Genomic DNA, 55,061 nt, shown 5'->3' with positions numbered 1-55,061 from the left:
ATCTCTAGCTGAGTCCAGTTAACTGTTCAGCTACTGCTAGAAAGTGGCAGAGTTCGGTAGGCTAGATGTAGCAGCCCAATAGCTAATTAGTGAAATTCTTGATTTAATCGCTTCTGATATTTCATCCACTGAATTTTGTGTACAGTGGCTTGAGGGTTCAGCACTGTTGTGGCAATTCCGTAAATTAGAGCAGGCAAAATCTCACGATTTAACCAGCTTTCTCCGGCTTTTCTCATGAAGCGAGTTGCCACAATCTCTCTGAACTTATTGAGTTTTTTCAACGGCGACAGATTTTGGAAAAAGATTTCTTGGTATTGCTTCAATGTTAACTCTGATTCACCGCGAATTCTGCGCTGCTGGTTTTTTTTAACGCAGTCTATCGCTAGACGCTTGTTCAACCAATATTTATCGGTTAACGAATTGCCCAAAACTCGGTAGTTTCCTAAGGGCATCTTTGTGCTTAGCATCCCGTGCTTTTGAGCTAGTCTGGCCATCAGTTCGGTATCTGCACCTACTTTCCAGTTGTCTAAAAATCCTCCGATTTCTAGGATAGCTTCTCGTTCTACTACTAAAGCTGTGGGAAAAACCCAAGGAAGCGCGCCGTTTTGTTGAACATCCTGCAATTCTTCCCGACTTGTAGGATATGTGGGAATGTAGCTGACTTTCTCGCCGTCCTTGTTGAGATAGCGGAGGGCGTGACCGACTGATTTAACTTCTGGGTGTTTGTATAGGAGATTCAAACATTCTTCTAGTTTGTTTTGTTCCCTGGTGTCGTCACTGTCTAAAAATGCGATAAATTTTCCGGTTGCTGCTTCGAGCATTAAATTTCTAGATTGTAAGCTCCTAGGTTTTTCGGATTTTTGTAATACTTAATTGGCAGATCTTGCCCCGCCATGTCGGTGACTATTTTGTCGGTGCCGTCGGTGGAACCGTCGTCAATCACTAGGATTTCTATATTCCGGTGAGTCCCCTGGAGTGCGGAGGCGATCGCTTCGCCTATGGTGTCTTTGGCGTTGAATGCCGGCATGATGATGCTAACTTTTTCGCGGGAAAAATTTGTGCTAATGGCAGGTGCTGCTGCTTTTTTGACAATCCTGGGTGCGAGAATAGTGGGCGAAGCAGTTTTGAATTTTTCTGTGTTTAACTTGTTGTCGATTGCACCTGCAATATCTCTATTCTTGATGTTTTTGAGGTTGAATCTGGGGATGAATGCGCCGATATTTTCTGCATTCATAAAGCTTGATGGAGATGTTTATTTGAGATGATTGTTTGCTTCAATAGATTCCGATTAACCAACACTCCGGACAGTTGGGTGAACAGTTCACTAACGCTTTTTTGGGCTTTAAGTTCAAGGATTGCGGTTTTTGGGAAAGTTAGCTCCACGCCCTGACTTGAACAAAAGCTCCAGCCTATGAGTGGATAGGGCTTTGCTCCTTAAAATCAGCGCAAATTTTGATCGGAGTATTCATTAATAAAAATTTAATAATTAATCCAGCCATACTAGCAATCTTCCCGCTCGGCTGCAACACTTTTGGCTATAAGTTTTTTTGATAATGCTTAAAATTGCTGACAATTTAAATTAGAATGTAGTGTATTTAACAATTACCCTACTGAACATATTTGAGTTTGAGTAAACTTGTGGCTGTTAATGATTCCGATCTGAAGTTAAATTAAATCTATGTCTTTAGGATGAGGTCATTTAATTGTCACTGTAATATTAACTGACAGAGGGGGGGAAATGTTTTCAAAGTTAAGCGATAAAGTGCGAATTTATACTTTTTTCCTGGCAGTAATACTGTTAGGTGGGTGCCAGCAGCAGCTACAGCCAAACTTGCAGCAGCAGCGCAGCAAACAGGTGATGGCAGTTTCGGCTCACCCCTTGGCGAGCGCGGTGGGGCTGAGCGTGCTGCAACAGGGAGGCAATGCGGTGGATGCGGCGGCTGCTACGGCTTTGGCGATTTCGGTGGTGGAGCCTTTTTCGGCGGGTATCGGCGGTGGGGGTTTTTTGCTGCTGCGGCGGGCAGAAACGGGGACTGTGCAAGCGCTGGATTTCCGGGAACGATCGCCCAAAGGAGCAACGCGAGATATGTATTTGGACAAGCAAGGAAAGGTGCGGGCAAGGGCAAGTCGGGACGGGCATTTGGCGGCGGGCATTCCGGGTACTGTGGCTGGACTTTATACGGTGCACCGCGAGTACGGTAAGTTGCCTTGGGCCCAGGTGGTGGCTCCGGCGATCGCCCTTGCCCAAAAGGGTTTTCCAGTAAGTTCCCGCTTCACAAAGGCTACTCTCCAACACAAGGATGCGATTAACAAGAATCGGGCGGCACGGGATATTTTCACTCGTAGTGACGTTTTATACCAACCGGGGGAGGTTTTGGTACAGCGAGATTTGGCGCGGACATTGCGACAAATTGCACAAAATCCCCAAAGTTTTTATCGCGGAGATATTGCGCGGGCGATCGCCGCAGACATGGCTAAAAATGGTGGCATCATCACTCTCGAAGACCTCAAAAACTATACGCCGATTTGGCGAAATCCGATTTGTGGCAAGTTTCGCACTTACGAACTTTGCGCGATGTCGCCTCCTTCTTCCGGCGGCGTTCATCTGTTGCAAATCCTCAATATTCTGGGCGATACCGATCTCAAGAGTTTGGGCAGGCAAAGCCCAGATACGCTACATTTGCTGGCGGAATCGATGAGGATTGTCTATGCTGACAGGGCCGAATATTTGGGCGATCCAGATTTTGTCAGCGTACCTGTCAAAGCTCTGACTAGCAGGAATTATGGCAAATTTCGCCGATCGCAAATCCAAATGTCCAAAGCCAAACCTTCGAGGGAGGTAAAAGCTGTTGACGCTCAAACTTTGAGCCGCTTTGCCTACGAGTCGCCGGAAACTACGCACCTAACGGTAGTTGACAAAGAGCGCAATGTTGTGAGTTTGACGTTTACGGTGAATGGCCGTTTTGGTGCTGGGGTTGTGGCGGCGGGTACGGGAATTTTGCTCAACAATGAGATGGATGATTTTGCTGCTGCGCCGGGAGTGCCGAATTTGTTTGGTTTGGTGGGCGGTGAGGCAAATGCGATCGCCCCTCTTAAAACTCCTTTATCCAGCATGACGCCCATTATCGTGACGCAAAATGGCAAATTTCGCCTCGCTGCGGGGGCTCCTGGAGGCAGTACGATTATTACCACGGTGCTGCAAATTGTCCTCAACGTGTTGGTTTACGAGATGAATGTCGGCGATGCTGTGTCTGCACCCCGGATTCACCATCAGTGGCAGCCCGATCGCCTGATGGTGGAACGCGGAGGTTTTGAGGCTGGGACGCTTGAGGAGTTACGCAGGCGGGGACATCAGATTTTTGAACGCGACGGCTGGGGAAATGCCAATGCGATCGTCCTGACTGGTGACGGTTGGTTGGAAGGGGCGGCCGATCCGCGCGGGGAAGGAGAAGCAAAGGGGTTTTAGCGATCGGTGATTAGTGATTAGTCATTAGTTGTGATATCGAGTGAGGTCGATCGACCCCACTTGATGTCAATGGCGGATTTACCCAAAAACCGGGTTTTTTGGGCAAAATCTTTTGTCAAGGGCGATCGCAAACCACATAAAAACCCGGTTTCTTTAATATCCTGTGCGTACTTCCTAAAATTATTAGTCTGTGTACGTATATTTTGGGATTTGTATTTTTCCCCTGAAATTTATAGATTGAATAACTGCTAATAAACAGCTAAAATCATTAACCCCCCAAGCCGTAAAATTACGTAGATGTAAAGTCATTGTAAAGGCACTAGACATTGATGCTTATCTAATGTGAAAATGAAGTTATACCTTAAATAATCTTAGTTTTTTAACCCAAAAAATATGATAACTTCTCACAAAAGTTCTGCCTTAACTGCTACCTTGACTGCTGCTCTGAGCTTTTTGGCATCACCAGCAATGGCATTTTCGGTAGGCGCGACTAATAACACTGAGATCTTGAAAAAAAATTTATTAGGAAAGAATACAGCGGGCTTGAGTGATTTCTCTGTTTTAATTACCGGAAATCAGGCTGCTTTTGGTACTTTTACTAATGACCCTTTTGGTTTGCAGTCAGGCGTTGTTCTCAGCACTGGCAAAGTCACCGATATACCGGGTCAGAATCGGAAAGATAACCTAATGACCAACGGCAGTGATTTAAACACGGACTTTGGAGTAAAGGGCGAAGCTGGGGATTTAACTCAGCTAGACCTCAGATTTTTTGCTGACGACACTGCTGAAAAGTTGTTCTTTGAGTATGTATTTGGTTCAGAGGAGTTTCCTGAGTTCGGCGGTTCTGAATATAATGACGATTTTGAACTGTTGCTGAATGGTCGTAACTTAGCAAAATTGAGCGACGGCAAAACAGTTACAATTAATAATCTCGTTCCCGATCCAAATAATCGCTCTACAGATCACTCAGACTATATTAACAACCCAAGTTTGAAAGGTATTGCGGCTAACATCATTAAGCTAGACGGTTTTACTAAAGTTTTAGGGTTTGAGGGTTTGCTCAAGCAAAATCAGACAAATGTTCTCAGCATTCGCATGAAAGATGTGGGCGACGGTAATTTTGATTCGGCTGTATTTATTAAAGGCGGTTCTGTGGGAACCATAAAAGCTGATACAGTTCCCGAATCGGTGGCTGTATTGGTTAAAAGCAGTTCTGTGGAGACGGTAGAAGCTGAACCGGTTCCAGAACCGATGACTGTCGGAGGTTTGATGGCGGGAGGTGCTATGCTGGCTGCTGGGCGAAAGCTGCGCCGCCGGAAGTAATTGGTAGTGCACTCAAGGAAAGGATGCAGTAAGCTACTCTTAGAGAGAATAGTTTGCTATTGGTGATATGACAGTAGAAATTCCTCAATTTTAGATTTGAGACTCAAGTTCAAGCTCCCAAATTTAATACTGGAAGTAATACCATTTTTCTAAAATCGTGCAACACTCTTCGACCCCCCCTAGCCCCCCGCTGTATTGCGGGGGGGGGGACAAGAATACTGTTGCATTATTTTTTTAAATTGGTATAAATCTAAAATATAAAATACCAATACTTCGGACAGTTTTTTAAAGCCTCTGTAAGCTTTACAGCGCAAGCCTTTGCATTTTTAATTTTTTTTTTAACTGAAGGCTAAACTCAAAGGAAAGAAAAAATAGTTCACACTATAGCCAGTAAGGGTTTTAGATATTCGATTCTGCCTAAAACTGTCCGAGTATTGAAATATAAAATATAAAATATAAAATCGACTGACATATACAGTACAGGAAAAAAACAATGGCTAGAATTAGACTGATGCACGCTAAGCTACATGGAGTGCGCGTAACGGATGCAAATGTTAATTATGTAGGTAGCGTCACCATTGACAATGAATTGATCGATAAGGTGGGAATTCTGCCTTTACAGGAGGTGGAAATTTGGAATGTTAGTAATGGGAACCGCTTGTCAACCTATGTGTTGCCAGGAGAGCCGGGAAGTGGTGTCATTTGTCTCAACGGTGCAGCATCTCATTTGTGCGATCCTGGAGATTTTGTGATTATTGCTGCCTATGAAGAATGCGATCGCGCTGAGGTATTTCGCACCGGACACGAGGCGCGAGTAGTAATTGCCGATGAACACAATCGCTGTAAAAAGTTTTTCTACCAGACTTTAGTTCCCTGCGAGGGCAAACTCCTGTTTCAATCTGAGACAACCGAATTAGCAGCAACAACGAATTCCTAAGATTTTATCACAAAAAAAATAGGACTTACGCATGGGGGCCCAGAAACCGGGTTTTTTACCGATATTAAAGACTCCCAGCGAATATTTTCGTGAAAAAACCCGGTTTGTTCCATCGGAGTGCGTAAGTCCCGAAGAGGATTTTTGGCATAGGCTATGAAATTTATCGATCGAAACAACGAAATGCTGTTATTTAAAGTTTTGAACCCATTTCCTTTAATGAGTTTTATCGGTTGGTATTACCTGTCTGCGAGCAAGCAGCAGATGAAGAAATCGGGATAAAATTCAAACACAAAGGTAATACTAAAGTGTGCAAGTTAAATGTGGAACAGCTTATAATTTGACATAACTTAACGGCTATAGGTTCGTAGTGAGGACTTTAGTCCTCTTCTAATTGAGAGGACTAAAGTCCTCACTACGAACCTATTTTATGGGGGTTGTTCTAGAGATCGTGATAAAAGTTGGGAGTAACAATTTGCCGAAACTAGATTTTTGGCTTGAGAAGTGAGGAAAAACTCAATCCTTTAACTGTGTACCGTACCGTCGGGTAAGATTGTACCTGTTAATCTAGCTCCGGTGAGTTTTACCATAACGCGATCGCCATAACCGATTTTAGCACCCGTCAAATCCGCACCGCTCAAGTCTGCACCGCTCAAATCCGCTCCGATTAAATTGGTTTCTCTCAAGTTGGCATTAATCAAACAAGCTCCTAACAGGTTAGCCCTAAACAAGTTAGCTTTTTGTAAATTCGCACTTGTGAGGTTGACATTGTGCAGAAAAGTATCGCTTAAGTCGGCTTCACTCAAATTTGCATTGCTCAAGTTTCTCCCTGAAAAATCCTTTTCTTTTAAGGAAGCTCCTTTGAAGTTGGAACCGCTCAAATCGGGAGCTTGCGGTGCTGCTTGTCGGTAAGACTGAGATGGGTGCGGTTGCTGCGATTGGTAGCGCGACGCATCTGAATAGGGCCCGGTGGGATTTGCAGTATAGTTTCCACCATAGTTTCCCGCATAATTGCCAGCAGGTTTTCCTGAATAGGGCTCGGAATAGTAGCGCGGTTCTTTTGGCGTTGCTGGTGGTGGCTGGGTGTTTTGGTGCTGGGTGTTTTGGTGCTGGGTGTTTCTATATTGAGTGTTTTGTTGCTGGGTGTTTTGTTGCTGGGTATTTCTGTGCTGAGTGTTTTGTTGCTGAGTGTTTTGTTGCTGGGTGTTTTGATACTGAGTATTTTGATACTGAGTATTTTGATACTGAGTATTTCTGTACTGGGTGTTTTGTTGCTGAGTATTTCTGTGCTGGGTGTTTTGTTGCTGGGTGTTTTGTTGCTGGGTATTTCTGTGCTGAGTGTTTTTGTGCTGAGTGTTCTGATTTTGACCTCTTGGCTGAATCGATCGCAATTGTTCGCGAGCTTGATTAATTTCCTTAATCTTTTCTTCAGCTTTTTGGAGTAGTCTAGGATTATCTTTAGGGATGCGATCGGGGTGCCAAATGAACGCTAAATCCTTGTAGGCTTGAGTAATTTCTTCTCGGGAAGCTCCCGGCAAGAGTCCCAGCACTTTATAGTATTGGTCGAGGTCGTTCATGATACCACCTTTCGCTTTAAGAAATTAGGAATTAAAAATTAAGATCGGAGCAAAAGCTGCTGTAAAAGCTTGCTTCCCCGATCGTACATTACTTGACATCCTCACGCCCGCTAAAGCAACGGTGATTCCAAGAATCACTTCTTGGTTTTTCTGCTTCATAGCAACTGCCTCCACCCTCAATGGGATTTGGTCTTATGTTCGCTCCACAGACTAGCCCCGCAAGCCCTGCGGTTTTAAACAAACAGTCAAAAAAAACCAAAAAACTTATGAAAGTTTATGTCTTTCAAGGATGTTTACCATTGCCTCTCAAGCTTTTCCCGGTCTACCAACTTTTCCTCGCCGTCGTCTACTTGTGTGGACGAACTTTGGTGTTAGGCTTTATGTCTCCGTTGTCGCGGGTGGGTCAACGACCACCTCTATTTTAGTAAAAGCCGTCGCAGAACGACGGGGTTTCTACAGAATTTTTTGATGAACAACAACTCAGCTAAGCCGCTGCTGGCAAAAAGTCCCGGATTAGCTGCAAATATGTTGCGGCATCCTCCAGCATCGGAAAGTGAGCTGTATTGGGAATTATAACAAATTCTACTTTTTTGCTGAGAGAGGCTGCTTGCTCTCCCATGACGGCGGGGATAATTCGATCGAACTCTCCGGCCACCAGCAGCGTGGGAACGCTCAACCGTGCGAATTCCTGGGGCATTTCCTCGGCTGCTCTTTTGCTGACTGCTGTCACCATTGTACCGATCGCAGCTTCCTCGTCGGCCATTAAGAAATCCTTGAGAAATGCTAAACTCACCGCTGTGGGGAGAGATTGGCGCAAAAACCGGGCCATAAAGATGCGATCGACAAACGGGATAGAAGCCAGCCAAGACGGGCGAAATTTGACTACATAGCCGCCGAATTTGTGAAAAGTTGTAAAGGCTTTCTCATCGTATTCAAAAATGCCGCTGCAAGTGAGAATGGCTTTTTCTACTTTTTCGGGGTAAAGGTTGAGAAATAAAGTAGCAATAGATGCTCCTGTAGAGTGAGCGTTGAGAAAGACGCGGCTTAAATTCAGAGCTTCTAATAATTCGGCTAAGTCGCGGGCGTAGGTTTCAAGTTCGTAGCTGGACTCAGGAGGTGATGGCGGTAAGGGCGATCGGCCAAAACCTCTCATATCGTACAGCAAACAATCAAAATCATCAGCAATAGCGCGCGCCGTGCTTTCCCAGTAGCGAGCCGAGCCAGCCCAGCCGTGGAGAAATACCATCACTGGTTTGCTGCTGGGTTGGGCGCTATTGTCTGCTGTTATCCACTCGTAATAATGTTCTACACCGCGAACTGAAATGAAAGCCATGATTTAGATTTTAGATTTTGGATTTTAGATTTTAGATTTTAACTCATAATTGTTCAGTAAATCTGGGTTACTCTGGGGCGATCGCGTCTGGGTTAGCAGGAATCGTATAATGTAAGCATAAAAAGATTCAAAGGAAATTTAGTATGAAAGAATTAAATAAATTAGAATTGGATGGCATCAAGAATATGGGGGCAGTTAAGACTCAGGTAAAGCTGACAAATGCCATAGATGAAGCTTTAGTTAGCCGTGGGTTGCTCGCGCCTCGGCTGTTGCGCGAGTGTGAAACAGAAGCTTTAGTAGATACAGGATCGGTTTACCTAGTAATTTCAGGAGAGATGTTACAGCAGCTAGGTTTGCGGATTATAGGACAGCAAGTTGTTAAGTATGCTGATGGTCGTCAAGAAACCGTAGGAGTAACGGAGGCTATATTAATTGAAATTGATGGACGCAGGACTACGGAGGATGCTCTGGTGACAGGTGATGAGGTGTTGATTGGTCAGGTGGTTTTGGAGAAGTTAGATTTGCTTGTGGATTGTAAAAATCAGCGGTTAATCGGCAATCCAACTAATCCTGGTTATCCTGTGACTTATATCAAGTGAACATGGGGGATAATAAAAAATAGAATTCCTAACGACAACAAGTAAGGTGCGTCAGTTTATAAACCAAAATTTTTTGTGCTCACCTTCAGACTGACGCACCCTACAACTGAGAAGTGCTAGATAAGCCTCGCCATTTTTGTTAGGTCTCTCTGTGCGCAGTGCGCACCCTACAATGTAGATAGACTGTGGCAATTTTAAGCGGCAGAAGCAGCCAGCCAAAACAAACCATCCACCAAAAGCGTGCTCAAAACTGCTCCGCTGAAGGCGCGCCAGTGCAGGCTAGGGCGCAAACTCAGCAAACCGACTGTTAGCAGCACAGCGATTAAAACTAAAGCGCAGCCTATGCCCCAAGGAGTGTCGATTTGCCCGATCGCACTTTGAAAAATCGGCATCGCGAATTCCGGTTCCGCGTGCATGACTTTGCGCCAGTAGGGCATCAACCCAGTTAAATAAAAATATAAGTCAGTAATAGCAGTGCCAAATAGCGAACCCAAGTAAAAATACCCGCCAACTTTTCCCCAGGATTTGTTCAAGCACCAAATAGCAAAGGGCAAGCCAATTGATTCTATAGGTAAGTGCAAAATTGGTTCCCATCTAAACCAGCCCCAATAGATGGAACCTGCCAGCCAACATCCGGCAAAGCCTAATAATAAGTCTCCCCAAACTTGGGTTTTGGGGCGAAAAATTAGGATTAAACTAAGTACGAACCAGGGGATAGTTGAGAGCAAACTGATGGTTGGATATAAACGCACTAATGGTGCTTGCACGAAGACGGGAATTGAGACTAAAAATGCTGAGGCGCTAAATATTAACCACTGTTTGAGGCTGTTTGTTCTACCTGAAGAAAGAGGATTTTCTAAGCGAGAAACGGTGACAATAGGTGCGATCGCCGATGATACTAAATCTAAATTAAACAACTGACTGGACTCCGTACTGTTTCAATAGGTGGACTAAAAATTGTGCTGCGGTTGTCGGTGCGGCTGTCTCGATGCCGGCGGAGGTTTGGCTGATTTGCCAGCCTTTTGCCGTCTGGGGAGATCGCCACAAATCTAAATGTGCGATCGCGGGATCTGCGTAAAAGCTGTCTCCACCGCAGCCGAGAATTGCCGAGCTCCAGTGCGTGAAGCGATCGTGGCTGATGCGGTGGATGGGAAAATTGCCCCCCAGGGGTACTCCCCAGCCGTCTAGGGCAAAAAATGCCCCAACTCGGCCGCCGATTTGCTGCCACATCCAAGCCGCCCCGATCGCCCCGGCTACTCCTGCCGAAAAGCTGACAAATACTAAACTTTCTCCTGCTAAGTCTTGGCTGCACAGAAAGTGCAATATGTCAAGAGCTGAAAAAGGCGGATATTTATGAGCGGGAAAAATCTTAACAGAGTAGAATGTCTGGGTATTTTGCCGGGGTTCTAGGTCTCCCCAAACTTCCGAAAGTCCCTCTAGGAAACAATCAGTGAGTTTTGGGTCGTGGATTCCGGGGCAAATTACCAGTCTCATCATGCTTCAATAAAATTAATCAAGAGCTTAACATAACTTTACTTTATTGTACACCATAACTAATTATATGCCATACGGGGGGATAGGATGTTAAACTCATGATAGCGGAAAGTTTGAAGAATATCCCCCCAAAATAAACGCTGGGAACGCTCCAAACCTGCGGAATCCGAGGCAAGGCGAGAGAGTCTTAAGAAAACATAAAACTTATCCCCCCTGGCCCCATTCCCTGTCAGGCTTAACAAAGTCTGATTCTAGTTCTAGCCACCCTACGAGTTTCGGGTCGGAACCAAAAAGCCGATTTAGCTTGACCAGCAGAAGCCCCGCACTCTACTCAATCGAGGGTGAGCGACGGGATAAATGCCAGCAAGTTGACGATTCCATCCCAAAGTCGAATTCCTCTTCGCCACTGGGAACAGCGTCGGGGTGGATGACGAAACGAGCAAATTTTTTGATGTAGTGAAGCATCTTGACCATTACCTCCAATGCAAAAACCAAGCTAAACGGAGCGTGTTGCAAGAAAAAGTATGGGTCTTGGGAACCAGGACTCCTGCCCTTGGAGGCAATGTAAGACCAAAAAGACTACGGAGTTCGCTTGGCGGTTGTCATTGAATTGGGAAGCCCGTGCTGTACCGTAGGTCAGCGTCGGGTAGTTCATAATAAATAAAATTGAGGAATACAAAGTGGTTGCTTCTCCAGAAAAAATCGAGTTCAAAATATCTGCTGCACCCGCAAGTAATGACCGGGTTGCTGTCTTGCTGATGGGTTACGGCGAAGTCGAAAGCTACGACGATTTTGCCAACTACAACGAACAAGCTTTAAATTTACTTACGGCAAAGTTTGCCCCGGTACCGACTTGGATTTATCCGCCGCTGGCCAAGATTTTAGCAATCTTTGACTTGCACGAATGGAGTCACCAGCACGGTCAATTTGTTTCGCCGCACAATGCTATTTTTGAACAGCAGCGGGCGGGGATTGAAAAGAATTTGCAGGAAAAATGGGGCGATCGGGTAAAAGTGTTCAAAGCTTTTAACTTTTGCGCGCCGTTTTTGCCGGAACAAGTAATTCCGCAAATTAAAGCTGAAGGCTTTGATAAGATTCTGATTTATCCGCTGTTGGTTGTTGATTCTGTTTTCACCAGCGGCATTGCTGTAGAACAGGTGAATAAGGCTTTAGCTCAAACATTTGATGGTAAGGAACATTGGGTAAAAGGACAGCGCTACATTCCTTCTTTTTACGATGAACCGGCTTACATTCAGCTAATGGCTGATATGGTTGAAGATGAGATTAAGAATGATTTGGCTGTAGCGCATTTGCCTTCTCAAATTGGGATTGTGTTGATGAATCACGGTTGTCCGCACAAGGCGAAGGGCTTTACTTCGGGGATTGTGGAAAGTCAAGCTTTGTACGATCGCGTGCGGGAACGTTTGATGTATCGCTATCCTTTGATTTCGGTGGGCTGGCTGAATCACGACACGCCGCTGATTGAATGGACACAGCCGGATGCGACGTTGGCTGCGAAGAATTTGATTGATTTGGGTGCAACTGCGATCGTGTTTATGCCGATCGGATTTGCGACTGAAAATCACGAAACTTTGTTAGATGTTGACCACGTGATTGAGTCTTTGCAGAAACAGCGTCAAGGTGTAACTTACCGCAAATTGCCTTGCGTGAACGATCGTCCAGAGTTTCTGAAAATGGCGGCTGAGTGGGCAAATCCGCAGATTGAAGCGTTGTTGAATGAGACGGCAGTTGCTGTTAATCCGAGTTTGGCTTCCACACACCGCGAGCACAGTCATTCTCATGGGGAGCACGGGCATTCTCATGGGGAACACGGGCATTCTCATGGCGGGCATTCTCACGGGCACGGGCATTCTCACGATCACGGACATTCTCATGGCGGGCAGGGGCACAGTCACTAATTAGGATCTCAGAAACCGGGTTTTTGCGATAATACTGCGTTGAAGACGACAGATTAAGTAAAAACCCGGTTTCTTTTGTCGGAGTGGTAAGTCGAGATTGATTAATGAATTTAACCCTTTAAAAATTCTACTGTTTTAAGGGCAGGGGAGTAGGTATCATCAGCTAATTGCCATTACTGCTTGTTTCGATCAAGATTACCTAAATTAAACAAAGTTTCTGTATGTTCTTGCGGGAAAGCCTCACGAGTTCTGACTGTTAAAGCATTTTCATAACACTTTTTCGCCCGTTCGATATTCTCAGCCCTTTCTCCCCTGATTCTGTTACTGTAGGCTTCTCCCAGATTATTTTGCGTCCTTGCCCAATATTCGGGAAAGGCATCGGGGGTGTAGACGGATAATGCAGCAGTGTAAGATGCGATCGCCCGTTCGATATTCTCAGCCCTTTCTCCCCTGATTCTGTTACTGTAGGCAGTTGCCAGATTATTTTGGGTCATTGCCCAATATTCGGGAAAAGCTTCAAGGGTATAAACTTCTAGTGCATTTCGGTAAAATGCGATCGCCTTTTCTAGATTATCAGCCCTCTCTCCCCTGATTCTGTTACTGTAGGCATTTGCCAGATTATTTTGCGTCATCGCCCAATATTCGGGAAAAGCTTCAAGGGTATAAACTTCTAGTGCATTTCGGTAAAATGCGATCGCCCATTCGATATTATCAGCGCTTTCTCCCCTGATTCTGTTATCGATGAATTGCCCTAAATGACTTGCCAGATTTCGGAGGAAATTAGCGCCATTTTCGCCTCCTTGTTCTGTTAACTTTGCCGCTACTGACTTGCAAGTTTCCAGAAATCCACGATCTAATAATTCTGAGTTATTCTGTAAAATCTGCGGTTCGTCTCCGTTGTGGCAATTCAGCAGGGTGTTAATTAGTTGCAGGTAGACTTGGGCGCGGGTTTCGTCGTAAGATGCGATCGCCCGTTCTAAATTATTCGCCCGATAGCCTTGAGGATATTCTTGGTAAAGATTCCCCAGTCGTCCCAAAGCAGCAGCCTCTCCTAGGCTATCTTTCAAACTCCTAGCAATTTCTAAAGACTGCTGATATAGATGGAATACCCGTTCCCACAATCCTAAGTCACGGTAAAGATCGCCTAACTCTAACAAAGTCTCAGACTCCGCCTGGGGTAAGTTCAATTTTCTTTGCAAAGCAAGTGACTTGTCAAAGAAATGAATTGCCCGATCGAGCTCCTGTGAATAATCCTCTGGTTTGCGCGTGTTTACCAGGCTTGCATAACTATTAGCAACTCGATTGTATAGCGTTGCTAATGCAGGAGTTTCCATCGCTTGTTGCTCCAGGTTTTCTACCTGATCTAACAGTTCATCTAGCGGTAAAGTCTCTCTTCTCTCAGGCTCAATCAGCAGAGAAATTTCCCCATTCCAATTAACCACACCTGTTTCTTGCACCACCGGTGCTACAAATCGAAATACACCACTCCGCCAACTCCAAAAATCCGGCGCTTCCCGACTCAAGCGACTCAGAATATTTGGTGTTACCCAAAGTACAATGGGATAAGGAAACTCCCGTAACCCCTCCCGCGTCCATTGCAAATAGCCGAAAAAACGGCTTAACTCAGACCGATGATTAGAGTCAGCTTGTGACACAAACTCCATCAAAGCCTCCGTTCCCGTTACAGTAATTGCGGCTGATGCGTGGGATTCTTTTAACTCTGGGCAATCCTTAACCAGTTGCTCCAATGCAGCCCTTATACTCGGTTCTTGTTGATTCAATACCACTCGATAACAGGAGATATTGGGAGCAAGTTCGGCCTCGTAACGATTAATAATCTGGGTTTGAAAATCTCCTGGTTTACAGGAAGCAATCAACAATGACAATACACCTTTACTTGCTTCAATTAAAGAGACAAGACCATCGTAACTATCCTCATTAATTGATTGATCGTCCACGATTTCACTGTCAAGCATTTACCCCTCCGCTCCAATTAAGCCACGCCGCTGCAATATTTCCTGAACCACTGGATGAACTCCAAACCACAAATCGTCATTGCGATATTCTAGGATATAGAGCGTGTGCAATAAATCTAAGAAATCCTGATCCATCCCATCTTTGGGTAAATAATTTTGGTATACATCCACTAGAATTTGATAGCGATTTTGTCCCAGGGGTTCTGTTAAATTAATTCGATAATCTTTAATAGCATTTTCCAAAATCTCAGGCGTAATTATCAAATCTTGCTTGTCTGGTGTGCGACGTAATTGCTTCAAACATAACCCACAGCACAGACTAGCCAAACGAATAAATTCTCGCAATGCACCACCACTTTTGACAATCATCATCTGAGTTGCTTCCGGTGCAATCAACTCCTTGGGGATTCGCTTGTAAAGAATTTGTTCAAATACTTTTACAGCTTCTGCGACAGGAGAGGCATTGGCAACTCTATCTTCTCCACGCGGAAACAACTTCGTCGCCCACATGGATTGAATCTTATTTTTAGTAGCATTCTGAATAATTCCTCGCAACGACAGATCTCGTGTCGCCGCCATTGGAATTGTATAAATAATCCGAAATTGAGGTTGAAATAACGCATTGATATTATTTCGATAAACGCGATTAACCGTTTCTAAATCTAGTTTATCAAGATCGTCAATCACGACCAGAACTTCTTGTCTGCACCCCGCTTGAATCGCAACAGCGATATCATTAATGCGATCGATCAACTCTGAAATCCGTCTTTCAAACTTAGTCGTAATTTCCTCACGAATCACAGAGTTAGCCTTCAAAGTTGCTTTCAATTTGGCAAAGAATTTGACAAATAAAGCATTGACACCAGCTTCTCCACTCGTTTCTAACTCCATGCCAGATTCAAAGGAAGTTTCCTCAGTTCTAGTATGCTCATCAAGCCACTGATAAAAAGCTTTTTTTGTTTTAGAACCGATTTTAATCTGGCGTTTTTCTGCTGCTTCCATAAGCTGTACTGCCATAGCAAACAAAATGGTGACATGATCCACTTCTGATGTTCCAATCATGTCAGCGATTGAAAAGAAAACTACAAAGTAGCGATCCTTCGTATCCTGGCAGAATTGACCCAGCAATGTCGATTTGCCTGACCCACGATGCCCTGTAAAAATGATTTTGTTATCGTCTGGTGAGCAATCTTCAACCAAATGATCTAATTCTTCTAAAATTTCAGTACCATATTCCACATGAAATCTATTCAGTTGCTCTGCGGTGCTCAAGGGAGGTAACTGAAGATTCTGGAAGGCTGTTTGGAAGGATGCTAGGCGCTGGTTAGTCATAGGGAATATATATGCACTCTAACTCTTAGTTTAGCACAATGCCCTGTAATCTCACCCCTCTACTGCTAAATCTTCCCTTGGAGGTAAGTCCCACTTGAGTTGATCGGCGACATTTTAGCTGCATCTCTTCATACTTCTTGCAAAATGCGATTATTCAAACGCTCATATTCATCCTCTAGCAGCCACATTTTAGCAGCTTCGTAATTCTCACTAGAAAAAATAACTTTATAGTTTTGTGCCGGATTATGAATGCAAAATATCCCTGATTTTTTCTTAACTAGCATCAGGATATAAGGAGGAGATATCAGACTATCAGCCCAGATTTCCGCAAACTCCCACTCAGTAGTGTTCGCAGATGAGCCAACCTCATTTTCCGGTAAAGATAGTACGAGAAATCCCTCTCTCTTATTATCCCATTTCAAGTTATTTTTAATCTGACAGATGCACTCACTAACATTCTGTTGGTACAGACTATCTATGCGATCGCAGTGCCATTCAAATATTACAACCCATTGAGGTTGCTCTGTCAAAATCGCTTTGAGAAATTCATCAAAACTTTTGCTTTCCCAATCTATCTCCGAGCCATTCACCTCGGATTCTAACAAGTCCAATCCTTTCCCTTGCACCGAAAAATTCAGCCATTCCATATTTCCCCAAACGGAAGGCAAAAGCTTGATTATATGGGGCGGAATTTGTCGCTCTACTAATTTTATATGCTTGCCCCAGAGGTAATATTTTTCGCCTTGAGGATATTCTACACCACCCCAAGTAAAAGTTTCCTGATGACATTCTAAATACTCAAGAGTCTGTCTTGTAGAAAGCAATATTTCAAAACAGGCATCCATAATTTATCCTTTAGTTAATCAACATCTCTGGGATACCACCAAAATTGTTTCAATCCAGATTCCCATCTTTTTTGTTCCCAATTATAGCGAAATTCGTGGATGTGGGGGTTGGGACGATCGGATGGGCGATCGCGGTCTGTCAAATCGACTCTACCCCAAGGCACATCATAGCCATTAGAATATAAATCAACTCACCTGTGTTTGACTGCGTGCGAATCCCCTTTACATAAAGAGCGAGCGAACTTGATATTATGCTAAAATTAAATGAGAGTGTCAGCAACTAAAAAAAATGGCAACAATTACTCTTCAAATTTCCGACGAACTAGCACTGCGATTAGATCCTCTCAAAGATGAATTACCACAGATTTTGATGCTGGGATTGAGGGAAGTCGAAGCCAATCCTTCAAACGGTTTTTCTGGACTCAGACAGATCTTAGAATTTATAGCAAGTTTACCGTCGCCACAAGAAATATTAGCCCTGCGTTTGTCCGACTCTCTTCAAGCAGAAATCGATACTTTATTAGAAAAAAACCGTACAGAAGGACTCACGCCGATCGAGCAGGGTTTGTGGCAACAATACGAATTTGTCGAACATTTAGTACGCATTGCAAAAACGCAAGCTTTGGTGAAAATGAGCGAGGCTGCATGAGCAAAACCTACGTTTCAGCTAGTTTGCGACGCATGATATGCGATCGCGCCACAGGATGCTGTGAATATTGTTTAATCCCAGAAACACTCGCCCTCTCGTCTCATCAGGTAGACCATATCATCGCAGAAAAACACAGGGGCGAAACAGTATTATCAGGTAAATCACGCAAAAAATCAACATAGAATGCTTGTTTGAAATAATATTTTTTAGAGTTGAAGCGCCCTAAAAACGGTTCGTAGTGAGGACTTCAGTCCGCAGCTTCAGAGGACTAAAGTCCTCACTACAAACCTTACTTATTGCTGTCGATCGACCCGACAATATATTAACAACGGCGGCGCACCCTACAGTATGGCGATCGCCCCTACCAACCGATCGATCTCCGCCTCAGTGGTAAAATAGTGAACGCAAGCCCGCACGCAGTCAGGATTCAGAATTGTCCTTACCATAATTCCCTGTTTCTCCAACAAACCAACTAACTGATTGTGTGGCATCCCATTAGTCAATCGAAAAGAAACTAAACCCGCTTCCGGCGCTGATTTCCGCAAACATTCTACATGACTTATTTCCGACAAACGCTGCCAAAGATACTTGCTCAAACGACAAATTTCTGCATATCTTTGCTCGATCGCACCCCATTCGTGTTGCAGGGCGATCGCACTTCGCAAACCAGAATACAAAGGATAAGCCGAAGTCGCAATCTCGTAGCGCTGAGATCCAGGCTTCCATCCAAGCACTTTAGCACTAGAATCCGTCACAATTCCCCGCCAACCGATAAACACTGGCTGCAAATCTACTAAAGCATCCGCACTCACATAAAGTCCGCCCAAACCCTCCGGGCCGCACCACCATTTATGACCAGTAAAAGCATAAAAGTCAACCCCCGACTCAATCAAATTTAAAGGCAAAACCCCGACAGATTGAGCCGCATCAACTAATACTCTGACTTTGTGATTATTCACAGGCAAATCCTCTTGTCCCTCCCCTTGATAAGGGGGGGTTAGGGGGGGTTCATTCAATACTTGCCAAGGGGGGGTTAGGGGGGGTTCATGACAGACTTTCACAATCTCAGCCAAAGGCAAAACTTGACCGGTATTCCACAAAATATGACTGATTACCAACAAGCGAGTATTTGGCTGCAAACTATCAGCAATTACCTGCACTGGATCTCCCTCATTCAAAGTCGCCGCCAGCGGACAAACATCAACCTCAATGTTGAAACGGCGCTGTAATTCCATTACACTAGCTACAATGCCCGGATGTTCGCAATCAGAAAGCAGCAGTCGATCGCCCGCTTGCCAGTCAATGCCCCACAGCGCAATATTGCAGCCCACCGTGACATCCTCAGTCAGGGCGATGGTTTCAGCAGGTACGGCCAACTCAGATGCGATCGCCCGTCGCGTCAGCATCGCCTCCTGAACCACCCAAGCCCCCACCTCCCCCGAAAACGGCCCCCCAAGCTGCACCCGCTTGTAAGCCTCATAAATCGCCTCTAAAGCAGGCTCAGGGAGCGGCCCTTGTCCGCCGTAGTTAAAATAAGCTTTATTGGCCAAAGCTGGGAATTGTTGCCGGTGATTGTCCTTTGTCATACTTTTCTGGGGAATTATTGATAGCCTTAATATTGCATAAATGTCGATCGTCAAAAACCTCTCTAAAAAAGGTTTCTTCCTCCTTCTTCCTCCCTCAGCATCTCTTTGGGGAATTTGTAGTGATATTTGAGGACAGTAAGTCGTCGTAAAATCTAGTTTTTGGATTCCGCCAAAATGCTCCCTGACTAATGACTAATGACTAATGACTAATGACCAATGACTAATGACTTCTAATTATTCTATGTTTTGCCAACACTAAATGTTAATAACTGACAAACTCTTACTTTCCTATCAGCGATGCCATCTCCGAGCATTTTTAGACACCTGCGGAGACTGGAAACAACTAGATCCTCCCAGCGACTTTCTGCTGAAACTGATGCGCGACAGCGGGACGTACCAGCAGCAGGTTTTAGAACACGAGACTTACCAACAACCATCATATCGTAGAGGAGATTGGGAAGCTGGGGCGGCCGCTACCTTGAGTTTAATGCAGCAAGGAGTCGATCGCATTTATCGAGGAGTGCTCATCCGGGGCGAATTCGGTAAAACCAGCGGCGCAAAAGATTCTCTGGTAGGAATTGACAGTCAATACTTCCCCGAATTTGGCGAAATTCCCGAAATTCCCCTGCATCTTTCATCCTCCACCCTTCACTCTTCAAATATTACCTTAGTCAGCCGCCCGCATTTATTAATCAAGCAGCCCGGACAATCCAAATTTGGCGATTGGAGTTATGCAACTGCGGATATTTGGCTTAGCAAGCGACCAAAATTAGACTATCAAATTATTGCAGCTTTTCACGCCCAAGTATTAGCTTCCATGCAGGAAAGAATGCCAGATCGTGCGTGGCTGATGCTACGAAAAAAAGGGCTTTGGGAAGTTAATCTCGATCGGCGGACTCCTGAGATGTTCGACATTTTAGACGACTGCATTGAGATGATCGAAAATCGGGATAAGCCGGAGGTTTTCATTTCCCGCCAAAAGTGCAATCTTTGCGGTTGGTATACTGTCTGTCACGCCGAAGCCGAATCTATTAAACATCTTTCACTATTGCCCGGAGTTACTGCCGGCCGCTATGCTAGACTAAAGAGTCTCGAAATTACTGATGTTGAATCTCTCGCTAATGCTAGTTCCCAATTGCTAGGTAGTTATCCAGAATTTCCCGATAAAGTGGCTTTTGATGTGGTGCGGCAAGCTCAATCTCACTTGCTCAATCAACCCCTGCTGCGAGATGAAGGAAGTTCAGAAACGGATTTTTTAACGGATTTAACCGATGTCACGGATAGAGGTTCGGCAGCGGATTCTGTAACGGATGTAACGGATGTAGGTTCGGCTGTGGCAGCGGTCAATCAGTTTATAAGAATACCAGAAAATCCAAATAATAGTTTAGTAATTCCTAAAATTGAGCTGGTAAAGAATACAGAAAATAAGCCTGCTTCACCTTCCAAGCCTGCGCCAATTCTCCGCAGCAAGCCTATTCCTTATTCTCAATCGGTGTTTTTGCCGATCGCCCCAATCGAACTCTACTTTGACATTGAAGCGGAACCCGACTTAAACTTAGATTATCTTCACGGAGTCTTAGTTGTGGACAGGTACAACAAAACTGAAAAATTTCACGGTTTCCTGGCAGAATCAGCAGCAGAGGAAGGTGCAATCTGGGAGCAATTTTTAGAATTAATGTGGGCTTATCCCATTGCTCCGATTTTCCACTTTTGCGACTACGAAGTCAAGACTTTTAAGCGGCTGGCTAAACTTTACAACACTCCAGCTTATCTGTGGAAACCGGTGCTGAAACGGTTTGTGGATATTCACAAGCAAGTGACGCAACAAGCGATTATGCCGGTGGAAAGTTACGCGCTGAAACCGATTGCGCGCTGGTTGGGTTTTGACTGGCGCGATGCTAAGGCTAATGGTGCTCAGTGTGTCTGCTGGTACGATGATTGGCTCAAAACGGGCGATCGAGATCTCTTGGAGGCGATCGTCCGCTACAATGAGGACGACTGTCGCGCTACTTATATAGTTAAAGATTGGTTGACTAATTTTTTGTTGGATCGAACATAGTTGATAGTTAAATGGGAAGGTTGACGCTTGTTAGACAGGATTTAACGCTCCAAAAGCGCCATAAATTTCGCGGTTGTCCGATAGTCCGACAGGGGTTAAAAACCCCTGTCTCATAGCGAAAGTCCTCTAAAAGAGGACTAAGATTACTCACATTTTTGGTCACATTCCACCGACAACAATTTATGTCAAATTCCACAGTCGGTTTTAACCGACTTTCGCTATGAGGTCGGGTTTAAACCCCTGCTGTCTCATAGCGAAAGTCCTCTAAAAGAAAACTAAGATTCCTCACGTTTTTCGTCAGATTCCACCGACAATTTATGTCAAATTCCACAGTCGTCTTCAGACGACTTTCGCTATGAGGCAGGGGTTTAAACCCCTGCCGGACCTTGGGTAAACACGCGCTAGAATTAAACCATTAATTATTAAGTAAAATGCGAAATTTAGCAAAAGCAACTATATTTATTGCCTGTTTTTTGATAGCCGCAACAGTTGCTATCTCGCTCCACCTGTCAGCCCAGTCTTTCGCTGTAACTAAAATAGATTTTATTGGGAGAGCAATATTTCCAACAGGTTCTCCGTTGCAAGGAACGGAAATTGGCGGGCTTTCGGCAATTACCTATGATGCCGATAAACAAGTTTATTATGCCATTTCTGACGATCGCAGCAGCAAGGCTCCGGCTCGCTTTTATTCTCTAAAAATTAACTTGGCATCTGGTAAACTGGAAAAAGAAAAGATTGAATTTACTGGTGTGACGACTTTATTGGATGAAAACGGTAAAAGTTTTCCCGAATTAAGTTTAGATCCAGAAGGGATAGCTTTTACGGGCAAGAGCGTGTTTGTTTCTTCCGAGGGAGATGTCGATCGCCAAATCGCTCCTTTCATCAAAGAATTCTCCCTGGATGGTAAACTGCTGAAAACGCTTTTAATTCCTGACCTATTTTTGCCCGATGCCAAAGGCACCAAAGGCATCCGCAACAATCTCGCCTTTGAAAGTTTGACTTTAACTGGCGATCGCAAATACCTATTCACCGCCACCGAAAACGCTACAGTTCAAGATGGCGCCGTAACTTCCCTGGAAAAAGGCAGCCCGTGCCGGATTTTGCGGTACGATGCGGTCAGCGGCAATCCAGATGCCTCTTTTCTCTACATCACCGAAGCGCTACCCGCCGGCGCGAATCCTGTGGGAAAATTAACTAGCAACGGTTTAGTGGATTTATTGGCGATCGACGACAAGCGCTTGATCAGTTTAGAGCGCGCTTTCTCCCTGGAAACCGGCACGACGATCAGAATTTTTGAGATTTCCTTGGAAAAAGCCGATCGCATTGAAGCAATCGCAAGCCTCAAAAGCCTTATCAGCGAGGTTTCTCCCGCTCAAAAACGGCTGCTGCTGGATTTGGAAACCCTGAAAATCCCCCTAGACAACATTGAGGGCTTGACATTTGGCCCCGATTTAGCCGATGGTAGCAGAGGTCTGATTTTGGTGAGCGACAACAACTTCAGTCCCCTGCAAGAGACTCAGATTTTGGGCTTCCAAATAAAAGTTCAAAAAACCTCTTGACAAACGGTGCAGTTATCTGCATAATAGAAATTGTGCCTGAAACAAAGGCAAAACGAGGGACAGTAGTTCAATTGGTTAGAGCACCGCCCTGTCACGGCGGAAGTTGCGGGTTCGAGCCCCGTCTGTCCCGTTCATAGCTGGTAAGAATCCCAGCAGTTTGATAGATTAGTAGGATCTACCGCAACTTAAATTTGCGCTGGAATTCCGCTAAAAATGAATATTAAGCCATCGAAAGATAGACAAGGCGTCCGCCTGCAATTCACTGTTGAGGGTGTTTCGTTTTCCTTCGCCCCTTTGAAAGGGGGTAAATGGGAAAATAAGCGCGATCGGCAATTGGTCGCAGCTATTGCTACAAGAATTGAAAATGATGTTCTTGCTGGGCATTTTGATTCGTCATTAGAAAAGTATCGGCATAAAAGTAGCGCTGAAATTCCGCTAGCCAAAGGAGGACGGAAGTTAAAATGGCTCGACATTTGGGACAAGTGGGTTTTCTCCCTTGATCTGCCAAATTCTACCGCAGCCGATCACTATGCCTGTGTACGAGCTATGCTTGTCAAGGCAAAAAATCCCTCGCTCGATAATATTGAATGGCTTCAATTTAGCAAGCTAGCTGCCAGTACCTTTAACCGCCGATTATCGATGCTGCGATCGTGCCTGCTGTGGGCCGTAGAAGAAGGCTTTGTTGAGCCAGTGGATAATCCCTTGAAGAAGGTTCGCTCCCGCATTACCACCGAAGATGAACGACGGCGATCGGACAAGAAAAAAGCGCCATTGTCAGACGCTGAAATCGAAAAAATATTAGATCATGTCGATCGGGTCTATGTCACTTACGCACCGTTTGTGCGATTTTTACTTTTTTCGGGAGTGAGGACTGGGGAAGCTGTCGGGTTAACTTGGGACAGTGTTGATTTAGAAAAGCGCTTGATTTTTATCAGGCAGTCGGTGTCTCGGCAGCGGGGGAAATACCAGAAAATTTGTAAATCTCCTAAGACCAAAGAATCTGTCCGCACTTTGAAGATGTCCGATCGTGTCTTTGTTCTCTTTAGCTCAATAATTACCGAGAATGCTTGTGGTCTAATTTTTAAAAGCCCCAAGGGGCAAATTATAGATCATGGCAATTTTCGTTCTCAATGTTGGATGCCCACATTATTGTTTTTAGATATTCCTTACAGAAAGCCCTACGCTACGCGACACACTCTTCTGAGTCAAGCTCTCGAAAGTGGCTTGTCGGTGCCACAAGTTGCTCAAATTGCTGGGCATCGCGACGGTAAGATGATCCTTCAGCACTACGGCCACGTTATAAATCAGCCACAATTGCCTTAGTGATAGTTAACCGAGAGTGGAATTGACTTGATGCCGGATTTTGCGATCGCCTCCATGCGATCGCAAAATCTTTGCCATCCCGAGAAATTTTTGAGCACGATGCACCCAGCACTTCCTGGCGCATTGGCATCGAAGTGAATCCCTAGCTCACTTCTGGTATCACCCAAGCTTGACACTGGATCCGGTGTGATGTGAAAGAAAAATCCTTCTATTCCTCGTGTCGGCAGCCAGTAGGGAGTTGTGGGGATTCTGTAGTCAAAGCCTGCTGGAATCGGCCCTTTTCCCCTTGCCCATTCATCGCCCGGCTGCTGCCATTGCTGGCAACCCGAAGTTGCTATGTAGTCAATATATTGTCCGTCGCGATAAACTAATTTCAAGCTGCCGTAAATCAGGTCACTGGACGCAGTTAGCGGCATCGTAAAGGCGAGTGAATGGCTCACGTGAGACTCCGTTATTTTTGCAGGGGTGACGGAGCCAAAAAAGCTCCTATGACGGCAATTATTGTAATTATTAATTCAATTAAGCTTGGTGGAATTGGCTGCGCCTCTAATATTACAATTATCAGTCCTAGACAAGAAACGAAAGCGCAAAGACATATACAAAACAATGCAATACGTAGTGAGATTTTGTCCATTAGTCTTTCCTGTTCTGGAATGTAATTTTGGAAACCCAATCGAGAATTTGAGCTATTTGTTCCCCTTGGAACTTCACCTGTTGAGCTTGCAATTTCATTTGCTGCGCCATGTGTTCCCGTTGTTTAACTGCTTCCTTTATCTCTATTTCCCTTAATCGAATTTCTTCTAAGTGTTCTTTTCTTTGCTGTTTTCTGGCTTGCCAGAAACTTATTGACAATCCAAGAAAAGCGACGATTAGCCCAAGGGAAGCAATTACAGTGGTAGCAATATCTGCCTTGATTAGGTCAACGAGCTTCTGCATTTTGTCTCACGCTAGCAAGAGTCAAATATTCTTTTAAGATTACTGTTGTATCAAGGAAAAGTAGGACTGCTGTAGGTACTGACTTCACCAGTTCTTCATCTATCTGAAGAAATCTCGGAGGCGTTGAGCAAAGGGCCCCATTCCATGTAAATGGGTAATATTTGTCTTTTTTGCCATCGTAAACCCCCCATCTTCTTAGTCCAAAGGGTTTAGCCTGCCAGTGCACTAAGCAAAAATTGCCTGCGAGACGGAATTTGTTAATTATTGGGTTGAAATCCATCTTTAGCTCGAAGTCTGGGAGGTGTGGGTATGTTAGTCTCACCTGCCCTTTCACTGTTTCTGCAATTACAATTGGCGTCATTTTTCTTGCCGACTATATTAATTCAAAGATGGCAAAATCCGTATTTCACCATCTTTTGACTGGAAGGGTTACGCGGCTGGTTGTTCGACCGGCTCTGCTGGGATATCGATTTGCTCGTTGACCTGACTGGTTAGGTTTTGTAGGGCCATGATGGCTTCGTTAAGCGAGACTTCGTTTTGTCCAGAGCCTCCAGTCCTTTCGTCAATTTGCTTTGTGTAATTAAAGTTGGCCGTAATTGCGGCTAGAACCACTTGTGCGAATCTTGGATCCATGAGTTTTATTGGTTGGTTGATTGTTTGCTTGACTAGCTATTGAACGTATCTTTTACAGGTCAACTAGCTTTGTTTATCCTAAGACATCTTTTATGGATTGTCTACTAAGTTTTCGAGTTGTTCGGTAATATCTTCCAATTGTCCGATAACACCTTCAATGCTTGGAATACTATTGTCACTAACGGCGATAATCCGACAATGAAACCCTGTTGAGGGGTTGATTAGCAGGCGCATTGAGAATAGGTCGTTTCGATAGCGAAAGTTTGGAATCCGAACGAAGTCGATCGTGTTTATCGAGCCCTGAAAAGCGCACAATCGTTCGACTAATGGCGTTTCTTGTATTCGAGAAAATAAAGCTACCGCTACCTCGACAAATTCCCCTGTTTCCACATATTCACCCGTGTCATCGGACTGGAACACCAAGAACAAGGTGTTCAGCGGGAACCAGTCTGTGTAAACCGGAGTCGCGGTGATAATTTGCGTGTCTAGAACAACAGTAAGTGCAGGCATTTAGCCATAGTTTTCGCCGTGATAGGTCAAGCTCAAAGGGGACTTTGGCGATAAGAATGCGCTAGTAGAAGTGTAATCATACACCTCTTTTATTTGTTCGATTTGATTGTTGTCCCCTGGCGCGTAAGGGACGACAATCTTAAAGTTACTCTCGCCAGTCTTGTTGTCGGGTGAACCGAAACACGCGGAGATATGACGCGGTTCCGCATTGCCAAGGCGGTCAATCGTTGGGTTGTTGGTTGCCACTTGACGGGCTAAGAGCGAGGGTGTTAAGGGAGTTAATTCGTCGCCATTCTCATCGTAATATTGCCTTTGGTTAATTAAAGCATCCTCTAAGTTATCCTGAGTGTATCGAATTTTTAAATCTCTACCCCTGACCGTCTTAAAGGTCTTAATTGTTTCGGCGCTAGTCGGCATTTACTCCTAGTATTGCAGTGCTTTCTGCCTCGTCTTCCCCTGTGGACTCTAATAATTCTTCTGCTTCGCTCATCTCGTCGAAGGATAGAAGGTCACACGCATCGGGGTCTATTGTGTTCGTTGTGGCAGACTTTAGATCGATCCATTCAATTGAGCTTTTGGTACCCTTGCGTGTGGCTTTGTGAGCTCCATGGAAACTGATTGTACCGTCGGAATTCGATTCGTTCTTGACGATGATGTATCTCATTTTATTCCTTTGACTATTTCGCCATTTCCACTGCTGGAAATTACTAGGGGGTTCTCTTCTATTTGCTCCCAAAATAGTATCCATTCGGGAGTCCCCGGCCTGAATGGATACTCGATCTGGTAGCTCAGCCCTTCTGTATCTATTAGGCTTGCCTTTCTTGGCTTAACATTGCGAGGTAATGCACAAAAACCGGGGCCCTGAGTGGTGTTGGAGGAGAAAATTTCTGGTATCAATTCGGGGGCGATTTCCGAGACGGATAGAGATACAGAAAAGTAAACTTTTCCGGTGTCCGTCGTGTAATCGCCACGATAGGTGGCCACTGTTTTTTACGGAAGTGCCGCGGGATTCTTGGATGAGAATCTTTTGTCCCACTCGCCTCTATATCCAAGGCAGAGGGTTGCGGGAACGTCTCGCAGCGCGATCGCACAAGTCCGAATATCTGCGTTTAGTCGGCTGGTCATCGGGACAAGCATTGCGGATTTTTTTAGACCGACGGTTGATTCTGCACCGCCCCCGTCGCCCTCTACAATCCGCCTCGACTGTTGCATGACAACCCTAAACCTTCGGTGTTCGAAGGATTTCCCGCGAAATCCGGGGCATCTACTTTGGCTTGTGTTGATGCCTCCGCCCGCCACCAAGCAATCGTCTATGGCGTCTGCGTACACTGCGTAGGGTGCGTCTGCGACGTCTGTCGCCATCTTGAAAGCTTTGTTGAGTTCCTTCGTGCCGTCCGTGTCGTAGACCATACTGCCGACATAGCTCAGCTCTTTTTGACCGGCTGGTGACTCAGCGATCACGATCGGGGTCGGTACGATCGCAGTAGCTGGTGCTGGTAGCTCGTCGATAATGTTGTTCCATGTTTCTCCCTCCAGGGAGACACAAACTACCGGTGCAATGAGGCCTAAGACCGTGGCTATTGCATTTGATGTCGCTACTATACTTACTTTGTCTGGGACGGGAATTGATACAGTCTTCCCGCCTTCAAACCAAAATACCAGTTTCCTTGGCGACCATGGAAATCCTTCGGCGTCGCAAGGTATCCCTTTTGAGTCTTTATCTACGATAGTCCCGCCAACTGCGGTGATGATCGTCTCAATGTTGTCGTCCGTAAGGGTGTCTGGAATTTTGAATGTGTAGCTGTATCGGATGGGGGCTGTTGCGACTCCCCAGTCGGGTACGTAGTTATCTCCCCGAAAGGTAATCCCTTCTGGTCTGGCCATTAGCTAGCCTCCGATGCGAGTTCGAGTCCGGTAGGTTGCAAATCAAAGCTGAGCGTATAGTTTTGCCGCAAAGTGCCCGGGGTGACGCTTGCGCCAGAGGCGATCGACGGATTAGGCTTTGCAACCGTCGCTTTAGTCGGCCGTGCTGTCGGAGCCAAAGCGGTTACTGCTGAGTGAGTGCGATCGACAATTTGCCGAATCACTTCCATCCCGTTACCTGTAGTGGCATCCGCTTCAGATGCAGAAAGGCCGGGAAGTGATGCGAGGGGGATACGGATTTCGCTTGTAGCCGTATCGAAGATGTAACCGGCGAAAATCTCGTTCGGTGAAATTTGCATAAATCGAAAGTCGAAGTAATTTGTTGACCCTTCAAGCCTAGCGAAAAGCGCCGTTCATGTCCGTTTTCTGAAACGAAAACGACTCGTCGGGTTTAAAGGTAAAAACACTCGACGACCAGTTCGCGATAGTAGTTTCAGGCGTTGATATGTAATAGAGCAATATGCCATAATTATTTAAATATTTATTTATTGTAGGTGACACCCTATGCAGTCAACTTTGATGACGGTAAAGATAGCGAGCGACCTTCTACTCAAGCTCAAACAGCGAGCGCTGGACGAAAAAAAGAAGATGTGGGAGATCGTGGCAGACGCATTAAATAAATATTTAAATACATAAATATTTTTATAAATATCAATTTATGTTACCCGTCGGTCACTCGGCGGGTGTTTTTTTTATCTTGTATAAATGCGAAGAAAGAACAAGATACATCGCAAAACTTACCCCAGCACTTTTTATGCAGGTGCCGGGGCGCAGGCAAATCCGCCCTCTTGTATTTCGCTTCGCAATTATTGCGCCAAGTATTTTTTGAGCAAGCCTCAGGTTTTGCGGTTGCTCAAGAAAAAAGAATTGTGTGCCGTAAGTTTCAAGAAAAAGCTTTTTATCGTTGACCAACCACCGGAGGAATAATGAGAGCAATTTACAACCTTAACCCCACACAGTCTCAGCAGCAGCTCCCCCTATCTCGAAATGCAAAAATCCCCGTTGCTGTCAGTGTGACTACAACGGCATCGGTTGCGCTTGCAGCTAACGCTAACAGAGCTGGTTTCTCCTTTTATAATGCAGGCCCCGCCACGGTCTTCATGCGCGAAGGATCGACCGTAAGCTCCCTCCTTTACGAACAGCCAGTGCCTGCCGGGTATCACTATGATAGTGAGCCAAGTGCTTTTCGCTATACGGGAGCTGTGAGCTTGATTACGGCGGCGGGGACGGCAAGTGTGATAATGAGCGAGGCCACTGTTTAATGGGGACACTTACTAACTTAAATAGTGGTGTAGCAGGGCTTCAATTTAAAGTTGTAAATACAACTGTTCCTGCTGCGGCGTCAAATTTGGTGAGTGTCGATCTCAACCCGGTTTTTGGCGCTGGCTTCGATTTTTCGAGAATCAGGGCCGTAAGTGCGATCGCTACCCTGACCAGCGGCTCGAATTCTCTGCGGTTTCCCCCTGGAGGCATTGGTTTAGCAGGGTATAGTTATTTTCTATCCCTCTCTAATAATTTTGTTGTCATTAGAACAACAACTGACTCCGGACTGGTCTTGGGGCTGCCAGCAAGAGTTATTATCTGGCACGAATAATCATGCCTAGCGAACCTCTATTCACAAACTTCTTCGGTGCCGGCGCAACCCAAACAGGCACTGAAATCATCATCCTAAAAAATGATTTAGTCGCACCAGCGGGGCTCGTGCCAAGCTACACCTTCACCCCCGCTGCGGTCAATAATGCCGAGTCAACGGCATTGGCTGTTTTCTTGCGGTGGCAGCGCAATCAAGACCAGAGCTCGGATTCTCAATTTCGTATTTCTCCCTTCGAGCAATCGCTCGAATTTCAGTTTAATAAGTGGTTGCGAAGATACACTTGTCAAATCGAAATTTGGCAAGATGACGCAACGTCTTCGATCCCAAATCCCAATTCAATCTAATAATTCAATCTAATAACTGATTAACTATGGCGATCGACAAACCTTTAACGACTTTTTTCGGCCCTGGGGCTACTCAGACCGCGACTTCTGTCACCATTTTGAAAGCCGACTTGGTGAGCACTCGCAACCCGCTGGGCTTTGTTGGCTTGACGGCAGCCGCCAATAATACAAGCGAGAGCATTATTGGAGCTATGTTCCTTCGTTTCAACGAGCAGCAAGACACCTCGAACGACGCGCAGTTTGCCATTTTCCCGCAGGGGACTTCGATCATCAACGAGGTATCGGATGGGGTGAGCAAGCCCTTCACCCAGTACATATTTACGGTTCGGATACTGGAACCAAGATTGACTGAGACGCCAAATCCTAACTTGATTTAATTTGGAGAAAGCAATGGCAGGAGCATTCACGAACCAACCTCGATCGACTCCGATCACAAACCAGCAGCAGGCTACTCAGTTGGGGCAAGGAAATTTTTCCTCAATGCAGCAGCAGCAATTTGGGAACCCACAGATGCAGGGATTTGGGGGACAGCCCGGAGGGATGAATGGCAATATTTATCCACTCGGACAGCAATTTGGACACACCACAATTTATGCCGTGGTGGAGAGTGGGCAACCTATCATCATCGACCCCAAAACAGGTGAAAAATACCCCCCAGGCTATATTCCCACTATTCAAGATCCAAACACATGGGAGCAGTGGCAACCCGGACAATCCTGGGCTGAAACAATGGAGCTAGCTAATGCGGAATTTTCGGAAGGAATGAGGCAGGCTGTAGAAACTCTTGTAAGGCCGGGCGAAGAAGCGGCCGCCGAGACGGCGCAGGGATTCTTGAAAGACTTGAGTGGCGCTGCCAACAAGTGGACGGGACAAGCCTCTCAGAATTTGTATGGCAAGGACAACAAAACCTTAAAGGACATCCAATCACGAGCCAGCCAAGCCGGGAAGCAAGTAATCAATCAAGCCCCACAGGTTGCACAACAAGCTATAAAACAAGCCCCACAGATTGCTCGGCAGGCGGGGCAAGCGGCGAGTCAAGTAACAGGGCAGGCGACTAAATTTTTCAGTGGGAGCGGTAGCGCAGCCCCCGCCGCCAGCGGTGGCGCAATGCGATCGGCTCTGACTTCTGTTGCGGGCGAGCGTGCCTTTGTTTCTGGGACTAGGAGGAATTAAATGGCGATCCATATGCCCGATCGAATTGCTCAAATTGCCGCAAAAATAACGCCCGCAACAAGCGGGCAAGAGGCAATTTTGTACACTCCCAGTACCGCTACGGTATTGGGAACAAACATTAAGTACCAAGGGTACATGGCCACGGTTCGCTGCATGGCATACATTGATTCCATCGGCGAAACGTTTGCCCCCAATATTTTGCCGACGGACACGGAATCGCAGAAAGAACAGAAAAATCAATTTTTTAGAGCCAATTCTAAAAAGGCGTTGATGGTCTATTTGCGAAGCCCCCAAAACGAGGATTTTGAAGCGGGGCTGATAGATTTGTACAACGTCAAGCCTGTATTTTTGGCGGGGATAGACGAATACTTCTCTGGCGTCACAATATACGGGATAAAATTCGGGTGGCGAATTGTGGCCAAGATGATAGATCGCGGATTTGGGCTATTACAAAACAATGCTGGCGCAGGGAAACAGAATGATTGGCTATCTATAACCGGGTATGTGGAAGAGAAATCTAGTTTGCTTCAAGACCACAACAATATTGTTTACAACTTTATTCAATAGTTAATAATGCTCAACTGTTGCAACAACCTAAACAGAAGTCAGGCGGGTGGTTTGCCGGGAAGCTTGACCGAAGACACTACTGCGACAGTTACTGTTGGAGCTTCTCCAACGGTTGTTCTGGCAGCAGATGCAAGTCGAAAACTCGTAAAACTATATTTAACTTCTTTATCTAATCCTGCGGGAGAATGCTGGATTAGATACGGGACTGGGGCAACACTGACAAACTCAGCACATCCTTTGCCTCTGCGACATTTATTAATAATTGATGAGCAAGCTGCAAATGCAATTTCCGCTATTTGCTCCTCTGGAACAGCTCAATTGCGGGTAAGCGCCGCGAATGCCTCATGAAGAATTTTGGAGTGTATCAGCCGCCTTCTGGGATTGAAAATGTTAGGCGATCGACTCAAATTAATTCCCTCAACAATCTGAATAATCCCAAAAAAACATTTGACGAAATGATCGAGCAAGGATGGGGAGGCAACATCCCTAGCCCTCTTTTGCCATCTTCCTCATCTTCCCCCTCCCCCCCTCCTTCCTCTTTTGTTCCCCTGCCTCCTGGAAATGTTTCAGCCTCTCAAATTGATGCAGCCACAAGGAACTGTCCTAATTTATGTGTTACCTTAGTCAACTTTTGGGGTGCTGGGGGAGGCGAAGGCCCTTCGGACAGTTACGGGGGAGACAGGGAGGGAATCTGCCTCAGACCCAGAAGTGCATGGGATTCGATGACTGGCGCGGTGGTTGGAACGATCACAAGCTGGGAATCCGAATATGTTTATGAAATTCCGGCTGACGAAGCTCATTATTCCCTTTCTAGTTGGTTTGAATCGTTTTACAACTATTCTCTGGGAACCAACTGGGATTATTTCGAGGTAGACAATCCTACCAGATCCAGGTGCTTTTCTCCCCCTCCTTCCCCTTCCCCTTCCCCATCACCCTCTTTCGGTGGCAACGCTTCTCCACCCCCTCCCCCAGGAAAAAATATGTGCGGATGCGATTGTAATACGATAGCAACGATTGTTGAAGACAAAATAGCTGGTCGCGACAAGTTGATCAAAGACCACATTGACCAACGAACGATCGAAGAATTGAAAGCTATCAACAAAATGCTGCAAGGGATGAAGATCGACTTGAATTTACAGCCCGTTATCGATCGCCTAAACCAAGTGGAGGCGAACTTATGGAACGGGGCAGGAGGATAGGAAGTGGCAACCCCCATAACTTTTCAACCTCAAACAATCACCATTGACGCCAGTGCGCCAACAACAACGGCTGTACCGCGACAGGGATTAAAACTGGGAATAAACCTGGGTTCCTCAACGGGAGGAAAACTGTCCGCCCCCATTCGCCCGCCAGCTTACACCCCCCAGGTGCAGGTAGTTAAAAATGTTCCGGTAAACCTCAAAAGCGCGGCTCCAGTTGTTGCTCAAAAAGCTGCCGTTGGCATAGGAATCAAAGGACTTGGCGTGGGTCTGGGCGTCGCCGGGGCAGTTGTCCAGGATCTAGTTTTCCCGGAACCAGCAGGGTTCGGCTCTGATATGGTTGGCGGGCGACCGATCCAGCAAGTGCGATCGCAAATTTCAGATCCGAGAGATAGTGGGGCATTCCGCCCAGCGACAGCCCAATCGCCACAGCGGCAACCACAAAGACAAGTACAATCGCCAGTCGGCCGCCCCGATCCATTTGCGCCGATTTTTGAATTTGAGCCGATAGCACAACCACAACAAGCGCCAACGCAACCAGCCTCGCGCCCACAAATCAAAACGCCACAGGTAGCGGAAAAGCCCAGACCGGCATTGGACATAAATTTAAACCCTGGAACTGGAACAATAACCCTCGCTCCGGTAAGCCCCAAAGGTAAGCCTTTGACCACTCCTTCCTTACTTGATGAAGTGACCCAAGGCGGAGTTAATTTGTTGACTCCGATAGTTGATTTTTTGAAAAAACTCGACTTAGACATTCAGCAGTTAAAACAAGGATTTCAATTAGATTTTTCGCCTTTACTTCAAGGGATTTCCGATTTAATAAATCCCCTTTTTGAAATGATTGCAGCAATTCCGCAGACGTTTGATGCTGAAATCGTGCGACCGATAATGGAGGGAATTGTTGAACTTTTGACTCCGATCGCAAATCTAACTGCGACTGGCGTAGAAATCGCAGCAAAAAACCCACGGACTACCAGCGAAACAGTTGCCGAGATGGTTGCGCCGATAGCTGTAGGCATAGCGCTGATTGGAGTCGCTTTAGACGGGTTGGGAAAAGCCATCAGTGGCATTTCCTTGAAATCGGTAACCCAAATCCCTCAGGGCATGGGCGTGGCGGCACAAATTCCAATAGGCATGAACGTGGCTGCACAAATCCCTCTGGGAATGGCTACCGCCGCACAAATTCCAATAGGCATGAACGTGGCTGCACAAATCCCTCTGGGAATGGCTACCGCCGCACAAATTCCAATAGGCATGAACGTGGCGGCTCAAATACCGCTGACTATGACAGCAGTAGCGGAGTTACCACAAACTCTCACAGCAACTGCGGATTTAACAGAAGTAGATGTGGCGCTAGCTGCTTTGCAAAAAACGCTTCAGAAGACTCAAGAAGGCTTAGACAAATGTTGCAAAGACATCTCAGACAAACTGAAGCGTAAAAAGCGCGAAGATGACGATAGATTCCCAGAATTCAAGAACAATGGATTTATTGAATGCGATGGCGCTACCATTCCCTACGATTACGCCGGCGAGGGGTTAAAAGGGCTAAACAAGCAACTAGACGTAATCCTGGGCATGAATAAAATGCTCATCAAAAAAGTATGCGACATTGATGCGCCGACATTTACCTTCCCTGATATTTTCGGGGGCGGGACTTACGTGTGTGACGAGACTTTCGGCACTTACAATTATTCTGGCGTCGGATTACTAGGGCTCCAAAGCCAGATTGACAGAGTGCTGGATTTCAACAAAAAGATATTAAATCAAGTTTGCGACATCGAAATAGAATTCCCGCTAATCCAGGGCGGGGGGACTTATGTGTGTGACGAAACCTTCGGCACTTACAATTACTCTGGCGTCGGATTACTGGGGCTGCAAAGTCAAATCGACAGGGTATTAGATTTTAATAAAAAAATCTTGGATGAGGTTTGCGATATTGATGTACCTGCATTCACCTTCCCCGATATTTTTGGAGGTGGGACTTACGCCTGTGGTAGCAGCGTATTTGACGGCAGCTATTCTGGAGTCGGCTTCCTCGGGTTGAGCAGTCAGATAGACAAGCTGGCTGCAATCAGTACGAAAATCCTCGGCGAAGTGTGCGAATCTGACGCGAAGATTTCCGGGGATATTAACTTTCTGGATTGCGAAGGTGGCACTCAAGTTTTGCTTTATAACGGCGATGGGATGGCCGGCTTGTCGAGCCAAATTTCAGCGTTTACCGAGCTACAAAAATTGACTTACGCCAAAGCTTGCGAGACTCCTACTTGCTACCCGGTGCAACCGGGCGAAGAATTTGCAGAGTTTGATGTGCCTAAGCAATTGGTATTGACCTGGGGTGAAAATTATCCCAAGCAAACGGGGAGCTTGTGGCACACTCAAATCCCGAATCCCCGCGAGGATTTGGAGTGGTGTCGTGACTTTGACAACTTGATTTATATCAAGGGGAATATCTACGGCCGCTTGCTTTGGGGCGCTTCCAAAATCAAATCCGGTGTGCGTGCCGAGACAGCGGAAGAGGCGGAAAGGATTCTAGATTTGATAGATGGTTTGTCTGTTTCCGAAGGTAAGCTGCGGATAACAATAGGCGGCGCGGTCAAACTAAATCCGGCAGTCCGATCGGTGCGCTGTGTTCGCGCTGCGATCGCACAACTCGGCGCGAATGGGGTTGCTGAGACGGTAAAATGCTTCGTTCCGCCGATCGGAGGTTGCTGATAAAACGCAGAAAAAGTGTCCCAAAAATGGGACGTTTTTTAAGCTACGACCACCCAGCAACAAAGTTTCAATTTGTTTTACCCATTATTCCTCTTCTGGCTTGTTGTTTAAACATTCTAGATCATTTTTTGCAGTCATCAGGATGTATCCCTTCACTTTTCATAAACGCTTTAAGGTCACGGTATGCGTCAAGCAAGGCAATGTAATTATTCCAGTGATCGGAAGTGTAAAATTCGGTAGAAGTAGACCTTAAAAAATTTTCGTCACGAGGAATATCGTCTAAACACTCTCTAGTGTGTCCCCAGTCACCTTCGAAAACGGACTCAAACCTGTTTACGAATTCTTGGACTTTAGGTAGTAATAGGTCATCAGGCATAAGTTTTTGAACTCCAACTGACTAACATGGGAATTTTTCATTCCTCTTTTGTACGGTAAAACTCTGCCGAAAGTGTCCGAAATTTCGGACACTTTTCAGCTTTGGAAGTTTTTGCGTTTCCTCCTTCCGGTTTTTTTTGGAAAAACTTAGCTGGGCGCTGGCATTGCGGTTTAGGTTTTAACTCTTCTAAAACTCTTAAAATCAAGAATCTAATAAGTAAAACTTATTGTCTAAAACGCCCTGAAAAAATTTTTCAACCTATAATTTTCACTTATCTATTTTTTGCCTGGATTCGGCCCCTTCGCCGACGGCATGAGACTAGCCGATGCTCCAGTAAATAGATATTGGTATGAGGCTTCCACCAGTGCTCGTGCAAGAATAGCAAGCCATCCTCGGCACCTAAATCGGCGGGCATTCCCTTCAATTGTGGCAATTTTTCTAGTAACTGCTTCTTGATTATTGGGGGGACTCCCGATCGCTTTTGCTGAACTGGTGTCGGCTCCATGCGGTAGGAGTTACAAAGGTGGCGGCTAACAGTTGATTCAGACAACCCCCGATTGTTAGCGATCTCCTCTTGCTTCCCACCGTAGAATTCAAAATCCGAATCACAGTACAGAAAACGGGAACCCCGTACCAGTACCCGCGCCGGTATTTCGCAGGTGTGAAGGGTTCCCGGCTGCACTATGCGGCTCGGAATTTTTTCAGGGTCTTTGCCTTGAGCTTTGAGTGTTTCGATTTCCTCCTGGCGTTTGCAGTAAAGTGAAAGCTTTTGCTGATGTTGAGCTTCGATTTCTGTGGCGAGTATGTGGAGCGAGCTCAAATCATCTATCTCAATGGCTGCGATCGGCCCTATTTTTTCTAGACCGGCGATCGCGACAACTTTTTCAAAACTTGTGTAATAGATTTTTATTTGCTTACCGTCTTTTTTGAACTCTCGGATAAGTCCTGATTTTTTGGCTTCGCGAAGTAATTCGTACACCCGACGTTTGCAAAGATTGAGGATGCGACTTGCTCCCAGCAGCGTAAAAGTTCCTATCCCGCAACCGGTTGGTTTTCCACCGGGATTCCAACGGGATAGATCGAATCGACGCGCCAGCAGCCAGATTCTTATCTGACTACCAAAGTGCGCGTACAATCTGGCGGGAAATCTCACCAAATCTGGCTCCTCATCGCCGACATACTCGCTATGCCAGTTTTCGCAGAGTTCAATTAGCCATTCTGGTGCCGGCAAGGGCGGATTTTGCAGCGGGCTGTTGATCCACTCATAGGGTTTGCCGATGCCGGGGTGGATGCTTGGCGGCAACACGCTTTGATGGTTGAGCCATCGGAATTCCAGGCACTCCTCTTTGCCGTCGTCACCTGATATTCCGGTGCCGATTCTGCGGGTGCGGAGGCGATGCCATTCCGACTCTGGTACCGAAAATAAGCACTGTTTTCTGCCAGCTCGGCCACTTGTCCAGGCAGTTGTTCTAGAGAAAATTGCGGTACTATTTTCGCCGGCTAATTTGACTAGAAGTTTGGCGGCTGATTCGCCATCAATGTCTACGGCCAGCAATCCGTTTCCCAGCTTCAGTCCAAGACCGGTTGCCTTGCCGCTTTCTAGTTCAGTGAGAATTTCTAGGCGATCGTACTGCCTAGAATTCCATTTTTTCTGATACGCCCGCTTGCCTTTGACTGGTACTAGCGGCCAATCCTCGGGAATTTCTAGTAGGGTCGGTAGTGAGGTGGCTTGCATTTGTTAATCCACCATTTGCTGCGGCACTATATCTCTGAAAGGCGTTAGTTCCGTTTTTCCGCTTTCCCATTTGACCTCTAGTGCCAGCCTTTCGGTTTTTGCGTGCATCGCTATCACCTTCCCCCGCCGGGGCGAAAGTTTGTCTACAACGTACTGACCGACTCTTAAGTTGGAAAACTTCTGTAACTGTTCAAGGCTGGCGCTGCGAGCTTCTAGTTTTTGAGTGAATATATTTTTGTTGTGTTCTTCTGCCACTGCTAATTCTTCTTCTGCATGAGCCTTCCAGGCAAGAAGGTTCTCGCGCAAGAGATTTATGTCTTTTTGAATGCTGAAGCCTGGAACGCTGCTTGGAAGCGAAATTACTGGCGAAATATTCAATGAGGAAGCATTGCTTGATTCGGCGTATTTTTTGTCACTCCATTTCACCCAAATTTGTGGTAGCCCGCCTGGTGAAAAGTCAAGCTTGGTGACTATACCGTGAACTCCTTCGTATATTTTTTTTTCGACGGTTTGACCGATCTCTATTTTTTCAAAAGTGTCGAGTTCTAGTAATCTGTTGCGTGAGTCATTTATTTGTTTGTTGAGCGCATTTTTTACTCGCTGCTGTGTGGCACTGGCTAGTTTCTTGTTGTCACGTGCGATCTCTTCGTTTGCCTTTTTACGCTGCTGGGCTATTTCTGTCTTTAGTTCTGTGTCTACAGTTGCGCCTGCATTGTCTATGCCTAGGGCTTCCGCGGTGTCTACGGTTGCGTCTACATTGTCTACATCTAGGGCTTCCGTGGTGTCTACTTCTACTGAGAATTTTGCATTTTGTTCAAGAGTTTTAGGTACTAATTCGGTTGTATCTTTTGTTAAAAGCTCCCAAATCATTGGCTGATCTACTACTACTCTTAGATTGCTTTCGTGTATCCATTCTGTAAAACCGCTAGGTTTCAAGCAGTTGACTTTTTCTCCCTCAATTTCTATGATTTGGTATGGCTCGCCATTTCTGTACTCGTCTTCAAACCTCCGCACCAATAACCCTATCTGACCTTCTGTTTTGTCTGGGAGCGTGGGCTCTGAGATGTTGGTGGTGTTAATAGGTAAGAGCTTGGTAGTTGTTTCTCGCAAAGCTGCTGCATTTACCATTGCCCGGATTGCTAATTCTGCCTCTGCCAATTGCTCCCGTAACCGCTGGTTTTCCTCTGTTAATGCGGCTGTATTATTGCTGACAGGTGTGGACAGAAACTCGAAGTGCAGCACCCAGACTAACTTGTCTTGCCCCTCGAAATATGTGTCAATAAATTCTTGCGCTGTCGCAACCATGCCACCTTCTTCTTGCAGGTCGATGGGTGACATTTCTGACAGATACTGTTGGTATGGCCGTCGAGTAAGCTTGATGAATCCTAGTTCGTGTCCGCCGCGGTGGCGACCTTTGTTTAGTGCTGGGATGGCAATATTTTCGTCGAAGTATCGAATGAAGTTTTTGGCGTAATCATCTTGCCACGCACGCCGAGTCTGCGTTTTTTTGCCAGAAGTTAGCTCGTCAATTGTACGGCTAAAACTTATTCCCATAGCTTTGGGCTTGGAGTGCGGAAACAATTGATTCAAGCTGGCAATCAAATCAGCAGCAAATTCCTTGCCCTCATTCTCTGGGAGTTCGATCGCCTGCGCGAGTGCTAGTGTCTTCAATCTTGCTGGAGTTACAAGAGCTTCGAGTAGGTCACCTGCGAATTTATCTTCCCAGTTTTTGATGAATTCAATGGGGTCTTTCTCATGGGAGTGAGGTTTCAGGGCTAAACCCTGCGGCCACTTGTCGCTATATATCGTGTCTTCCTGTGGAAAATAATAATATGTGTTTTTCCCGGTATTCCAAACTAATTCCGAATCCCAGTTAGTATCTTTTTGCTCGCCCGGAACCAGCTCCATTTCGGCGTAAGCAATGTAAATCGGGCTGCTGCCCCCATCCACTGTGACAAGCGCTTGGTTGCCTTCTTTATGTTGGTAGATGGTTCCCTTTTTCCCTTCCAATCCTTGGGCGAAAATTAGCACTCTGTCGCCCTTGCTAGCAGTTATTTCATTTAATGGGCGGGCGGGTTTTTCCGCGTCAGTCAATATCCTTAGCTGGCTAGCATTAAGCGAGACGGATTTGACTCCCCCGCTATAAAATTGGACGTGGATGTTGCCTAGCTTATCTACTTTTGTAATAATTCCTCTGTCTTTTTTGAGGGTTTGTGTTGCTTCAACTGACACGCCTCTGGTAAAGCCCAAGCTCTGAATAGCGCTTCTGAAGTCTTCACTTCGCTTTCCTGAAATCTCAAATACTGCTATTTCTAAATGCTTCTTTGTAGCCTTTTTCCCCTCTGCCGTGGCCAGTTTCTTTGCATACTCGATCGCCTTGAGTTTCTCGCTGATGTCGGGGAGATCTTTTAAGGGGCGGAGGCAGGCGCTGGGGATATTCAAAATTATCGGTTCGTCGTATCGTTTGGCAATCTCTTTTTCTAGTTGCGCCACCACTTTCGCATCTTCAATTAAGCGGTAAGCGTTTGATGCTGATTTGCCAAATTCAGTCTTGCAGTAGCCTTCAAAGGTTCGATATCCGAGTGCTTTATATGCTTTTCTGTCCCGCGCCTGAATAAGCATTGACCCTAGGCTGTCAAAGTTATCCTTGATAGCTTGGGTGATTGACTCTGCTTCTTTTCGCCCCATTTCGGTGGTGGGCGTCGGTCGATCGACTACGGCTGTTGTCATATCAGTTTTCCTCCCAAGATAGTACGTAAAAATTCAAGAGTTTTTATTACTGATTCAACTTCTGAATACGCAGATATACAAGCTTGTCTTTCCTCTTTGCTTAGGTCGTTTAGCGCCGCTTTATTTAGCCGATTTTTAATTGCTTGTAAGTAATAGATGTCGAGTTCTAGTTATTCCATTGGGTGATTGAGTGTAAGCGATCGCACCGACTAGAGCGCGATCGCACGCCATGCTGTTCAGCACTACGCTTCAAGTTCAAAGTCATCTTGCAGAATGTCCCCGGCCAGCTCGGCCAGTGCCGACGGGGAAAGGGCTTCCAATAATTTCATTGCTTCTGCGACAGGTGCTGCAAATTCCCCGTGGCGCGGCTTGATTTCTATTAATTGCGCCGAGGTCTTATCGATGCCGTGATAGGCGGCCAAGCCCACTGCCATTTTTTCGTTCCAGGCGAGCTTCTCCAGTTTGAGAAAAAGTAAGCCGAGAGTGGTTCTATCTCGCACAAGGATTTTGATTAATTCGTCGTTTGCGTCGTAGCCACTCTTGAAAGTATCTAGGGGGTTGATTTGACTCATTTGATTTCCCATAAGTCTCCGAAATTTGTTACTTTTCCTGCTGCCTGCAATTCGCGCAGACGGCACATGATTGTTCCTGTGGAATGGAATCCGGGCATCTTGAGAGAGATTTTGTGGGCTGTTTTAGGGCCGCCTTTGAGGATTTCTAAGATGTCCTTTTTTCTGGCTTCGTTGATTGCTATGTGGTTGGCAATGGTTCGGCCTGTGTTCATGGGTTTACTTGCTTGATGGGGTGAGGGAAGAACGATCGCCTAATTTATTAGGTAGAGTTTGAGTCTCCAGACGATCGCCCGGAGCGTCATGCTTGGCAGGTAAAAAAGGCGCCAAGCCTTAAAAAGCCAGGAGTCAAATACAGGTTCCATGGCGTCCTCGTAATGGTTTTCTACTAAGTCCAAGTCGCTAACACCTGCCAGATCGGGATGCTCCTGGGTGTAGGCTTTCTTCCAGATGTCAAAGGCCTCCCAAGCGTCAGAGGAGATAATGTCCCTGTCATGATTTAGATAGTCCCAAAACCACATTCCGTACCAATTCTGATTAGTCATGTTTGTTGCCGTGTATTGATGGGAGAAAGGCGATCGCACGTCCTACCGCACGATCGCCGGCGAATGATAGGAAGGAAGTTTATAGGCAGTCCAGGTATTAGGTATTAGGTATTAGGTCATAGGCATCACCTCTGCTTTTGTGGAATCTCTGCGATCGCCCCCACGGTTAGGTGGCGGTTCATAAAATTGTTGGCAGGCTAAAAGCTGCACAAAAATCAGTGCGAGGAAATACCTATTCACTGCGGTAGGTGTGGAATGACAGACTTTGGGATATGAAGGGAGCAACTCTTACTTTCGCCACTGCCAGCCGATGCCCTCGGGTCTTATACGGTTAGTCGCGGCGATCGCTTGAGAGACCTTTATATTTGAGACAGGCAGGTCGTAGACGGCAAATCACCGACCTGCCTGTTTTTGTTGTACCTACCTAGCTAACGGTTAAGCCCTTGCGATTTTTCACTTGCGCTTAACCGTTATTTGAACTATACTATGACTCACAAGGAAAAACAAGTAGTAACGCCTGTGTTATTGCGAAAACGAATTAATTTAACGCAGAGACAGGCTTCCGACCTTCTTGGGGTACGGGAGTCAACCATTAGTGAATGGGAACGGGGGCTGTCTACTCCACACCTTTTACTCGTGCCGAAAATAATGGAGGTCTATGCGTGCAGCGCTGACGAAGTGGTAGAGGCCTTTGTGAATCTGCGGTCAAAGCCTGGCAATGGATCTCGAAAAACTAATGCTCTGGCTGTTCCGAACCTTGAAAACTAAATAGTTCAGCCTCCCCGGCTATTAACCCGGAGAGGCTGACATAACGGGCTGTTGACTTTGCCTAGTGCGGGCGAAACGAATCCAAAAGGTTTGCGTGCTGCCTTTCGATCCGATCCTTGACAACTAAGTAAGCCTCCGCAACTAAGAAGGCTGGGGAGGCTAGTATTCCAAGCTCAATTAAGTCCGGCTAAGTCAGTGCGGGCGGAAAGAGTTTAGGAATGTTTGCGTGTTCTCTTGGTATGGGCTAGAAACTGCCATTGCGTATAATCGATTGCCCACAAACATTTTGCGAACGATCATTTTGACGGGTTGCGTTCGATGTTGCAGGTGCAGCTCGATACCTGGATTTCCATTTAAGGCAAAACTTCTTTGGGCGACCAGGGCGAATTCTTTGCTGATAGTCTCGTCCGTCCAGCTCTTGCTAGCTTCCGCTTGCAAGAACTGCTCGCGGTTTTGATTGCCGAACCGACTGCCATCGGTATCGGCGTCATACCTCACCATGTAAAACTCACTTCCTGTTTCCACTGAGAACGTTTTGCTGTTCTTTGAATTTGTAACCTCCTTGACTTGTGTTGGTGGCACAAATATAGAGAACCGTCCCTCCGGGTGAAAGAAATCATTCCACCCGTGCTGTCCAGGCGTGCTGGAATTTACCGCAGCAGGTTGCTGCTGCTCGTAACCGCGCACATGAGTCTGAACTAAGTTCGGAGCCGTTCCGATCTTGGTCGGCACAAGATACCGAGTGTTTGTAGCGGCCGAATAGTTCTCCAATCCCCGAGCCAACCGCTCCAACTGGTCTGGCCGACCAATGAAGTAACCCAACCCTATCCACCCCGCTACCGCCAACAGCTTGCGCCATTCGATTCGTCGTTTAAAGTTCATTATCTTAAACTCCAGTCAATTCCTGAATTTTAAGCGATTTCAGCCGCCAGCAAAACCGCGCAACCACGCAAATTGCACGGCTCCTCGAAAAATGTCCCATTTTTGGGACATTTTTTCTGCAGCCCTTGCCAATCAAGGTTTCGCTCTCTCGGTGGCGGCAATGATTTTTACTGTGGCCGTGGCGAAAATAGTCAGGCGTCTCCTCGATGCTGAAATAGCAAAAGCTCTGTTTTTCAGGATCTTGCTCCAGTTTTCTAGCCTTGTCTGAAAAGAATAATTCATACAAAAATGTCCCATTTTTGGGACATTTTGATAACCAAGTTTGTTGACAATCAAATATTGAGGCTCGCTACACGCCTCTCCAGACTTGCGGGTGACGCCGCAAGATTAACGCTCTAACCAAGCACACGGGCGAGCGCTCTGGGTAGATCCGGCGATCGCCCTTCCTTTTTCAGCTACTGACAATCATACCTTATGCCTAAAATCAAGCTCAAGAAATACGAACAGGCTCTTGCTCTCCTTCCAGGATGCAAGGGTTTGGATCGGTTAGTGCTCTATGCCGATCTCAAGACTCTCGGTTATCGCTGGGATATTGGCGATCGTAAGTGGTTGCTGAGGTGATGCCATGGCAGGCTTGCCTCAACACAGCTTTTTCGACGACGACAGCGAATACCCCGACCTGAGTTGTGGCGAACTCGCTGTCAAGCAATACCTGCGGTTGATTTGTTCTGCTGATTATCGATCGAAACCTTTTATGGATGATGACCTCGATCGCGAAGGTCTGCCATCGCCTACCAACAACCTCCCACTACCAACCAACGTAGTGACGATCGGGCGACGAGTTACTCCAACGCTCAGAATCAAAATTATTCGGGCATTAGAGGTGTTTCCTACTAAGAGTCAAATCAGGGTTTACCAGTTGTTTTCTGAGGTTAAAGCTTGTGGTTTTAGATACGATTGCAAACAGAATGTGTGGGAGTTTCAGACGAAATGGAAGAGTTTACGTTCGAGCAAAAACTGAAAATCCGCGACTATTTTGACGATCCGAATTACCCGCAGCCTCACGGCGAGGTTATGGCAACCCAATTACTATCAGCAATGATTGCCTCTGGTAAGTACGAACTCGAAGAATACCCTAGGCTCGTTGAAGCGGCTATCCGATTGACAGGTATTTTTGTGATTCGGCTTGACGCCCAAATGCGTGAATTGCGCGAGTTAAGAGACGACAACAACCCAAAGTCTCCAGCCTCAGAGAACGATTTGAATTCTGACCCCGACTCTGAGGCTTATGACCCCATCCCTTTCTAATGAATTGGCGGCACCTGCCAGTGGGTAAAAGTGGTGTGGCAGATTGTATCAGAGATAATTACTAGGAGGAAAAAATGACAAAAGAGCGTAGGCAGATTGCGAGCATGATGCTAACGGGAACCAAGGAAGAAATCAGTTTTACCCTAGCGATTTTGATGTTCCGGGGTTGCCTTTGGGAAAGCGACAAAATTTATCATCCAGTCGGTGATAGTAGATTCAATTACTTCCTCAATAATGTGACTGCACCTGTGGAATTGCCAGGAAGCCTAGTAATAGCTACTCTCTGAGCAAACTCTCATGAACCAGTATCTAAGTGAATGTAGTTTTGACTTTTGCCACATTTAGTTAAAATGCCCCTGCGCTGATATCAACAGCCAGGGGCGTGACCATCCTAGTAATTTCAAGCAGAGGATAGTATGAGTATTATAACCCTTAAAAAGCAAATAACGCCAAGTGAATTTCGCGCCTTAACAGGTTGGTCGGTTTACAAAATGAGTCGCGTATCGGATATCCCCTTGCAGAGTCTCTACAACTATCTCAAGAGTCCTGACGACCCTCGCTACAGAGAACCCAAGCCTTTTATTAATCGATTCTTCGCAGTCCTTTATCAACTCCATCAAGCTGAATTAGTCGGCGACTAAAAGTTAGTCGGTGACTAAAAGTTAGTCGGTGACTACTATGCCCGCCCCTCAGAGGCGGGTTATTTTTTGTCTATACGAATCGATTTAGAATCGATTTAGAATCGATTCTAAATCGATTATCACTGAGGATTGCCATGATTGAAGATGAGACCGTGATTGATATAGATGCTGAGCAAATCGATTCCGCGGAGCATGAATCGATTGATGAGCGCTGGTATTCGGCAGCGCAGGTGCAACGAATTCTCGGATTGAATAAGGCTGCGCTCCAAAAGGCGATCACTAAATTGACGAGTATCTATTCGCTCAACATTCATACTTTGCGACGTGGCGGCGCTCGCGCCACCGAATATTCTCATGTCGCGCTGGAGGCGATCAAACTGCTGAATACTGGAAAGTTTGGCGAACTCCGCAAACTGGTAGGAAAGCCGGCACCCTCTGATTCCGGGTCTGCCAGCGCGATCGTATTTGTTGGTGAGCATCATCAAGTCGCGGCCAGTGCTGCAAGTGTGGCTGATAATAATCTCGCTCAAATCTCTTCCTTTAAATCTGGCTTGCTCAACAACTACCGCGAACTGGGGCGGGCTTTGGGTAAGCAGGCAGCCGCAGAAGTACGACTTGGGTTTACTGAAGAAGTGAAAGCAGCCCTTTCAGATTTACAGGAGTCCTAAATGGTTTTTTATAAAGTCAAAATTTTGAGGTGTTACAACAGCCCAAAAATTGTAACCGTGACCGCCAAAAACTCTCAGCAAGCTGTTCGCGCAGCGGCTGCCGATTTGAGAGCCGAAGGGGTCACGGATGCGCGGGGTATTGAAGTAATTGGTCAAGTTAAAAGTTTGAGGGGTTGAGGATGGCAATGGATCTAACGAACGCTCAAGTTTTGGATTTTCTAGTGGGTGGGTCGCTAATTGATTCTGGCGGATCGTTGATGCAAGAGAAATACAATATCAGCGATGACATCACCACTTACTCGATCGAGCAATGGGCAGACTTGCACGATCGATCGGTTAAAGCTCAGTGGTTTCTCGATAATTACGAGGAAATAAAATCTAAGTTTGAGACGGTTATTAACGGTCAGATAAAGTTTAGGCAGTTTCAAGGCTGGCTCTACGACAAGGGGTTTAAGGGAGCCTCCAAAATGAAGGAGGCTGAAGTCAAGGCTTTGATCGCAGAAAATGACCACCGGGAAGCGGTCTCGCAGCAAGACTACTTGCTTGAAAAAGAAAAGGAAAGGGGGACTAACGAAACATCTGAATTTAGTCGCGGTGTGGATGCCGAAATCGCTAATTCCATCGCAGCCTACAAGGCCAGTATCGATAAAGATATTGCGGCACTAGAAGGCAGCCCGCAATTTCAATCTGCAATTGAAGAATGGAAAAAATCTAAATCAAAAGAGTTGACATGGGCGACAGCGGCATTAAAAGGCGGAGCGCACGGGTTGGCTCATCCAAAGTTTGCCGGGGCTGAGCCGCAGCCGACTTTAAGAGGCGGCTCATGGACTTGGGGCGGTCAGCGGCCGACAGATAGTGTGAATAGGGATGTAGCGAGAACTGTAAACAGCGTGGCTTCTAATTTTGGTCGCGGGCTGGGAAGGGTGAGTCGGTTTTTTGGCATTGGAGGTAAGTCGTGAAAAGTGATTTCTTCTTGATCTTCGGCTGTTTTTCGGCAGGATTGTTTTTGAGTAATCTGACTTATTTGGTTCCAAGCCACTTTTGGTTTTTTACTGTTGCGGGGTTCTTGATTGCGATCGGGTTGTGTTTTCCCGGCAGTGCCGAAATTCTGCGACGCTGGTCGGCAGTAGCAATTTTGGTCGGAATGCTGGCAAATAACTGGGAACTGCTAGGGAAACTATCAGTAGTTCAATGGGGCGTTGGAATTACTTTAGTAGTTGGAGTTGCAGTTGCAATTATTGGAGCTATTGGGGCGATCGGAGGGCAAAATGGCTAAGTCGTTTGCGATCGGCAGCGCGATTGGCGGTATGGCTTTTCTGCTGCTGTCGATCGCGCCGATTCCGGCAAAGCAGTTTGCTGCGCTGCGGGCTGTAGCCGCTGGCGTTGGGTGTGGACTGTTTGGGGTCGGATACTGCGCCGCCAAAGCCAGCGAAAAGAAAGAACAGGAACTTGCGATAGAAAAGGCAAGAATTCGGGAAGAAGAAGATTTTGAGAGAGAGCAAATATTTAAGGATAAACTGGCGATCGCTGAATCTCAAAGAGAAGCATTCGTCGTTGAAACTAAGCAGAAAGAGGTAGCTCGCATTCAGGTTGCGGTTGCCGACTACACGGATGATGTTCGCGATGCTTACGTTGCTGTTCAAGATGGCAAGGGAAGGCTCGATCGGTGTTTGTTGAATCAACCTGCACAGGACATCGAAGAGCAATTTTTGCCGCCAGAACCGGAGGCAGAATTAAACCCGATTGTTGAGGAAGTTAAGTGTACAAAAGAATCTTTTGCTGCCAAAAAAGCCAAATTGCTCAAATTGTTAAAAGGGCATGAAAGTGGTTGGATGCTTAAAATCCTCAAAAAACCTCTTCTTATTTATGGCGGTCAAGGCAGTGGAAAATCTTACTTTGCTGAGTTTGTAGCCCTCTGCCGATATTATCTGCGCGACCATCAAATTGTGTCTATCGCAGACCCACATTTTCATCAGAACAAGGATGAATGCTGGCAGCATTTGGGCAGGCTGGGTGTCCCCGGGTACGGAGCGCATCACAATTACAAAGAGGTTAATTCCCAATTGCTGTCAATGTACGAGAGTTTTGCTGTCCGCACACTGAAAAGTCTTCCACAAACTCGAATTTTTGATGAGTTAACTCGGTACAAAGAGGAGGAGGATACCAGGGAGGCTGCTGCTAAATTAGGTTCCAAATTGTCAAGCGATGTTCGGAAAGCAAATTGTTCTCCGATTGTAATTGCTCACGGAATAACTCTTGCAATCTTGGGCGGTGCGGATGGATTTGCTGAGGCTATAAACGAGAATTTTGTCAAGCTGAAGCTAAACTCCAATGATGAACAAGAACCTCTATGGCGCGGAGCCATATCAGGTATCAAAGACGAAGAAGGAGAGACGATAGAGGGAATGAAAGTATCGATTGCTGAAGATTGGATTCGATCGAGTTGGGTATTTAATCTGTTCAATTCTGAGACCGGAGAAGCTGAGGATTTAGATAAAACAGTTCCAGAAACTCAGCCAGAAGTTGAAACGAATCCTGCGAAACTCAATCGCATCATGGGCGAATCGACAGACCGTTGGATAGCCGAGTCAACGCCGGAAATGCTCGATCAGCTTAGGGAAAAGTGGCTCGCTGATTTTACTACCTCCGAAGCGGAAGTAACTTCAAATACTACGCCTTGGGATGAAGTGCCAAAAGTACGGTCGGAAGCACCAGAAGTACGCAATAGCAGCACTTCCGGCACTACTTCTTTACTACCGGAAGATGTACGCTCGAAGGCTTTAACGCGAATTTTAGTGCTTTTGGGTGAAGCGGGAAGTGCTTCGCCTGAAGTGCTTGAGTTAATACCGACCAACCCAGATAAGGCGGTCTGGATAGGGATAAAAATGCTTGGGAAAAGTATGACCGCAGTTAGCCGTGACATTTTCAACATGGGCAGCGGAGGCGCCAAATTCAAGAAAGCTCAAAGCTGGTACAAAAGCCTTGAAAGCAAGTTTGGGAAAATTGTTGAATAGGAGGATAAAATGCTAATTGGCAAAAATGGTAAACCGTTACATGGCGCTGCTAAGCAGGCTGTACTCAACAAGCATCTTGGATGGCAGAATGATGAGATTGGAGTTACTTTGTTAAGCGTGACCGATCGCATAACCAAGCTTGAACGGCGAACCAAATACCTCCCTATTACCGTGATTGCAGCGTTGTTTTTTGGCTGCGCTGCGGGAAAATTTCTCAAGCCAGATTTAGCGGTGCTGGCTGTAGGTTGTGGGAGTGCTGGTGCTGGGATGACTGTCGCCATCGCCCGCCAAAAATAACTGTCAAATTTAAAGAGGGAGCGTAAGTCAAGTGAAGTTTAAAGAAGCACGAGAAAAAAATTATTCTTGCCCCAAATGTGGCTCGACAAACATTGTTTTCGACGAGGTTTTCGGATTTTATACCTGTACCTCCTGCGCTCATATCTGGGCTCACGACGAGGATGACCCTGACTACGATGATATCGTTGACTTCAGCGAAGATTACCCTGGCTATGAAAAAGTTAGACCCTGGTCATGAGAAGTATGCAGCCGAAGTCCGACCTCCAAATCAAAGAGACTTTGGATGCGATCGGGCAAAAGCTCAATTCGGCGGGCCGGATGATGGGTATGTAGAGCAGTAATGGCAAGGTCGCGCCTTGCTTTTGTGTATGTTTGACAAGAAGCTGAAAGCAGTTATTCAGAAATATCTAGATGCGCGCACCAAGCTTTCAAAAAGTGGCGCTAAAGGGGCTATCACTAAATTAATAAATAGGGCAACTCCATCAGATTTATTATTGATTCCTGAAATCGCGAAAGAATTCGAGGGATTGCCTCAATGGTTTAAGTTGCGATTTCAAAAAGGCTCCCTGTATCAAGAAGGCGATCGAGTTTTCGGCTGGTACGCAGAGAATCAAGTTCAGGCCGTTAAGCTTCCCGTTTTGCTAGATAATTTTACGTATGACGATGGCGAGGAGATGCGTACAGTTAGATATATTAGGGTTGTTTTTGAGAATAAGGATATGGGCTTTTTTCCGCCTATTTCTTTACCCTTTGATGGAGTTTGTGTGAACGTAGCCGTTTCTGATGATTATCCTTTTTTGGCGTTGTGGGAGCACGGATGGGCGTCGCCCTGTGAAATTCAATGGAGCTGGTTTGGGCGTCCTCGGTGGTCGCACCTTGAAGGATATGTGGTTGAGCGGTCAATCATTTCCCACGGATTTTGGTGTGCTTGGAAGTGGTGGCCGGATTGCTGGCGTTGGTATTACAAAAAGCGACCGGAGCTTTTTGAGGATGCTGAGTGGTGGGGCAAGAAAGAATTGGTGAGGCATGAGCATGAGCCTTCTAATCCTTACGCGGCTGTTTTTAGCCCTAACAACACTGAATCCTTGAGGTCTCGTTTGTTTTATATCGACAACGATTAAACGATTAGCCGACATTTTGATTGCGATGATTTTTTACGAGCGCCCGCCGACCGGTGGCACGAAGCATTTAACTATCACAGCTAGCCTCTCGGCGTCAAGTTGTGCGATCGCAGCCCAGAGGTATCTTATGACCCTGGTGAGGTAAACTAGAATTTGAATATGGGAATGGCACGAGAAACGGGAGTGAGCAAAACGGCTACCTCTCGCCCTGTCACGGCGGAAGTTGCGGGTTCGAGCCCCGTCTGTCCCGTTCTCTCGTAAATCGAAATTCTAAGCTTTTGATAAACTTGTTTGTTGATTAAGCTGGTTCGTAGTAAGGACTTTAGTCCTTAAAAATGTAAACAAGGACTAAAGTCCTTGCTACGAACTTATGATAGTTACATAACCGGACACGATCAAGGAGTGGGAAAATATGCTCGTTACGCCCATTAAGCCATCACCGGAAAAAACTACACAACGGATAGTATTATCTAATATCAGTTGGCAGACTTACGAAAGCTTATTAGCAGAAGCAGGAAACAAGAGATCCTCGCGATTTTCATATTCTCAAGGAGTCTTAGAAATTATCATGCCATCAGACTTGCATGAAACTGTTAACTGTTTGCTAAAACAGTTTGTGACGACTTTAAGTGATGAATTAAAATTGAAACGTAAGGGATTTGGTTCGACAACTCTCAATCGTGAAGATTTAAAACAAGGTGCCGAACCGGATTCGTGTTTTTATATCCAAAATGTCGATCGCATTCGTGGAAGAAAAATTAACTTATCAAACGATCCGCCACCAGATTTAATCATTGAAGTCGATCTCACCAGTCCATCTACTAATCGGTTTGCTATCTACCAAAACCTGGGCGTTCCTGAAATATGGAGATATCTCGGAGAAGCTGTACAATTTTTTCAACTTCAGAATGGAGAATATGTAATCTGTGAATATAGTAGCACTTTTCTCATTGTTTCTTCAGAAATAATCACTCAATTTTTGCAGATGGCCGAGACGGAGGATGATATGACTATAATTGACGCTTTGCGAGTATGGGTGAGGGAGCAGTTGCGATCGCCCGAAAATGAATAATACTTAACTTAATTTAACTAATTCCTTTCTCCCACGGACGATCGACTCAAAGGTGTGGGATAATAAACGGTCGGAATATCTGATATGTCAAAACCAGGGCGATCGGCACTAGGATCGGAATAGCCACTAGCAGTCCCCATTTGCCAAACCTAAGTTTTTGACCGTCCGATTTGAACAGGAAAATCACAGCAGCAATTCCCATAAGTATCCAGAGACCACCGAAGCCCATGAAGACTGTATAGCCTGCATCTTGCATTTTTTTTGACCTTTAATAGTAGTCCATCTTTAATGTTAGTTGCAGTCTGTTTCTGCTGGCATCTTCTGATAGACCGATCGCACTTAACTCAATTTAACTCTATTCCAACTTTGCCCGACAGCGGCCTTCAGTTTCGCACTCGATCCGCGCAGTTCGATCGCCCATAATACTTGCTAAGTCCGGCCTTCCCGTCAACCTCAGCCGCCAATCGGCCCAAATTCCGTACAGCCAATTCGCGATCGCCCCAATCACCGGCAATTTAGTAACTGCATAAATCCAGCCCATTCCCAAAATCTCATAAATCCGGCGAAAAACCTCCACATTTTTCACCGTCGTACCGTCAGGTAACACCGCGTGAATCCGGCCCATCGCCGTTTCGTAGTCGATTCCGCCGTGGGCTTGCGGGTTGTAGCCATCCTCCGCAATATCCACAAACGAGACCAAACCTCGGCCCGCGTCCCGTTTTTTCAAGAAATTGACCTCCCGCACGCACAGGGGACATTCACCGTCGTACAGCAGTTCAATCTGCCAAGATGGCTTAATTTCAACAGATTCGGGAAACTCAGTTTTAGTCGCAGACATAGGGAAACTTATTTTAAGAGCGATCGCACACAAACATTTTACAAGAATTAATAATTATCGGGCGCGCCGACCCCATCCGGGCCGCAGTTATTGGTGCTTTAAAAAATAGGCCCAAAGGTCAATCCAGTCTTGGGTGCCGACAATGCTAATATCGTCAAGATGCAGTCTGCTGAGTTGCCCGAGACTTTCGCCCGATCGCTCAATGGCGCATTATCCCCTAATTCCAGGCAAACCAACTGCCAAGCACAACTTTTAAGCCGGCAACAAAATATAATAAAATTTGAAGTCTTAAACATCAGCTATTCCCCCAACCAGCAAATTGCCCTCAATCTCAAAGCAAAAATCTACATGAACGCCAGAGTCCGTCTAGCCCCCAGTCCCACCGGAAACCTCCACATCGGTACCGCCAGAACCGCCGTATTTAACTGGCTGTTTGCCCGCAACCAAGGCGGAACATTCATCCTGCGGGTAGAAGACACAGACGTAGAACGTTCTAAAAGCGAATACACCGACAACATCCTCGAAGGACTAACCTGGCTGGGGATGAACTGGGATGAAGGCCCGAGTTTTCAATCGCAGCGCCTAGAAATCTACCGCCAAGCAGTCCAAACCCTTGTAGACAAAGGACTCGCTTACCGCTGCTACACCTCCTCGGAAGAACTCGACGAGATGCGGGAAGCACAAAAAGCCAACAAACAAGCCCCCCGCTACGACAACCGCCACCGCAACCTGACTCCTGAAGAGCGCGCAGCTTTTGAAGCTGAAGGGCGGCAAGCTGTGATTCGGTTTATCATTGAGGACGATCGCACCATATCCTGGAAAGACACAGTGCGCGACACCGTAACCTGGAAAGGTAGCGACCTCGGCGGCGACATGGTAATCGCCCGGGCATCCAGCGGCGGCGCCATCGGCCAACCCCTCTACAACCTCGCCGTAGTTGTCGATGACATCGACATGGGCATCACCCACGTCATCCGCGGTGAAGATCACATCGGCAATACTCCGAAACAAATATTGCTTTACGAAGCTTTGGGCGCGACAATCCCAGAATTTGCCCACACGCCGCTGATTTTGAACGCGCAAGGGCAAAAGCTTTCTAAACGCGACGGCGTTACCTCGATTTCTGACTTCAAAGATATGGGTTACGTCCCCGAAGCTTTAGTCAATTACATGACTTTGCTGGGTTGGACTGCGCCGGATTCAACGCAAGAAATATTTACATTGTCCGAAGCTGCGGCAGTATTTACATTCGATCGAGTCAACAAAGCCGGTGCAAAATTTGATTGGGATAAACTCAATTGGCTCAACGGTCAATACCTGCACAAGATGCCTGTGCCGCAATTGACAGATTTGCTGATACCTTATTGGCAGAAAGCCGGTTATGAGTTTGATTCTAAGGCCGATCGCCCTTGGCTCGAACAAATAGCTGCTTTAATCGGCCCGAGTCTCGTTCGCTTAACCGATGCTGTCGGTATGTGCAAGTTGTTCTTCTTGCCAAATTTGGAATACGAAGAAGAAGCACTCGCACAGTTGCAGCAATCAGGCGCTGCACTGGCTTTACAAGCAGTTCTAGAAGCTCTGGAAAGTCATCCCACCCTAATAGCAGCAGAAGCTCAGAAAATCACTAAAAAGCTCAGTAAAGAGAAAAATCTTAACAAAGGGCTGATTATGCGATCGCTCAGAGCCGCTCTGACAGGTGCAATGCACGGCCCCGACCTGATAGAATCTTGGGTAATCCTTCACCAGCGGGGGACGGCTAAAACCCGCTTGCTTGATGCCATTAGCAACTTGAATTTGCCGGCAGTTGGTGTCGCGGCCCAAACTCCTACCCCAGAACAACCCAAAGCCGAAACTCCCGCCGAAACTCCCGCGCTCGAACAGCCAGCAGTCGAGGTTTCAACAGTCGAAACACCGACTGTTGAAACACCAGCAGCAGAGGTTTCCGCAGTCGAAACACCGACTATTGAAACACCAGCAGCAGAGGTTTTAGCAGTCGAAACGCCGACTATTGAAACAGCAGCGGAAGTTACAGCAGTCGAAACACCGACTATTGAAACAGCAGCGGAAGTTACAGCAGTCGAAACGCCGACTCTTGAACCAGCCGCGGAAGTTACAGCAGTCGAAACACCGGCTGTTTCAACAGTCGGAACGGAGGTTTCAGCAGTCGATATTTCGGCAGTTGAAACAGCCGCAGCAGCAGTTGAAATACCTGCCGCCAACCAGCAAAAAACTATTGCGAGTGGAGAAATGACTTCATCAAACGAACCAGAAACAACCGTTATCATCACCGAAATTCCTGCAGGGGATGAAGCAGACAGTTCGATCGGTAGCACAAAAGTCATCATTACCGAAGAACCACCAAATCAGACACAGCAGATCAAAGAACAAATTATTTCAATTTTGTCGGAGTTTCCTGCTTACATCGGCAGCTTTTACGAGCAGTACAAAAGTCCCCTGACAGTTGTCGGTGTCATTTTAGCGTCGATTGTTTCTTTGAAAGTGCTTTTGGGCGTAGTAGACGAACTCAACGACATTCCCCTGCTAGCACCTACATTCGAGCTAATTGGTATCGGATACACCGCGTGGTTTGTCTACCGCTATTTGTTGCGCTCTTCCAACCGCCAACAATTAGGTCAAGAAATTCAAGCTTTGAAAGAACAAGTTTTTGGCAAAAAGTCCTAAATTTTTGTTGGTAATTTGTTGATTTTGTACCCGATACTGACAATTTTAAATCTGTTGTCAGTGTCGGTTTTTTTTAAGGGTTTACGCCACTTGGGAGGATGGCACTCGCGAGCGGGGACAGCACTATCAATGGCGACACACCATACTAATACCATTTTTCTTTCTCCGCTGCATGGAATAGATCCTTTACCGGAAAGGATTTGAGGCGAACCAGGTCGTGGAGCTTCATACTGAATTGGTATCAGTC

66 protein-coding genes, 1 tRNA gene and 1 pseudogene are annotated in these 55,061 nt (G+C 46.2%); 37 read left to right on the top strand and 31 right to left on the bottom strand.

Annotated elements, in window-relative coordinates; translation table 11 throughout:
• Positions 1-86: 86 nt before the first annotated feature.
• Complete coding sequence (locus JGK39_RS05210) at positions 87-821, bottom strand: glycosyltransferase (protein ID WP_293252125.1); 735 nt, start codon at positions 819-821, stop codon at positions 87-89.
• Positions 821-1,234: a glycosyltransferase family 2 protein gene (locus JGK39_RS05205; RefSeq protein WP_293252127.1), complete on the bottom strand. Its 414-nt coding sequence runs from the start codon at positions 1,232-1,234 to the stop codon at positions 821-823. The genes JGK39_RS05210 and JGK39_RS05205 overlap by 1 nt, the downstream gene beginning before the upstream one ends.
• 504 nt (positions 1,235-1,738) lie before the next feature.
• Between JGK39_RS05205 and ggt the strand changes: the two genes are divergently transcribed.
• From ggt to JGK39_RS05185, 4 genes are all read left to right on the top strand, one after another.
• Positions 1,739-3,466 (top strand): gamma-glutamyltransferase, encoded by a 1,728-nt coding sequence (ggt, locus tag JGK39_RS05200; protein ID WP_293252129.1) that lies wholly within the window; start codon positions 1,739-1,741, stop codon positions 3,464-3,466.
• A gap of 393 nt (positions 3,467-3,859) precedes the next feature.
• Positions 3,860-4,789, top strand: coding sequence for a choice-of-anchor L domain-containing protein (locus tag JGK39_RS05195; RefSeq protein WP_293252131.1), 930 nt, complete (start codon positions 3,860-3,862; stop codon positions 4,787-4,789).
• A 493-nt stretch (positions 4,790-5,282) separates the two neighbouring features.
• A complete protein-coding gene (gene panD / locus JGK39_RS05190; RefSeq protein ID WP_293252133.1) occupies positions 5,283-5,726 on the top strand; it encodes an aspartate 1-decarboxylase in 444 nt (147 codons plus the stop codon).
• Positions 5,727-5,879: 153 nt separating this feature from the next.
• Positions 5,880-6,005, top strand: a complete 126-nt coding sequence (locus tag JGK39_RS05185; protein ID WP_293252135.1) for a hypothetical protein — start codon at positions 5,880-5,882, stop codon at positions 6,003-6,005.
• Positions 6,006-6,247: 242 nt separating this feature from the next.
• On the opposite strand, the gene JGK39_RS05180 is transcribed toward JGK39_RS05185, so the two are convergent.
• The 3 genes from JGK39_RS05180 to JGK39_RS05170 all read right to left on the bottom strand — a co-directional run bounded on the left by JGK39_RS05180 (position 6,248) and on the right by JGK39_RS05170 (position 8,633).
• Positions 6,248-7,300 (bottom strand): pentapeptide repeat-containing protein, encoded by a 1,053-nt coding sequence (locus JGK39_RS05180; protein WP_293252137.1) that lies wholly within the window; start codon positions 7,298-7,300, stop codon positions 6,248-6,250.
• A gap of 24 nt (positions 7,301-7,324) precedes the next feature.
• Complete coding sequence (locus tag JGK39_RS05175; RefSeq protein WP_293252139.1) at positions 7,325-7,459, bottom strand: hypothetical protein; 135 nt, start codon at positions 7,457-7,459, stop codon at positions 7,325-7,327.
• Between the two features lie 325 nt (positions 7,460-7,784).
• Positions 7,785-8,633, bottom strand: a complete 849-nt coding sequence (locus JGK39_RS05170) for an alpha/beta hydrolase (protein ID WP_293252141.1) — start codon at positions 8,631-8,633, stop codon at positions 7,785-7,787.
• 143 nt (positions 8,634-8,776) lie between these two features.
• On the opposite strand from JGK39_RS05170, the gene JGK39_RS05165 reads away from it, so the two are divergent.
• A complete protein-coding gene (locus JGK39_RS05165) occupies positions 8,777-9,232 on the top strand; it encodes an aspartyl protease family protein (protein ID WP_293252143.1) in 456 nt (151 codons plus the stop codon).
• A gap of 194 nt (positions 9,233-9,426) precedes the next feature.
• On the opposite strand, the gene JGK39_RS05160 is transcribed toward JGK39_RS05165, so the two are convergent.
• Entirely contained in the window at positions 9,427-10,149 is a 723-nt protein-coding gene (locus JGK39_RS05160) for a DUF3120 domain-containing protein (RefSeq protein ID WP_293252145.1), read from the bottom strand.
• Complete coding sequence (locus tag JGK39_RS05155; RefSeq protein ID WP_366048729.1) at positions 10,142-10,729, bottom strand: hypothetical protein; 588 nt, start codon at positions 10,727-10,729, stop codon at positions 10,142-10,144. Before JGK39_RS05155 ends, JGK39_RS05160 begins: the two co-directional genes overlap by 8 nt.
• Positions 10,730-11,406: 677 nt before the next feature.
• On the opposite strand from JGK39_RS05155, the gene JGK39_RS05150 reads away from it, so the two are divergent.
• On the top strand, positions 11,407-12,645 hold the full coding sequence (locus tag JGK39_RS05150; protein WP_293252147.1) for a ferrochelatase: 1,239 nt from the start codon (positions 11,407-11,409) through the stop codon (positions 12,643-12,645).
• Positions 12,646-12,818: 173 nt separating this feature from the next.
• On the opposite strand, the gene JGK39_RS05145 is transcribed toward JGK39_RS05150, so the two are convergent.
• The 4 genes from JGK39_RS05145 to JGK39_RS05130 all read right to left on the bottom strand — a co-directional run bounded on the left by JGK39_RS05145 (position 12,819) and on the right by JGK39_RS05130 (position 16,962).
• The gene (locus JGK39_RS05145) at positions 12,819-14,621 is read right to left on the bottom strand and encodes a tetratricopeptide repeat protein (RefSeq protein ID WP_293252149.1); all 1,803 of its coding nucleotides are present in this window, start codon (positions 14,619-14,621) and stop codon (positions 12,819-12,821) included.
• A complete protein-coding gene (locus JGK39_RS05140) occupies positions 14,622-15,953 on the bottom strand; it encodes a P-loop NTPase fold protein (protein ID WP_293252151.1) in 1,332 nt (443 codons plus the stop codon).
• A gap of 128 nt (positions 15,954-16,081) precedes the next feature.
• Positions 16,082-16,798 (bottom strand): hypothetical protein, encoded by a 717-nt coding sequence (locus tag JGK39_RS33570; protein ID WP_366048733.1) that lies wholly within the window; start codon positions 16,796-16,798, stop codon positions 16,082-16,084.
• 14 nt (positions 16,799-16,812) lie between these two features.
• Positions 16,813-16,962 carry a hypothetical protein gene (locus JGK39_RS05130; protein ID WP_293252153.1) on the bottom strand — a complete coding sequence of 50 codons (150 nt, stop codon included), beginning with the start codon at positions 16,960-16,962 and terminating at the stop codon, positions 16,813-16,815.
• Positions 16,963-17,087: 125 nt separating this feature from the next.
• Between JGK39_RS05130 and JGK39_RS05125 the strand changes: the two genes are divergently transcribed.
• Together JGK39_RS05125 and JGK39_RS33565 are read left to right on the top strand one after the other, a co-directional pair.
• On the top strand, positions 17,088-17,447 hold the full coding sequence (locus JGK39_RS05125) for a hypothetical protein (protein ID WP_293252155.1): 360 nt from the start codon (positions 17,088-17,090) through the stop codon (positions 17,445-17,447).
• Entirely contained in the window at positions 17,444-17,629 is a 186-nt protein-coding gene (locus tag JGK39_RS33565) for an HNH endonuclease (protein ID WP_293302237.1), read from the top strand. The genes JGK39_RS05125 and JGK39_RS33565 overlap by 4 nt, the downstream gene beginning before the upstream one ends.
• 159 nt (positions 17,630-17,788) lie before the next feature.
• Here the strand turns inward: JGK39_RS33565 and JGK39_RS05120 are convergent, their stop codons facing one another.
• Positions 17,789-19,033, bottom strand: coding sequence for an aminotransferase class V-fold PLP-dependent enzyme (locus JGK39_RS05120; protein WP_293252157.1), 1,245 nt, complete (start codon positions 19,031-19,033; stop codon positions 17,789-17,791).
• A 259-nt stretch (positions 19,034-19,292) separates the two neighbouring features.
• Between JGK39_RS05120 and JGK39_RS05115 the strand changes: the two genes are divergently transcribed.
• From JGK39_RS05115 to JGK39_RS05100, 4 genes are all read left to right on the top strand, one after another.
• Positions 19,293-21,092 carry a TM0106 family RecB-like putative nuclease gene (locus JGK39_RS05115; protein ID WP_293295862.1) on the top strand — a complete coding sequence of 600 codons (1,800 nt, stop codon included), beginning with the start codon at positions 19,293-19,295 and terminating at the stop codon, positions 21,090-21,092.
• Positions 21,093-21,523: 431 nt separating this feature from the next.
• Positions 21,524-22,651 carry an esterase-like activity of phytase family protein gene (locus tag JGK39_RS05110; protein WP_293295864.1) on the top strand — a complete coding sequence of 376 codons (1,128 nt, stop codon included), beginning with the start codon at positions 21,524-21,526 and terminating at the stop codon, positions 22,649-22,651.
• Positions 22,652-22,707: 56 nt separating this feature from the next.
• A tRNA-Asp gene (locus tag JGK39_RS05105) sits at positions 22,708-22,781 on the top strand.
• A gap of 83 nt (positions 22,782-22,864) precedes the next feature.
• Positions 22,865-23,974, top strand: a complete 1,110-nt coding sequence (locus JGK39_RS05100; RefSeq protein WP_293295866.1) for a site-specific integrase — start codon at positions 22,865-22,867, stop codon at positions 23,972-23,974.
• On the opposite strand, the gene JGK39_RS05095 is transcribed toward JGK39_RS05100, so the two are convergent.
• The 9 genes from JGK39_RS05095 to JGK39_RS05055 form a co-directional block, all read right to left on the bottom strand.
• Positions 23,971-24,414 carry a L,D-transpeptidase gene (locus tag JGK39_RS05095; RefSeq protein ID WP_293295868.1) on the bottom strand — a complete coding sequence of 148 codons (444 nt, stop codon included), beginning with the start codon at positions 24,412-24,414 and terminating at the stop codon, positions 23,971-23,973. The genes JGK39_RS05100 and JGK39_RS05095 overlap by 4 nt on opposite strands.
• 193 nt (positions 24,415-24,607) lie before the next feature.
• Positions 24,608-24,910, bottom strand: coding sequence for a hypothetical protein (locus JGK39_RS05090; protein WP_293179392.1), 303 nt, complete (start codon positions 24,908-24,910; stop codon positions 24,608-24,610).
• Positions 24,894-25,271, bottom strand: a complete 378-nt coding sequence (locus tag JGK39_RS05085; protein WP_293295870.1) for a hypothetical protein — start codon at positions 25,269-25,271, stop codon at positions 24,894-24,896. The genes JGK39_RS05090 and JGK39_RS05085 overlap by 17 nt, the downstream gene beginning before the upstream one ends.
• A 68-nt stretch (positions 25,272-25,339) precedes the next feature.
• Positions 25,340-25,543, bottom strand: a complete 204-nt coding sequence (locus tag JGK39_RS05080) for a hypothetical protein (RefSeq protein ID WP_293295872.1) — start codon at positions 25,541-25,543, stop codon at positions 25,340-25,342.
• Positions 25,544-25,633: 90 nt separating this feature from the next.
• A complete protein-coding gene (locus JGK39_RS05075; protein WP_293295874.1) occupies positions 25,634-26,053 on the bottom strand; it encodes a hypothetical protein in 420 nt (139 codons plus the stop codon).
• A complete protein-coding gene (locus tag JGK39_RS05070) occupies positions 26,054-26,470 on the bottom strand; it encodes a hypothetical protein (RefSeq protein WP_293295876.1) in 417 nt (138 codons plus the stop codon).
• A 243-nt stretch (positions 26,471-26,713) separates the two neighbouring features.
• Positions 26,714-27,037, bottom strand: coding sequence for a hypothetical protein (locus tag JGK39_RS05065; RefSeq protein ID WP_293295878.1), 324 nt, complete (start codon positions 27,035-27,037; stop codon positions 26,714-26,716).
• A gap of 6 nt (positions 27,038-27,043) precedes the next feature.
• Entirely contained in the window at positions 27,044-27,937 is an 894-nt protein-coding gene (locus JGK39_RS05060) for a hypothetical protein (protein WP_293295880.1), read from the bottom strand.
• The gene (locus tag JGK39_RS05055; RefSeq protein ID WP_293295882.1) at positions 27,937-28,275 is read right to left on the bottom strand and encodes a hypothetical protein; all 339 of its coding nucleotides are present in this window, start codon (positions 28,273-28,275) and stop codon (positions 27,937-27,939) included. The genes JGK39_RS05060 and JGK39_RS05055 overlap by 1 nt, the downstream gene beginning before the upstream one ends.
• Before the next feature lie 962 nt (positions 28,276-29,237).
• On the opposite strand from JGK39_RS05055, the gene JGK39_RS05050 reads away from it, so the two are divergent.
• The 8 genes from JGK39_RS05050 to JGK39_RS05015 are packed head-to-tail and all read left to right on the top strand — an operon-like array spanning position 29,238 to position 35,568.
• Positions 29,238-29,570, top strand: a complete 333-nt coding sequence (locus tag JGK39_RS05050; protein ID WP_293295883.1) for a hypothetical protein — start codon at positions 29,238-29,240, stop codon at positions 29,568-29,570.
• 2 nt (positions 29,571-29,572) lie between these two features.
• Positions 29,573-29,914: a hypothetical protein gene (locus JGK39_RS05045; protein WP_293295885.1), complete on the top strand. Its 342-nt coding sequence runs from the start codon at positions 29,573-29,575 to the stop codon at positions 29,912-29,914.
• Positions 29,915-29,940: 26 nt separating this feature from the next.
• Positions 29,941-30,291, top strand: a complete 351-nt coding sequence (locus tag JGK39_RS05040; RefSeq protein WP_293233143.1) for a hypothetical protein — start codon at positions 29,941-29,943, stop codon at positions 30,289-30,291.
• Between the two features lie 13 nt (positions 30,292-30,304).
• Complete coding sequence (locus JGK39_RS05035; RefSeq protein WP_293295887.1) at positions 30,305-31,087, top strand: hypothetical protein; 783 nt, start codon at positions 30,305-30,307, stop codon at positions 31,085-31,087.
• Positions 31,088-31,654 carry a hypothetical protein gene (locus JGK39_RS05030; RefSeq protein WP_293295889.1) on the top strand — a complete coding sequence of 189 codons (567 nt, stop codon included), beginning with the start codon at positions 31,088-31,090 and terminating at the stop codon, positions 31,652-31,654.
• Between the two features lie 6 nt (positions 31,655-31,660).
• The gene (locus tag JGK39_RS05025; RefSeq protein ID WP_293295891.1) at positions 31,661-32,002 is read left to right on the top strand and encodes a hypothetical protein; all 342 of its coding nucleotides are present in this window, start codon (positions 31,661-31,663) and stop codon (positions 32,000-32,002) included.
• Positions 31,999-32,853 carry a hypothetical protein gene (locus tag JGK39_RS05020; RefSeq protein WP_293295893.1) on the top strand — a complete coding sequence of 285 codons (855 nt, stop codon included), beginning with the start codon at positions 31,999-32,001 and terminating at the stop codon, positions 32,851-32,853. Before JGK39_RS05025 ends, JGK39_RS05020 begins: the two co-directional genes overlap by 4 nt.
• Positions 32,854-32,856: 3 nt before the next feature.
• Positions 32,857-35,568, top strand: coding sequence for a hypothetical protein (locus JGK39_RS05015; RefSeq protein ID WP_293295895.1), 2,712 nt, complete (start codon positions 32,857-32,859; stop codon positions 35,566-35,568).
• A 647-nt stretch (positions 35,569-36,215) separates the two neighbouring features.
• On the opposite strand, the gene JGK39_RS05010 is transcribed toward JGK39_RS05015, so the two are convergent.
• The 5 genes from JGK39_RS05010 to JGK39_RS04990 all read right to left on the bottom strand — a co-directional run bounded on the left by JGK39_RS05010 (position 36,216) and on the right by JGK39_RS04990 (position 41,523).
• Entirely contained in the window at positions 36,216-37,679 is a 1,464-nt protein-coding gene (locus JGK39_RS05010; RefSeq protein ID WP_293295896.1) for a bifunctional DNA primase/polymerase, read from the bottom strand.
• 3 nt (positions 37,680-37,682) lie between these two features.
• Positions 37,683-40,409, bottom strand: coding sequence for a hypothetical protein (locus JGK39_RS05005; protein ID WP_293295898.1), 2,727 nt, complete (start codon positions 40,407-40,409; stop codon positions 37,683-37,685).
• Between the two features lie 242 nt (positions 40,410-40,651).
• Positions 40,652-40,981 carry a hypothetical protein gene (locus JGK39_RS05000; protein WP_293295900.1) on the bottom strand — a complete coding sequence of 110 codons (330 nt, stop codon included), beginning with the start codon at positions 40,979-40,981 and terminating at the stop codon, positions 40,652-40,654.
• The gene (locus JGK39_RS04995) at positions 40,978-41,193 is read right to left on the bottom strand and encodes a hypothetical protein (RefSeq protein ID WP_293295902.1); all 216 of its coding nucleotides are present in this window, start codon (positions 41,191-41,193) and stop codon (positions 40,978-40,980) included. Before JGK39_RS04995 ends, JGK39_RS05000 begins: the two co-directional genes overlap by 4 nt.
• A 39-nt stretch (positions 41,194-41,232) precedes the next feature.
• Entirely contained in the window at positions 41,233-41,523 is a 291-nt protein-coding gene (locus JGK39_RS04990; protein WP_293295904.1) for a hypothetical protein, read from the bottom strand.
• A 486-nt stretch (positions 41,524-42,009) separates the two neighbouring features.
• On the opposite strand from JGK39_RS04990, the gene JGK39_RS33560 reads away from it, so the two are divergent.
• Complete coding sequence (locus JGK39_RS33560) at positions 42,010-42,291, top strand: helix-turn-helix transcriptional regulator (RefSeq protein WP_366048744.1); 282 nt, start codon at positions 42,010-42,012, stop codon at positions 42,289-42,291.
• A gap of 192 nt (positions 42,292-42,483) precedes the next feature.
• Here JGK39_RS33560 and JGK39_RS04985 read toward each other — a convergent pair whose 3' ends face one another.
• Complete coding sequence (locus JGK39_RS04985) at positions 42,484-43,023, bottom strand: hypothetical protein (RefSeq protein WP_293295906.1); 540 nt, start codon at positions 43,021-43,023, stop codon at positions 42,484-42,486.
• A 154-nt stretch (positions 43,024-43,177) separates the two neighbouring features.
• Positions 43,178-43,459 (bottom strand): hypothetical protein, encoded by a 282-nt coding sequence (locus JGK39_RS04980; RefSeq protein WP_293295908.1) that lies wholly within the window; start codon positions 43,457-43,459, stop codon positions 43,178-43,180.
• A gap of 188 nt (positions 43,460-43,647) precedes the next feature.
• Here JGK39_RS04980 and JGK39_RS04975 point away from each other — a divergent pair, with 188 nt between their 5' ends.
• The 14 genes from JGK39_RS04975 (at position 43,648) to JGK39_RS04915 (ending at position 51,294) form a co-directional block, all read left to right on the top strand.
• Positions 43,648-43,794 (top strand): hypothetical protein, encoded by a 147-nt coding sequence (locus JGK39_RS04975; RefSeq protein ID WP_293295910.1) that lies wholly within the window; start codon positions 43,648-43,650, stop codon positions 43,792-43,794.
• 4 nt (positions 43,795-43,798) lie between these two features.
• Positions 43,799-44,194: a hypothetical protein gene (locus tag JGK39_RS04970; RefSeq protein WP_293295912.1), complete on the top strand. Its 396-nt coding sequence runs from the start codon at positions 43,799-43,801 to the stop codon at positions 44,192-44,194.
• Entirely contained in the window at positions 44,164-44,481 is a 318-nt protein-coding gene (locus tag JGK39_RS04965) for a hypothetical protein (RefSeq protein WP_293295913.1), read from the top strand. Before JGK39_RS04970 ends, JGK39_RS04965 begins: the two co-directional genes overlap by 31 nt.
• 74 nt (positions 44,482-44,555) lie before the next feature.
• Positions 44,556-44,768 carry a hypothetical protein gene (locus tag JGK39_RS04960; RefSeq protein WP_293295915.1) on the top strand — a complete coding sequence of 71 codons (213 nt, stop codon included), beginning with the start codon at positions 44,556-44,558 and terminating at the stop codon, positions 44,766-44,768.
• 129 nt (positions 44,769-44,897) lie between these two features.
• The gene (locus JGK39_RS04955) at positions 44,898-45,122 is read left to right on the top strand and encodes a hypothetical protein (protein ID WP_293295916.1); all 225 of its coding nucleotides are present in this window, start codon (positions 44,898-44,900) and stop codon (positions 45,120-45,122) included.
• A gap of 134 nt (positions 45,123-45,256) precedes the next feature.
• On the top strand, positions 45,257-45,790 hold the full coding sequence (locus JGK39_RS04950) for a hypothetical protein (RefSeq protein ID WP_293295918.1): 534 nt from the start codon (positions 45,257-45,259) through the stop codon (positions 45,788-45,790).
• 185 nt (positions 45,791-45,975) lie between these two features.
• A complete protein-coding gene (locus JGK39_RS04945; RefSeq protein WP_293295920.1) occupies positions 45,976-46,749 on the top strand; it encodes a hypothetical protein in 774 nt (257 codons plus the stop codon).
• A 47-nt stretch (positions 46,750-46,796) separates the two neighbouring features.
• Positions 46,797-47,066 carry a hypothetical protein gene (locus tag JGK39_RS04940; RefSeq protein WP_293295922.1) on the top strand — a complete coding sequence of 90 codons (270 nt, stop codon included), beginning with the start codon at positions 46,797-46,799 and terminating at the stop codon, positions 47,064-47,066.
• Entirely contained in the window at positions 47,059-48,804 is a 1,746-nt protein-coding gene (locus JGK39_RS04935; RefSeq protein ID WP_293295924.1) for an ATP-binding protein, read from the top strand. Before JGK39_RS04940 ends, JGK39_RS04935 begins: the two co-directional genes overlap by 8 nt.
• Before the next feature lie 9 nt (positions 48,805-48,813).
• A complete protein-coding gene (locus JGK39_RS04930) occupies positions 48,814-49,101 on the top strand; it encodes a hypothetical protein (RefSeq protein ID WP_293295926.1) in 288 nt (95 codons plus the stop codon).
• A 31-nt stretch (positions 49,102-49,132) separates the two neighbouring features.
• On the top strand, positions 49,133-49,339 hold the full coding sequence (locus JGK39_RS33555) for a TFIIB-type zinc ribbon-containing protein (protein ID WP_366048750.1): 207 nt from the start codon (positions 49,133-49,135) through the stop codon (positions 49,337-49,339).
• Positions 49,314-49,442 carry a hypothetical protein gene (locus JGK39_RS04925; RefSeq protein ID WP_293295928.1) on the top strand — a complete coding sequence of 43 codons (129 nt, stop codon included), beginning with the start codon at positions 49,314-49,316 and terminating at the stop codon, positions 49,440-49,442. The genes JGK39_RS33555 and JGK39_RS04925 overlap by 26 nt, the downstream gene beginning before the upstream one ends.
• 27 nt (positions 49,443-49,469) lie before the next feature.
• Positions 49,470-50,222, top strand: coding sequence for a hypothetical protein (locus tag JGK39_RS04920; RefSeq protein ID WP_293295930.1), 753 nt, complete (start codon positions 49,470-49,472; stop codon positions 50,220-50,222).
• A gap of 412 nt (positions 50,223-50,634) precedes the next feature.
• Entirely contained in the window at positions 50,635-51,294 is a 660-nt protein-coding gene (locus JGK39_RS04915) for a Uma2 family endonuclease (protein ID WP_293295932.1), read from the top strand.
• Positions 51,295-51,340: 46 nt separating this feature from the next.
• Here JGK39_RS04915 and JGK39_RS04910 read toward each other — a convergent pair whose 3' ends face one another.
• Complete coding sequence (locus JGK39_RS04910) at positions 51,341-51,550, bottom strand: hypothetical protein (RefSeq protein WP_293295934.1); 210 nt, start codon at positions 51,548-51,550, stop codon at positions 51,341-51,343.
• Positions 51,551-51,649: 99 nt separating this feature from the next.
• On the bottom strand, positions 51,650-52,132 hold the full coding sequence (locus tag JGK39_RS04905) for a thiol-disulfide oxidoreductase DCC family protein (RefSeq protein ID WP_293295935.1): 483 nt from the start codon (positions 52,130-52,132) through the stop codon (positions 51,650-51,652).
• A 348-nt stretch (positions 52,133-52,480) separates the two neighbouring features.
• On the opposite strand from JGK39_RS04905, the pseudogene gltX reads away from it, so the two are divergent.
• Positions 52,481-53,914: pseudogene (gltX, locus tag JGK39_RS33550) on the top strand (glutamate--tRNA ligase); the annotation flags it as partial.
• Between the two features lie 465 nt (positions 53,915-54,379).
• On the top strand, positions 54,380-54,814 hold the full coding sequence (locus JGK39_RS33545; protein ID WP_366048774.1) for a CAAD domain-containing protein: 435 nt from the start codon (positions 54,380-54,382) through the stop codon (positions 54,812-54,814).
• Here the strand turns inward: JGK39_RS33545 and JGK39_RS04895 are convergent.
• Positions 54,811-55,061 (bottom strand): hypothetical protein (locus JGK39_RS04895; RefSeq protein ID WP_293302224.1); only part of this gene is annotated, 251 nt, incomplete at its 5' end. The genes JGK39_RS33545 and JGK39_RS04895 overlap by 4 nt on opposite strands.

The organism is Microcoleus sp. PH2017_12_PCY_D_A, assembly GCF_020738565.1.
In the GTDB taxonomy this organism is placed as follows: Bacteria; Cyanobacteriota; Cyanobacteriia; order Cyanobacteriales; family Microcoleaceae; genus Microcoleus.
Note: the sequence above shows the minus strand (reverse complement) of the source record. Positions and strands in the feature narration are given on the sequence as shown.

Excerpts from the sequence above, each read along its gene's own strand:
- JGK39_RS05125 (WP_293252155.1), top strand. The coding sequence starts at position 17,088 with ATGGCAACAATTACTCTTCAAATTTCCGACGAACTAGCACTGCGATTA.
- JGK39_RS05115 (WP_293295862.1), top strand. The coding sequence starts at position 19,293 with ATGTTAATAACTGACAAACTCTTACTTTCCTATCAGCGATGCCATCTC.
- JGK39_RS05170 (WP_293252141.1), bottom strand. The coding sequence starts at position 8,633 with ATGGCTTTCATTTCAGTTCGCGGTGTAGAACATTATTACGAGTGGATA.
- JGK39_RS05100 (WP_293295866.1), top strand. The coding sequence starts at position 22,865 with ATGAATATTAAGCCATCGAAAGATAGACAAGGCGTCCGCCTGCAATTC.
- JGK39_RS33560 (WP_366048744.1), top strand. The coding sequence starts at position 42,010 with ATGACTCACAAGGAAAAACAAGTAGTAACGCCTGTGTTATTGCGAAAA.
- panD (WP_293252133.1), top strand. The coding sequence starts at position 5,283 with ATGGCTAGAATTAGACTGATGCACGCTAAGCTACATGGAGTGCGCGTA.
- JGK39_RS04995 (WP_293295902.1), bottom strand. The coding sequence starts at position 41,193 with ATGAACACAGGCCGAACCATTGCCAACCACATAGCAATCAACGAAGCC.
- JGK39_RS04905 (WP_293295935.1), bottom strand. The coding sequence starts at position 52,132 with ATGTCTGCGACTAAAACTGAGTTTCCCGAATCTGTTGAAATTAAGCCA.
- JGK39_RS05085 (WP_293295870.1), bottom strand. The coding sequence starts at position 25,271 with ATGACGCCAATTGTAATTGCAGAAACAGTGAAAGGGCAGGTGAGACTA.
- JGK39_RS04975 (WP_293295910.1), top strand. The coding sequence starts at position 43,648 with ATGCCTAAAATCAAGCTCAAGAAATACGAACAGGCTCTTGCTCTCCTT.
- JGK39_RS05080 (WP_293295872.1), bottom strand. The coding sequence starts at position 25,543 with ATGGATCCAAGATTCGCACAAGTGGTTCTAGCCGCAATTACGGCCAAC.
- JGK39_RS05185 (WP_293252135.1), top strand. The coding sequence starts at position 5,880 with ATGAAATTTATCGATCGAAACAACGAAATGCTGTTATTTAAAGTTTTG.
- JGK39_RS05070 (WP_293295876.1), bottom strand. The coding sequence starts at position 26,470 with ATGCCGACTAGCGCCGAAACAATTAAGACCTTTAAGACGGTCAGGGGT.
- JGK39_RS05045 (WP_293295885.1), top strand. The coding sequence starts at position 29,573 with ATGCCTAGCGAACCTCTATTCACAAACTTCTTCGGTGCCGGCGCAACC.
- JGK39_RS05110 (WP_293295864.1), top strand. The coding sequence starts at position 21,524 with ATGCGAAATTTAGCAAAAGCAACTATATTTATTGCCTGTTTTTTGATA.
- JGK39_RS05090 (WP_293179392.1), bottom strand. The coding sequence starts at position 24,910 with ATGCAGAAGCTCGTTGACCTAATCAAGGCAGATATTGCTACCACTGTA.
- JGK39_RS04915 (WP_293295932.1), top strand. The coding sequence starts at position 50,635 with ATGCTCGTTACGCCCATTAAGCCATCACCGGAAAAAACTACACAACGG.
- JGK39_RS05000 (WP_293295900.1), bottom strand. The coding sequence starts at position 40,981 with ATGAGTCAAATCAACCCCCTAGATACTTTCAAGAGTGGCTACGACGCA.
- JGK39_RS05025 (WP_293295891.1), top strand. The coding sequence starts at position 31,661 with ATGCTCAACTGTTGCAACAACCTAAACAGAAGTCAGGCGGGTGGTTTG.
- JGK39_RS04955 (WP_293295916.1), top strand. The coding sequence starts at position 44,898 with ATGAGTATTATAACCCTTAAAAAGCAAATAACGCCAAGTGAATTTCGC.
- JGK39_RS04990 (WP_293295904.1), bottom strand. The coding sequence starts at position 41,523 with ATGACTAATCAGAATTGGTACGGAATGTGGTTTTGGGACTATCTAAAT.
- JGK39_RS05205 (WP_293252127.1), bottom strand. The coding sequence starts at position 1,234 with ATGAATGCAGAAAATATCGGCGCATTCATCCCCAGATTCAACCTCAAA.
- JGK39_RS33565 (WP_293302237.1), top strand. The coding sequence starts at position 17,444 with ATGAGCAAAACCTACGTTTCAGCTAGTTTGCGACGCATGATATGCGAT.
- JGK39_RS05120 (WP_293252157.1), bottom strand. The coding sequence starts at position 19,033 with ATGACAAAGGACAATCACCGGCAACAATTCCCAGCTTTGGCCAATAAA.
- JGK39_RS04935 (WP_293295924.1), top strand. The coding sequence starts at position 47,059 with ATGGCTAAGTCGTTTGCGATCGGCAGCGCGATTGGCGGTATGGCTTTT.
- JGK39_RS05040 (WP_293233143.1), top strand. The coding sequence starts at position 29,941 with ATGGCGATCGACAAACCTTTAACGACTTTTTTCGGCCCTGGGGCTACT.
- JGK39_RS05165 (WP_293252143.1), top strand. The coding sequence starts at position 8,777 with ATGAAAGAATTAAATAAATTAGAATTGGATGGCATCAAGAATATGGGG.
- JGK39_RS04970 (WP_293295912.1), top strand. The coding sequence starts at position 43,799 with ATGGCAGGCTTGCCTCAACACAGCTTTTTCGACGACGACAGCGAATAC.
- JGK39_RS04910 (WP_293295934.1), bottom strand. The coding sequence starts at position 51,550 with ATGCAAGATGCAGGCTATACAGTCTTCATGGGCTTCGGTGGTCTCTGG.
- JGK39_RS05195 (WP_293252131.1), top strand. The coding sequence starts at position 3,860 with ATGATAACTTCTCACAAAAGTTCTGCCTTAACTGCTACCTTGACTGCT.
- JGK39_RS05175 (WP_293252139.1), bottom strand. The coding sequence starts at position 7,459 with ATGAAGCAGAAAAACCAAGAAGTGATTCTTGGAATCACCGTTGCTTTA.
- JGK39_RS05020 (WP_293295893.1), top strand. The coding sequence starts at position 31,999 with ATGAAGAATTTTGGAGTGTATCAGCCGCCTTCTGGGATTGAAAATGTT.
- JGK39_RS04930 (WP_293295926.1), top strand. The coding sequence starts at position 48,814 with ATGCTAATTGGCAAAAATGGTAAACCGTTACATGGCGCTGCTAAGCAG.
- JGK39_RS05010 (WP_293295896.1), bottom strand. The coding sequence starts at position 37,679 with ATGCAAGCCACCTCACTACCGACCCTACTAGAAATTCCCGAGGATTGG.
- JGK39_RS05155 (WP_366048729.1), bottom strand. The coding sequence starts at position 10,729 with ATGATGAGACTGGTAATTTGCCCCGGAATCCACGACCCAAAACTCACT.
- JGK39_RS04965 (WP_293295913.1), top strand. The coding sequence starts at position 44,164 with ATGGAAGAGTTTACGTTCGAGCAAAAACTGAAAATCCGCGACTATTTT.
- JGK39_RS05140 (WP_293252151.1), bottom strand. The coding sequence starts at position 15,953 with ATGACTAACCAGCGCCTAGCATCCTTCCAAACAGCCTTCCAGAATCTT.
- JGK39_RS05180 (WP_293252137.1), bottom strand. The coding sequence starts at position 7,300 with ATGAACGACCTCGACCAATACTATAAAGTGCTGGGACTCTTGCCGGGA.
- JGK39_RS05050 (WP_293295883.1), top strand. The coding sequence starts at position 29,238 with ATGGGGACACTTACTAACTTAAATAGTGGTGTAGCAGGGCTTCAATTT.
- JGK39_RS33570 (WP_366048733.1), bottom strand. The coding sequence starts at position 16,798 with ATGGATGCCTGTTTTGAAATATTGCTTTCTACAAGACAGACTCTTGAG.
- JGK39_RS05030 (WP_293295889.1), top strand. The coding sequence starts at position 31,088 with ATGGCGATCCATATGCCCGATCGAATTGCTCAAATTGCCGCAAAAATA.
- JGK39_RS04960 (WP_293295915.1), top strand. The coding sequence starts at position 44,556 with ATGACAAAAGAGCGTAGGCAGATTGCGAGCATGATGCTAACGGGAACC.
- JGK39_RS04945 (WP_293295920.1), top strand. The coding sequence starts at position 45,976 with ATGGATCTAACGAACGCTCAAGTTTTGGATTTTCTAGTGGGTGGGTCG.
- JGK39_RS05005 (WP_293295898.1), bottom strand. The coding sequence starts at position 40,409 with ATGACAACAGCCGTAGTCGATCGACCGACGCCCACCACCGAAATGGGG.
- JGK39_RS05075 (WP_293295874.1), bottom strand. The coding sequence starts at position 26,053 with ATGCCTGCACTTACTGTTGTTCTAGACACGCAAATTATCACCGCGACT.
- JGK39_RS05210 (WP_293252125.1), bottom strand. The coding sequence starts at position 821 with ATGCTCGAAGCAGCAACCGGAAAATTTATCGCATTTTTAGACAGTGAC.
- ggt (WP_293252129.1), top strand. The coding sequence starts at position 1,739 with ATGTTTTCAAAGTTAAGCGATAAAGTGCGAATTTATACTTTTTTCCTG.
- JGK39_RS04950 (WP_293295918.1), top strand. The coding sequence starts at position 45,257 with ATGATTGAAGATGAGACCGTGATTGATATAGATGCTGAGCAAATCGAT.
- JGK39_RS05060 (WP_293295880.1), bottom strand. The coding sequence starts at position 27,937 with ATGGCCAGACCAGAAGGGATTACCTTTCGGGGAGATAACTACGTACCC.
- JGK39_RS05055 (WP_293295882.1), bottom strand. The coding sequence starts at position 28,275 with ATGCAAATTTCACCGAACGAGATTTTCGCCGGTTACATCTTCGATACG.
- JGK39_RS05035 (WP_293295887.1), top strand. The coding sequence starts at position 30,305 with ATGGCAGGAGCATTCACGAACCAACCTCGATCGACTCCGATCACAAAC.
- JGK39_RS05145 (WP_293252149.1), bottom strand. The coding sequence starts at position 14,621 with ATGCTTGACAGTGAAATCGTGGACGATCAATCAATTAATGAGGATAGT.
- JGK39_RS33545 (WP_366048774.1), top strand. The coding sequence starts at position 54,380 with ATGACTTCATCAAACGAACCAGAAACAACCGTTATCATCACCGAAATT.
- JGK39_RS04920 (WP_293295930.1), top strand. The coding sequence starts at position 49,470 with ATGTTTGACAAGAAGCTGAAAGCAGTTATTCAGAAATATCTAGATGCG.
- JGK39_RS04925 (WP_293295928.1), top strand. The coding sequence starts at position 49,314 with ATGAAAAAGTTAGACCCTGGTCATGAGAAGTATGCAGCCGAAGTCCGA.